The sequence below is a fragment of the Microbispora rosea genome, assembly GCF_900156315.1.
In the GTDB taxonomy this organism is placed as follows: Bacteria; Actinomycetota; Actinomycetes; order Streptosporangiales; family Streptosporangiaceae; genus Microbispora; species Microbispora rosea.
This window is the reverse complement of the sequence record NZ_FTNI01000040.1, coordinates 1-56488: the sequence shown is the minus strand read 5'-3', so window position 1 is coordinate 56488 and position 56488 is coordinate 1. Positions and strand designations below refer to the sequence as shown.

General features: G+C 72.3%; 53 protein-coding genes and 1 pseudogene (1 of these 54 cut by a window edge). 26 read left to right on the top strand and 28 right to left on the bottom strand.

The window, feature by feature from the left end:
• Positions 1–813: the 3' portion of an LLM class flavin-dependent oxidoreductase gene (locus BXA11_RS37370; RefSeq protein ID WP_076442337.1), read on the top strand. 372 nt of this gene lie to the left of the window's left edge; 813 of the gene's 1185 nt are visible here — the last part of the coding sequence; its start codon lies off the left edge, out of view; the stop codon is at positions 811–813.
• Between the two features lie 50 nt (positions 814–863).
• On the opposite strand, the gene BXA11_RS37365 is transcribed toward BXA11_RS37370, so the two are convergent.
• The gene (locus BXA11_RS37365; protein ID WP_076442335.1) at positions 864–2312 is read right to left on the bottom strand and encodes an MFS transporter; all 1449 of its coding nucleotides are present in this window, start codon (positions 2310–2312) and stop codon (positions 864–866) included.
• Positions 2313–2449: 137 nt separating this feature from the next.
• On the opposite strand from BXA11_RS37365, the gene BXA11_RS37360 reads away from it, so the two are divergent.
• Complete coding sequence (locus BXA11_RS37360; RefSeq protein WP_076442332.1) at positions 2450–3037, top strand: TetR/AcrR family transcriptional regulator; 588 nt, start codon at positions 2450–2452, stop codon at positions 3035–3037.
• Between the two features lie 49 nt (positions 3038–3086).
• On the opposite strand, the gene BXA11_RS37355 is transcribed toward BXA11_RS37360, so the two are convergent.
• Genes BXA11_RS37355 through BXA11_RS45115 form a run of 5 tightly spaced genes read right to left on the bottom strand, consistent with a single transcriptional unit; the run spans position 3087 to position 10624 of the window.
• Positions 3087–4760: a dipeptide ABC transporter ATP-binding protein gene (locus BXA11_RS37355; RefSeq protein ID WP_076442329.1), complete on the bottom strand. Its 1674-nt coding sequence runs from the start codon at positions 4758–4760 to the stop codon at positions 3087–3089.
• On the bottom strand, positions 4757–5596 hold the full coding sequence (locus BXA11_RS37350; RefSeq protein ID WP_076442327.1) for an ABC transporter permease: 840 nt from the start codon (positions 5594–5596) through the stop codon (positions 4757–4759). Before BXA11_RS37350 ends, BXA11_RS37355 begins: the two co-directional genes overlap by 4 nt.
• Positions 5596–6624, bottom strand: a complete 1029-nt coding sequence (locus BXA11_RS37345) for an ABC transporter permease (RefSeq protein WP_076442324.1) — start codon at positions 6622–6624, stop codon at positions 5596–5598. The genes BXA11_RS37350 and BXA11_RS37345 overlap by 1 nt, the downstream gene beginning before the upstream one ends.
• Positions 6621–8231 carry an ABC transporter substrate-binding protein gene (locus tag BXA11_RS37340; RefSeq protein ID WP_076442322.1) on the bottom strand — a complete coding sequence of 537 codons (1611 nt, stop codon included), beginning with the start codon at positions 8229–8231 and terminating at the stop codon, positions 6621–6623. Before BXA11_RS37340 ends, BXA11_RS37345 begins: the two co-directional genes overlap by 4 nt.
• The gene (locus BXA11_RS45115; protein ID WP_076442320.1) at positions 8228–10624 is read right to left on the bottom strand and encodes an MsnO8 family LLM class oxidoreductase; all 2397 of its coding nucleotides are present in this window, start codon (positions 10622–10624) and stop codon (positions 8228–8230) included. Before BXA11_RS45115 ends, BXA11_RS37340 begins: the two co-directional genes overlap by 4 nt.
• 218 nt (positions 10625–10842) lie before the next feature.
• On the opposite strand from BXA11_RS45115, the gene BXA11_RS37330 reads away from it, so the two are divergent.
• Both BXA11_RS37330 and gap read left to right on the top strand, forming a co-directional pair.
• Positions 10843–11790, top strand: a complete 948-nt coding sequence (locus tag BXA11_RS37330) for a GlxA family transcriptional regulator (protein WP_076442317.1) — start codon at positions 10843–10845, stop codon at positions 11788–11790.
• A 154-nt stretch (positions 11791–11944) separates the two neighbouring features.
• On the top strand, positions 11945–12943 hold the full coding sequence (gap, locus tag BXA11_RS37325; protein ID WP_030511521.1) for a type I glyceraldehyde-3-phosphate dehydrogenase: 999 nt from the start codon (positions 11945–11947) through the stop codon (positions 12941–12943).
• 16 nt (positions 12944–12959) lie between these two features.
• Here gap and BXA11_RS37320 read toward each other — a convergent pair whose 3' ends face one another.
• Complete coding sequence (locus BXA11_RS37320) at positions 12960–14216, bottom strand: PP2C family protein-serine/threonine phosphatase (RefSeq protein WP_076442315.1); 1257 nt, start codon at positions 14214–14216, stop codon at positions 12960–12962.
• 264 nt (positions 14217–14480) lie between these two features.
• Between BXA11_RS37320 and BXA11_RS37315 the strand changes: the two genes are divergently transcribed.
• Complete coding sequence (locus BXA11_RS37315) at positions 14481–15095, top strand: trimeric intracellular cation channel family protein (RefSeq protein ID WP_030511519.1); 615 nt, start codon at positions 14481–14483, stop codon at positions 15093–15095.
• 56 nt (positions 15096–15151) lie between these two features.
• Complete coding sequence (locus BXA11_RS37310) at positions 15152–15952, top strand: crotonase/enoyl-CoA hydratase family protein (RefSeq protein ID WP_076442313.1); 801 nt, start codon at positions 15152–15154, stop codon at positions 15950–15952.
• A gap of 76 nt (positions 15953–16028) precedes the next feature.
• Here BXA11_RS37310 and BXA11_RS37305 read toward each other — a convergent pair whose 3' ends face one another.
• From BXA11_RS37305 to BXA11_RS37280, 6 genes are all read right to left on the bottom strand, one after another.
• Positions 16029–18266: a heavy metal translocating P-type ATPase gene (locus BXA11_RS37305; protein ID WP_076442310.1), complete on the bottom strand. Its 2238-nt coding sequence runs from the start codon at positions 18264–18266 to the stop codon at positions 16029–16031.
• 29 nt (positions 18267–18295) lie between these two features.
• Positions 18296–19240 (bottom strand): hypothetical protein, encoded by a 945-nt coding sequence (locus tag BXA11_RS37300; RefSeq protein WP_076442309.1) that lies wholly within the window; start codon positions 19238–19240, stop codon positions 18296–18298.
• Positions 19237–19449 (bottom strand): heavy-metal-associated domain-containing protein, encoded by a 213-nt coding sequence (locus tag BXA11_RS37295; RefSeq protein ID WP_076442306.1) that lies wholly within the window; start codon positions 19447–19449, stop codon positions 19237–19239. The genes BXA11_RS37300 and BXA11_RS37295 overlap by 4 nt, the downstream gene beginning before the upstream one ends.
• A gap of 25 nt (positions 19450–19474) precedes the next feature.
• Positions 19475–19756: a metal-sensitive transcriptional regulator gene (locus BXA11_RS37290; protein WP_030511514.1), complete on the bottom strand. Its 282-nt coding sequence runs from the start codon at positions 19754–19756 to the stop codon at positions 19475–19477.
• Positions 19757–19861: 105 nt separating this feature from the next.
• Positions 19862–21289, bottom strand: a complete 1428-nt coding sequence (locus BXA11_RS37285) for an MFS transporter (protein WP_076442305.1) — start codon at positions 21287–21289, stop codon at positions 19862–19864.
• Between the two features lie 138 nt (positions 21290–21427).
• On the bottom strand, positions 21428–21721 hold the full coding sequence (locus BXA11_RS37280; protein ID WP_076442303.1) for a heavy-metal-associated domain-containing protein: 294 nt from the start codon (positions 21719–21721) through the stop codon (positions 21428–21430).
• Between the two features lie 208 nt (positions 21722–21929).
• Here BXA11_RS37280 and BXA11_RS42770 point away from each other — a divergent pair, with 208 nt between their 5' ends.
• From BXA11_RS42770 to BXA11_RS37245, 7 genes are all read left to right on the top strand, one after another.
• Positions 21930–22127 (top strand): hypothetical protein, encoded by a 198-nt coding sequence (locus BXA11_RS42770; RefSeq protein WP_143734743.1) that lies wholly within the window; start codon positions 21930–21932, stop codon positions 22125–22127.
• 127 nt (positions 22128–22254) lie between these two features.
• Entirely contained in the window at positions 22255–22590 is a 336-nt protein-coding gene (locus BXA11_RS37275; RefSeq protein WP_076442301.1) for an ArsR/SmtB family transcription factor, read from the top strand.
• On the top strand, positions 22590–23291 hold the full coding sequence (locus BXA11_RS37270; RefSeq protein ID WP_076442299.1) for a cation efflux transmembrane domain-containing protein: 702 nt from the start codon (positions 22590–22592) through the stop codon (positions 23289–23291). Before BXA11_RS37275 ends, BXA11_RS37270 begins: the two co-directional genes overlap by 1 nt.
• A gap of 112 nt (positions 23292–23403) precedes the next feature.
• Positions 23404–23805 carry a hypothetical protein gene (locus BXA11_RS37265; RefSeq protein WP_076442297.1) on the top strand — a complete coding sequence of 134 codons (402 nt, stop codon included), beginning with the start codon at positions 23404–23406 and terminating at the stop codon, positions 23803–23805.
• Complete coding sequence (locus BXA11_RS37260; protein WP_076442295.1) at positions 23802–24248, top strand: MerR family transcriptional regulator; 447 nt, start codon at positions 23802–23804, stop codon at positions 24246–24248. The genes BXA11_RS37265 and BXA11_RS37260 overlap by 4 nt, the downstream gene beginning before the upstream one ends.
• 102 nt (positions 24249–24350) lie before the next feature.
• On the top strand, positions 24351–24683 hold the full coding sequence (locus tag BXA11_RS37255) for a YnfA family protein (protein ID WP_030511507.1): 333 nt from the start codon (positions 24351–24353) through the stop codon (positions 24681–24683).
• Positions 24684–25399: 716 nt separating this feature from the next.
• Positions 25400–26218 (top strand): LysR family transcriptional regulator, encoded by an 819-nt coding sequence (locus BXA11_RS37245; protein ID WP_076442363.1) that lies wholly within the window; start codon positions 25400–25402, stop codon positions 26216–26218.
• Here BXA11_RS37245 and BXA11_RS37240 read toward each other — a convergent pair.
• The 3 genes from BXA11_RS37240 to BXA11_RS37230 form a co-directional block, all read right to left on the bottom strand.
• Positions 26215–26991 carry an SDR family NAD(P)-dependent oxidoreductase gene (locus BXA11_RS37240; RefSeq protein WP_076442291.1) on the bottom strand — a complete coding sequence of 259 codons (777 nt, stop codon included), beginning with the start codon at positions 26989–26991 and terminating at the stop codon, positions 26215–26217. The genes BXA11_RS37245 and BXA11_RS37240 overlap by 4 nt on opposite strands.
• Before the next feature lie 483 nt (positions 26992–27474).
• The gene (locus BXA11_RS37235; RefSeq protein WP_076442289.1) at positions 27475–28137 is read right to left on the bottom strand and encodes a response regulator transcription factor; all 663 of its coding nucleotides are present in this window, start codon (positions 28135–28137) and stop codon (positions 27475–27477) included.
• Positions 28125–29246, bottom strand: a complete 1122-nt coding sequence (locus tag BXA11_RS37230) for a sensor histidine kinase (RefSeq protein ID WP_143734741.1) — start codon at positions 29244–29246, stop codon at positions 28125–28127. The genes BXA11_RS37235 and BXA11_RS37230 overlap by 13 nt, the downstream gene beginning before the upstream one ends.
• Before the next feature lie 132 nt (positions 29247–29378).
• Between BXA11_RS37230 and BXA11_RS37225 the strand changes: the two genes are divergently transcribed.
• On the top strand, positions 29379–30371 hold the full coding sequence (locus BXA11_RS37225) for a hypothetical protein (protein WP_076442287.1): 993 nt from the start codon (positions 29379–29381) through the stop codon (positions 30369–30371).
• 75 nt (positions 30372–30446) lie between these two features.
• On the opposite strand, the gene BXA11_RS37220 is transcribed toward BXA11_RS37225, so the two are convergent.
• Positions 30447–31616, bottom strand: a complete 1170-nt coding sequence (locus BXA11_RS37220; protein WP_076442285.1) for an SMI1/KNR4 family protein — start codon at positions 31614–31616, stop codon at positions 30447–30449.
• 288 nt (positions 31617–31904) lie between these two features.
• Here BXA11_RS37220 and BXA11_RS37215 point away from each other — a divergent pair, with 288 nt between their 5' ends.
• The gene (locus tag BXA11_RS37215; RefSeq protein ID WP_076442283.1) at positions 31905–32831 is read left to right on the top strand and encodes a hypothetical protein; all 927 of its coding nucleotides are present in this window, start codon (positions 31905–31907) and stop codon (positions 32829–32831) included.
• 680 nt (positions 32832–33511) lie between these two features.
• Positions 33512–34957 (top strand): aminobutyraldehyde dehydrogenase, encoded by a 1446-nt coding sequence (locus BXA11_RS37205; RefSeq protein ID WP_204053814.1) that lies wholly within the window; start codon positions 33512–33514, stop codon positions 34955–34957.
• Here the strand turns inward: BXA11_RS37205 and BXA11_RS37200 are convergent.
• From BXA11_RS37200 to BXA11_RS37165, 8 genes are all read right to left on the bottom strand, one after another.
• A complete protein-coding gene (locus BXA11_RS37200; protein WP_076442277.1) occupies positions 34944–36179 on the bottom strand; it encodes an RNA polymerase sigma factor in 1236 nt (411 codons plus the stop codon). The genes BXA11_RS37205 and BXA11_RS37200 overlap by 14 nt on opposite strands.
• Positions 36176–36514 carry a YciI family protein gene (locus BXA11_RS37195; RefSeq protein ID WP_076442275.1) on the bottom strand — a complete coding sequence of 113 codons (339 nt, stop codon included), beginning with the start codon at positions 36512–36514 and terminating at the stop codon, positions 36176–36178. Before BXA11_RS37195 ends, BXA11_RS37200 begins: the two co-directional genes overlap by 4 nt.
• Positions 36515–36622: 108 nt before the next feature.
• Complete coding sequence (locus tag BXA11_RS37190) at positions 36623–37510, bottom strand: alpha/beta fold hydrolase (protein WP_076442273.1); 888 nt, start codon at positions 37508–37510, stop codon at positions 36623–36625.
• On the bottom strand, positions 37507–38100 hold the full coding sequence (locus BXA11_RS37185; RefSeq protein ID WP_076442359.1) for a TetR/AcrR family transcriptional regulator: 594 nt from the start codon (positions 38098–38100) through the stop codon (positions 37507–37509). The genes BXA11_RS37190 and BXA11_RS37185 overlap by 4 nt, the downstream gene beginning before the upstream one ends.
• Positions 38101–38199: 99 nt before the next feature.
• Positions 38200–40023, bottom strand: coding sequence for an ABC transporter ATP-binding protein (locus BXA11_RS37180; protein WP_239105113.1), 1824 nt, complete (start codon positions 40021–40023; stop codon positions 38200–38202).
• A 5-nt stretch (positions 40024–40028) separates the two neighbouring features.
• Entirely contained in the window at positions 40029–40571 is a 543-nt protein-coding gene (locus BXA11_RS37175; protein ID WP_076442266.1) for a TlpA disulfide reductase family protein, read from the bottom strand.
• A gap of 114 nt (positions 40572–40685) precedes the next feature.
• On the bottom strand, positions 40686–41201 hold the full coding sequence (locus BXA11_RS37170; RefSeq protein ID WP_143734739.1) for a MauE/DoxX family redox-associated membrane protein: 516 nt from the start codon (positions 41199–41201) through the stop codon (positions 40686–40688).
• 30 nt (positions 41202–41231) lie between these two features.
• Positions 41232–41441: a hypothetical protein gene (locus BXA11_RS37165; RefSeq protein WP_076442262.1), complete on the bottom strand. Its 210-nt coding sequence runs from the start codon at positions 41439–41441 to the stop codon at positions 41232–41234.
• A 186-nt stretch (positions 41442–41627) separates the two neighbouring features.
• Between BXA11_RS37165 and BXA11_RS37160 the strand changes: the two genes are divergently transcribed.
• Positions 41628–42095, top strand: coding sequence for a S26 family signal peptidase (locus BXA11_RS37160; RefSeq protein ID WP_076442356.1), 468 nt, complete (start codon positions 41628–41630; stop codon positions 42093–42095).
• Here the strand turns inward: BXA11_RS37160 and BXA11_RS37155 are convergent.
• Positions 42044–45346 (bottom strand): AfsR/SARP family transcriptional regulator, encoded by a 3303-nt coding sequence (locus BXA11_RS37155; RefSeq protein WP_143734738.1) that lies wholly within the window; start codon positions 45344–45346, stop codon positions 42044–42046. The two genes, BXA11_RS37160 and BXA11_RS37155, sit on opposite strands and share 52 nt — an antisense overlap.
• Before the next feature lie 317 nt (positions 45347–45663).
• Between BXA11_RS37155 and BXA11_RS37150 the strand changes: the two genes are divergently transcribed.
• From BXA11_RS37150 to BXA11_RS37115, 7 genes are all read left to right on the top strand, one after another.
• A complete protein-coding gene (locus tag BXA11_RS37150) occupies positions 45664–46497 on the top strand; it encodes a CPBP family intramembrane glutamic endopeptidase (RefSeq protein ID WP_076442257.1) in 834 nt (277 codons plus the stop codon).
• Entirely contained in the window at positions 46494–47648 is a 1155-nt protein-coding gene (locus tag BXA11_RS37145; RefSeq protein WP_076442255.1) for a sensor histidine kinase, read from the top strand. Before BXA11_RS37150 ends, BXA11_RS37145 begins: the two co-directional genes overlap by 4 nt.
• Positions 47645–48304, top strand: a complete 660-nt coding sequence (locus tag BXA11_RS37140; RefSeq protein WP_076442253.1) for a response regulator — start codon at positions 47645–47647, stop codon at positions 48302–48304. Before BXA11_RS37145 ends, BXA11_RS37140 begins: the two co-directional genes overlap by 4 nt.
• 164 nt (positions 48305–48468) lie before the next feature.
• On the top strand, positions 48469–48858 hold the full coding sequence (locus BXA11_RS37135) for a hypothetical protein (RefSeq protein ID WP_076442251.1): 390 nt from the start codon (positions 48469–48471) through the stop codon (positions 48856–48858).
• A 703-nt stretch (positions 48859–49561) separates the two neighbouring features.
• Positions 49562–49786, top strand: coding sequence for a hypothetical protein (locus BXA11_RS37125; protein ID WP_143734736.1), 225 nt, complete (start codon positions 49562–49564; stop codon positions 49784–49786).
• 299 nt (positions 49787–50085) lie between these two features.
• Positions 50086–51876, top strand: a complete 1791-nt coding sequence (locus tag BXA11_RS37120) for a ricin-type beta-trefoil lectin domain protein (protein WP_204053815.1) — start codon at positions 50086–50088, stop codon at positions 51874–51876.
• Positions 51877–52159: 283 nt separating this feature from the next.
• Positions 52160–53185 carry a LacI family DNA-binding transcriptional regulator gene (locus BXA11_RS37115; RefSeq protein ID WP_076442245.1) on the top strand — a complete coding sequence of 342 codons (1026 nt, stop codon included), beginning with the start codon at positions 52160–52162 and terminating at the stop codon, positions 53183–53185.
• 112 nt (positions 53186–53297) lie between these two features.
• On the opposite strand, the gene BXA11_RS37110 is transcribed toward BXA11_RS37115, so the two are convergent.
• Entirely contained in the window at positions 53298–54035 is a 738-nt protein-coding gene (locus tag BXA11_RS37110) for an SDR family oxidoreductase (protein WP_076442243.1), read from the bottom strand.
• Positions 54036–54115: 80 nt separating this feature from the next.
• Here BXA11_RS37110 and BXA11_RS37105 point away from each other — a divergent pair, with 80 nt between their 5' ends.
• A complete protein-coding gene (locus tag BXA11_RS37105; RefSeq protein ID WP_076442240.1) occupies positions 54116–54676 on the top strand; it encodes a TetR/AcrR family transcriptional regulator in 561 nt (186 codons plus the stop codon).
• Between the two features lie 88 nt (positions 54677–54764).
• Here BXA11_RS37105 and BXA11_RS37100 read toward each other — a convergent pair whose 3' ends face one another.
• Positions 54765–55319 carry a TetR/AcrR family transcriptional regulator gene (locus BXA11_RS37100; RefSeq protein ID WP_076442237.1) on the bottom strand — a complete coding sequence of 185 codons (555 nt, stop codon included), beginning with the start codon at positions 55317–55319 and terminating at the stop codon, positions 54765–54767.
• Between the two features lie 697 nt (positions 55320–56016).
• On the opposite strand from BXA11_RS37100, the pseudogene BXA11_RS37095 reads away from it, so the two are divergent.
• A pseudogene (locus BXA11_RS37095) lies at positions 56017–56488 on the top strand (hypothetical protein); the annotation flags it as partial.

Here is a 56488-nt window from a genome sequence, read left to right as displayed (position 1 = left end):
GGCTGGCGACCCCGGATCTCCGGCCGTCCCGACCACGTGGCGCACTTCGGCCGCCGCCCTCCGTTCCCGCCGCAGGACTACTCCCGCGACCGGCATCCCGTCTTCGGCGACCACGTGCAGGGCTTGTTCGCCGAGGCCGCCGACGCGGTCGAGGTGGTCCGCCGCCTGTGGGACAGCTGGGAGGACGACGCCGAGATCCGCGACGTCGCGACCGGCCGCTTCGTCGACCGCGACAAGCTCCACTACATCGACTTCCGTGGCGAGTTCTTCAGCGTGAAGGGCCCCTCGATCACGCCGCGCTCCCCGCAGGGCCAGCCGCTGGTCACCTCGCTGGCCCACGACAGGCTGCCGTACGAGTTCGCGGCCCGATCCTCCGACGTCGTGTACGTCACGCCGCGCGACCGGGAGGACGCCACGGCGATCGTCGAGAGCGTCCGGGCGGCGGAAGCGACGGTGGGACGGACCGAGCCGCCGTTGCGGATCTTCGCGGATCTGGTGGTCTTCCTCGACGCCCGCGACGCGGCCGGGCGGAAGGCCAGGCTGGACGACCTCGACGGCGCCGAACACAACGGGGACGCCCATGTCTTCACCGGCACCCCCGAGGAGCTCGCCGGGCTGCTGCTGGAGTGGCGGGAGGCGGGGCTGGAGGGATTCCGGCTCCGGCCGGGCGTGCTGCCGCACGACCTGGTGGCGATCACCCGTGGCCTGGTGCCCGCCCTGCAGAACGCGGGCGCGTTCCGGACGGCGTACGACACGGTGGACCTGCGCGGGCGGCTCGGCTTGGCCCGTCCCGTCAGCCGCTACGCGGCATGAATTCGCGTGGGGGGGCGAGCCGGCGCGGACCGCTCGCCCCTCACGCGGGCTCATCCGGACGGCCCCCGTCGGCCCCGTGCCGCGAGGCGATACCAGGAGGCGGCCATGACGAGCAGGGCGGCGACCAGCGCGCCGCACGCCCAGGCGAACACCGGCGAGATGCCCTCGGCGAGACCGTCCGCGCCCAGCGGGATCAGCATGGCGGCCAGGCCGAGCGAACCCCCGATGGTGAGCGCGGTCTGCAGCAGCCCGGCGGCGACACCCGCGTACTCGGCGGGTGCGGTGGTCAGGACGATCATGTTAAGAGGGATGATCGCCACGCCGACGCCCAGTCCCATGACGACGAGGGCCGGAAGCACGCCGGCGGCGTAGGCGCTGCCGCCGTCGAGACGGGTCAGCCAGGCCGTTCCGGCGAGTACCACCGACAGGCCGAGCAGCGCGCGGGTTTTGAGACCGACCGCGGCGATGCGGGCGGTGAGGACCTGCGTGCTGACGAGCAGCGCCAGGCCGAACGGCAGGATCGCCAGGCCGCTGCGCAGCGCGCCGAAGTGGAGCACCCCCTGGAGATACTGCACCAGGTAAATCAGGAAGCCGGTGAGGACCGCCGCGAGCAGCACCAGTCCGGCGAAGGCGCCGGCCCGCTCCCGGCCCGCCAGCACGGCGAGGGGCAGCAGCGGCTCGGCGGCGCGCCGGTCCACCAGGAGCAGCACCCCGGCCAGCACGACCGCGGCGCCGAGTGCGGCCGCCGTCCAGGGGTCGCCCCAGCCCTTCTCGGCGGCGCGCACGAGGCCGTACACGGCGGCGGTGACGGCGGCGGCGCTCAGCAGCGCGCTGGGCAGGCCGAGGGCGCGGGATCGGGTCGCCTCGTCGCGCACGGTGAGCTCCCTGGCGGTGAGCGCCCGGATGGCGAGCGCGATGACGGCCAGCCCGATCGGCACGTTGACCAGCAGGCTCCAGCGCCAGTCCCCCGCCCAGGTCAGCACGCCGCCCAGCACCATGCCGGCGGAGGCGCCGAGACCGGTCACGGTGGAGTAGAGCCCGAAGGCCCGCTGCCGCCGCTCGCCCCGGAAGACGATCGCGAGCAGCGCCAGGCCGGTGGGGCCGGCGACGGCGGCGCCGGCGCCCTGCAGGACCCGGCCCGCGAGCAGCGCCTGCACGTTCGGCGCGAGCCCGGCGACCAGCGAGGCCACCACGATCAGCCCGACCCCGGCGAGGAACACCCTCCGGTGCCCGAGGGCGTCGCCGAGGCGGCCGGCGAACAGCAGGAGCCCGCCGAAGGCGAGGAGGAAGCCGTTCGGCACCCACGATCCCCCTGTCACGGACAGGCCGAGGTCGGACTGCAGCGCCGGGAGCGCGACGTTCACGATCGTGCCGTCGAGCTGGAGCATGAACTCGGCGCCGACGATCGCCGCGAGCGCGAGGGCCCACGCGCGGTCGCGGCCTTCTCCCGGCGAGCCGGCCGAGACGTCGCCGGTCGCGGTCGTGCCGTCTGTGCTCATGGAACCTCCACGGTCCGTTCGCGAGAGCCAAGGCGAGGAACCCTCAGGTTAAGCGGCGGAATTATCCTGAGGTAGCCTCAGCTTGATGGTCAAGATTCAAGATGAGGTAACCTCAGGATGTCAAGCGGGAGGTACCGGTGGACGGCAAGCCCTACATCGCCCAGCGCCCGAAGCGCGCGGACGGCCGGCGCAACTACGACGCCATCCTCGCCGCCGCGCGGAAGGCGTTCGAGACCTCGGGCGCGGACGCCTCGCTGGAGGACATCGCGAGCCAGGCGGGTGTCGCCATCGGCACCCTGTATCGGCACTTCCCCACGCGCGCCTCGCTGGTGGAGGCCGCCACCCGCGACGGCCTGGAGAACCTCGTCGCCCACGCGCAACGGCTGGCGGCAGGGCCGGATCCCCTCGACGCGCTGACCGAGTGGATGCGCGAGGCCGTCGTGCACTTCAGCACCTTCCGGGGCCTGGTCGGCATCCTCACCCGGAGCATGTACGACGAGGGCACCCCCTCCCACGCCATGTGCGCCGCGATGCACCGAAGCGGCGCCGACCTGCTGCACGCCGCCCAGGCGGCCGGCAGGGTGCGGCCCGACCTCACGCCCGAGGAGCTGTTCGACCTCCTCAGCGGCGCGGCGTGGGTGCGCGAGCAGGCCGCCTCCGGCAGAGACAGCAGCCCACGATTCCTGCAACTGGTGCTGGAGGGCATCACCACCCGCGAAGACTGATCCTTCCGCCACACCGCCCGTCCGGCGGGTGCCCGGCACCGCCGGCCGTTCACCCGGGGAGCCGGGGCACGGCCGCCAGCAACTCCTTCGTGTACGCGTGCCGGGGGTGATGGAAGACCTCGCCGGCGTCCCCCTCCTCCACCACACGGCCGTCCTTCATCACCAGGACCCGGTCACTCAGGTGGCGGACGACGCCCAGGTCGTGGGAGATGAACAGCAGCGCCGTTCCGTCCTCGGCCTGGATCTCGGCCAGCAGGCCGAGCACCTGGGCCTGGATGGACACGTCGAGCGCGGAGACGGGCTCGTCGCAGATCAGCACCTCGGGCCGGGACGCGAGCGCGCGGGCGATGGCCACGCGCTGCCGCTGGCCGCCCGACAGCTCGCGCGGACGCCGGCCGAGTAGTTCGGGCGGCAGCCCGACCCGGCCCAGCAGTTCGACCGCGCGCTCCCTGCGCCGCCTCCTCGGCAGCGCGGAGAGCGGGTCGGCGACCAGGCGGCCCACCGTGTGGCGCGGGTCGAAGGAGTCCAGCGGGTTCTGCGCGATCACCTGGACGGCCGGGCGGAGGGGGCGCCGCCGCCTCTCGGGCAGGCCGCTCCACGGGCCTCCGCGCAGGCTCACCTCGCCCGCGTCCGGCGTGAGCAGGCCGAGGGCCAGCCGCGCGAGGGTCGTCTTGCCCGACCCCGACTCGCCGACGACGCCGAGCGTCTCCCCCGCGTACAGGCGGAAGGAGACGCCGTCCACGGCCCTGCGCGAGCCGTACGCGACCGACAGCCCTGTGGCGGCGAGCACGGGTGCACGCGGAGCCGGAGGGCCGTCCGCCCGGCGCGGCACGGCGGACGCGGAGGACACGGAAGACACGGAGGACACGGAGGACACGGAAGACGTGGAAGGCCGAGGGGCGGAGGGCACGGCGGCCAGCAGGGCACGGGTGTAGTCGTGCCGCGGCGTCGTCAGCACCTCCCGTGCCGGGCCCTCCTCGACCACCAGGCCGTCCTTCATGACCAGGACGCGGCCGGCGACCGCGGCCACCACGGCGAGGTCATGACTGATCATCAGCAGCGCCGTCCCTGCCGCCTTCCGGTCCGCGAGCAGCCGCAGGATCTGGGCCTGCACGGTCACGTCGAGGGCGGTCGTGGGCTCGTCAGCGATGATCAACTCCGGCTCCGCGGCGATCGCGGAGGCGATCAGGGCCCGCTGCCGCAGCCCGCCGGAGAGCTGGTGCGGGTGCTGCCGCACGCGCGTCTCCGGGTCCGGGACGCCCACGGCCTCCAGCAGTGCCCGTACGCGCTCCGGGCGGGCCCGGCGGGGCACCACGTCATGCTCGGCCAGCACTTCGGCGATCTCGGCCCCCACGGTGCGCAGCGGGTCGAGCGAGACCAGGGCGTCCTGCAGGACCAGCCCGGCGAACCGGCCGCGCACGCGGCGCCACTCGCGCGGGCCGAAGGTCAGCGCGTCCCCGCCGCCGACGCGGAAGACCGACGCCCGCACCTTCGCGCCCGGGCCCGCCAGGCCGATGAGCGCGCGGGCCGTGACGCTCTTGCCCGACCCCGACTCTCCGACCAGGGCGACGCACTCCCCCGGCGCGATCGACAGCGACACCCCGCGTACGGCCTCGACACCGGACGCGGGAAAGGAGACCCGCAGGTCCTCCACCGCGACGAGCGGCGGAGCGGCAGAGGGACCGGGTGCGGCGGCGGCCCGGGTGATCGCGAGCTCCGTCATGGTGTCCTTCCCTCGAAACGCCGCTGAAAGTGCCGCCCGGCCACCGTCAGGCACACGACCGACAGGGTGAGGGCCACTCCCGGAGAGAAGGCCACCCACGAAGCCACACGCAGGTAGTCGCGCGACTCGGCCAGCATGGTGCCCCACTCAGGGGCGGGCGGCTGGGGACCCATGCCGAGGAAACTGAGGCCGGATGTGGCGATGACGGCCTGGCCGAGCCCCATCGTGGCCAGCACGGGGACGGGCCCGACGACGTTGGGCAGCACGTGCCGGGCCACGACGCGGGCCCGCGAGTGCCCGAAGGTCACCGCCTGCTCGACGTAGCCGGAGCGGCGCACGACGAATGTCTGCGCCCGGACGACCCGCGCGTACGTGGGGATCTGGGCGATCCCGATGGCGGCGACGACGTTCCACGTGCCGGGGCCCGTGATCGCGATCACGAGGAGCGCGAGCAGCAGCTCGGGAAAGGTCGACAGCACGTCGAACAGGCGGGCCAGCACCTCACCGGCCAGGCGGGTCGCCAGCCCGGCGGCCAGGCCGAGCAGCGAGCCCGCGCCCACCGCGAGCGCGGTGGCGAGGACCCCGATGCCGAGCGAGTGGCGGGCGCCGTACACGACACGGGCGAACACGTCCCTGCCGAGATGGTCGGTGCCGAGCGGATGGCCCGCGCCGGGCGGGGCCAGCGCCTGCAGCGGGTCGGCCGCCAGCGGGTCGACCCGGGTGACCAGGCCGGGCGCCGCCACGGCGACGACCAGGACGGCCAGGACGAGCAGGGCGAGGACGAGACCGGGACGCGTCCGGACGCCCGGCCTCGGGACGGGTGCGGCGACGGCCATCACGCGCTCCTGAGCCGGGGGTCGATGAGCCGGTAGGCGAGGTCGAGCAGGGCGCTGATCGTCACGTACACCGCCGCCGACAGGATGACGACGGCCATCACGACCGGCATGTCCTTGGCGCTGACGGCCTGCATGGTCACCCGGCCAAGCCCGGGCCGGCCGAAGAGTGTCTCGGTGATGACGGCCCCGCCGAGCAGGACGCCGGTGAACCAGCCGGTGAGGGTGACGGCGGGAAGGAGGGCGTGCCGCAGCGCGTGCCGGGCCACCACGGCGCGCTCGCCGAGGCCGCGCGCGCGTGCCGTCACCGCGAACGGCTGCTCGAGCGCGCGTTCCAGACCCTCCCTGAGCACCTGTCCGAGCACGCCGGCGACGGGCAGGCCGAGCGCCAGCGCGGGCAGGACGAGCGCCTGCGGGTCGGCTGCGCCCGAGACGGGGAACCAGCCGAGCGAGAAGGAGAACACGAACAGCAGTACGATGCCGATCACGAACTGGGGCACCGACACCGCCACCAGCTCGGCCACGGAGACGATCCGGCGCGGCCAGACCGACCTGCCCGCCGTCGCCACCGCCAGGACGAGCGCCAGCACCACGCCGACCGCGGCGGCCGTCAGGGTCAGCCGCACCGTCGGGCCCACCTGCCCGGCCAGCACCTCGGCGACGTCGCGCTGCAACTGGTAGGAACGGCCGAGGTCGCCGTGCAGCAGGCGGCCGAGATAGCTCAGGTAACGCACGGCATCAGGCCGGTCCAGCCCCCACTCGGCCACGATCTGCGCGCGGATCTCCGGCGTGTCGGCGCCGTCGCCGACGAGGATGTCGACGGTGTCCCCGGGCGCCAGCAGCAGGGCCGCGTACGCGGTCGTGGCGGCAGCCCACAGCACGGCCACGGCCGAGACGAGCCTGCGCACCGGCGTGCCCAGCCAGGCAGGCGCGCGCAGCCCCGGAAGTCGCCGCCGCGCCGGGGGCCGGGTCGCGGGCGGCTCGGCGGGTGTCGCCGTCGTGGGCCGCCGGGCCGGCAGCGCCGCCGTCATGCGGCGATCCGCACGTCGTAGAGGCCGCGCGGCGTGCCGGAGACGGGGTCGAATCCGAGGCCCTGCACGTTCCTGCTCGCGGCGATCTGGTCGGACGGCACGTAGACGGGGAAGACGACCGCCTCGTCGGTCACCACCTTCCGCTGGACCTCGGCGTACAGCGCCTTGCGTTCCGAGGGGTCGGAGCTCGCCGACGCCTTGGCGAGCCAGTCGTCCAGCTCGGCGTCCTCGTAGTGACTGCGGTTGATGGCCCCGCCCTTCGGCAGGATGAGGTTGAGCGCGGCCCCGGCGTCGGAGTCGCCGCGCGAGTTCTCGAAGATCTCGTACTCGTCCTCGTCGTACGCCTTCTGCGCCGTGCCCTGGTCCACGATCCTCACTTGGAAGTCGATGCCCGCCGTCTGCTTGACCTGCGCCTGGATCGCCTGGGCCAGAATGTCCCTGCGGTCGCGGACGAACGGCGCCGACGCCACCGAGCGGACCGTCAGCCGCTTGCCGTCCTTGGTCCGATAGCCCTCGGCGTCGCGCCCGGTCCAGCCCGCCGCGTCGAGTAGCGCGTTCGCCTCGGCGGCGTCCCCGCCGTACGTCCTCTCCAGCGACGGGTCGTAGAAGGGGCTGGTGTCGGCGACGACGCTCCAGGCCCGCTTGGCGGTGCCCTGGTAGACCGACGCCAGCACGGCGTCGACGTCTACGGCCTCCCGGAACGCCTGCCGCACGCGTCTGTCGTCGAAGGGCGGGTGGGAGGTGTTGAAGTAGTAGGAGAACGACGTGCCGGAGTTGAGCGCCGACTGGAAGGACAACGCGGGGTCGCCCTTGACCGACTGGATGTCGGTGGCCGGGACGCCCTCGACGACCTGGACCTGCCCGGAGGTGAGCGCGCCGACGCGGACGGCCGCCTGCGGCAGGAAGCGATAGGTGACCTCCGACAGGTACGCAGGTCCCTGGTGGGCGCTGCCCCGCGGCGCCCAGTCGTAGCGGGGGTTGCGTCGATAGTGGGCCTCCTGGCCCCGCACGTAGCGGTCGAGGACGAACGGGCCGGTCCCGACCACGTCCGGACCACCGGCCTTGAGGTCCTTGGCCTCCCTGAGGGACTTCGGGGACACCTGCCCGGCGTACGGCGAGGCGAGGAAGTCGAGGAACAGCCCGTCAGGCTCCTTCAAGATGATCTTCAGGGTGGTGGGCGAGAGCACCTCGGCCTTGTCGAGGGCGTGCAACTGGATGGCGGCGACCGCCGGGTTGTAACCGGGCTCGCGCAGCTTGTCCAGGTTCGCCTTCACCGCCGCCGCGTCGAACTTCGTGCCGTCCTGGAAGGTGACGTCGTCGCGCAACTCCAGGGTGTAGGTGCGACCGTCGTCCGAGACCTTCCACGACCGGGCGAGCCAGGGGACGAACGACCCGTCCTCACCGTACGCGAGGAGCGCGTCGAACTGGTTGAACACCAGCAGCCTGGCCTTGTTCTGCGCCCACAGATGAGGGTTGAACGTGATGGGCTCGGTCTCCACGGCCCACGTGAGAGAGGTGCCACCCGACTGCGCGGCGGGCGTCTGGGACCCGCACGCGGCCAGGGCCGCGACGAGGACGAGGGGCAGCGCGCCCCTGATGGCCTTCACAGTGATCCTCCTGCTCTGCCCGCGTGCGGCGCCCCGGCGTGCCACGCCTCCGCGAGCAGCTCGTAGGAGCGCACCCGGTCGGCGTGCCCATGCGTGATCGTGGTGATCAGCAGCTCGTCGGCGCCCGTGACCCGCTGGAGCACGCGCAGCCGCTCCGCGACCGTCTCCGGCGAGCCCGCGAACTGCGTGTCCACGCGGTCGGCCACCAGTTCCCTGTCGGCCTCGCTCCAGACGTGCGCGTCCGCCTCCCCCGGCGTCGGGTAGGGGATCGCCCCCTGGCCCGTACGGATGGCGCGCACCCAGAGGCCGTACGGCTTGGCCAGCTCCCTGGCCGTCGCGTCGTCCTCGGCCACGACCACGTCGGCGGAGACGACGACGTACGGCTCGGACAGCACCTTGGAGGGGGTGAACGCCTCCCGGTAGGCCTCCACGGCCTCCAGCACCGACGCCGGGCTGACGTGATAGTTGGCGGCGAACGGAAGCCCGCGCTCCCCCGCCACCTTCGCGCTCTGCCCGCCGCTGCTGCCGAGGATCCACAGCTCCACCTCCGCGCCCTCACCCGGCACGGCATGCACCGCGATTCCGCCGGGCGACCGGTAGGTACCCTCCAGGAAGGCGACGACCTCGTCGACCTGCTCGGCGAAGTCGGGGGTCCGCGCGCCCGGCTGCTGCAGCAGCGCGGCCTGGAGGGCGAGCTGCGGAGAGCGAGCCAGCTCGGCGAAGGAGAACGCGGGCGGGATCAGCAGCCCGTCCACCACGCGGGACTCGCGGGGCGCCGCTGTCCGGGCGGCCTGAGGAGCTTGCGCGGCCTGAGGGACCTGGGCGGATTGGGGCGTCCGGGCGGGTTGGAGCGACTGGGGAGCCTCCGCCACGATCTCTGCCCTGCGCTGCCCGGAACGGCCCAGCCCGAGGTCGATCCGGCCGGGATGGAGCGCGTCGACGAGGCCGAACTGCTCGACCACCGCGACAGGCGTCTGGTGGCCGAGTTGCACCGCGCCCGAGCCCACCCTGATGTGGTTCGTCGCGGCCGCGATGAGGCCGATGAGCACCGCCGGCGCCGAGCTCGCGACACCGGCCGCGAAGTGGTGCTCGGCCACCCAGTAACGGAGGTACCCGAGACGCTCGGCGTGGCGCGCGAGGTCGATGCTGTTGCGCAACGCGTCTCCCGCGCCGCTGCCGGACGGGATCGGGGACAGATCGAGGATCGACAGGGGAACCGGCCGGCTGACCGGCTGCGCTGTGCTGACTGACCGTGCTGTGCTGACTGGCCGCGCTGTGCTCACTGACTGCGCTGTGGACTGTGCTGTCGGCTCGGGGACGCTCATGCCGGCGCTCTGCGGAACCACCGGCACGGCGGGGAACGGCCTGCTCGGGATCTCCTTGCGCAGCACGGGGGCGACGTCGCTCTGGAACAGCTCCAGCGCCTCCCGGTGCTGCGCCCGGGTCAGGCCGTCGGCGTCCGCGCTGATGTGCATGACCTCGTGGCCGAGCCGCTCGTGGTAGCGCAGGACCTTGTCGATGATCTGCTGGGGGCTGCCGACGAGGATCGAGCCGCGCTCGACGGCGTCCTCCAGTGAGTCGAAGACCGGTTCCACGCCCGACTTGCGGAACAGCGCCACGCGCGCGTCGTAGATCGGGCGGTAGGTGGCGATCGCCTCCTGGGAGGTGCGCGCCGCATAGAAGCCGGCGCTGCCCGCACCCACCAGCGCGCCGGCCGGGTCGTGCCCGTAGTGCGCCCACCGTTCGCGGTAGTGGTCGACCAGCTCGGCGTACGGCTCGATAGGGTTGGTGACGTTCGCCGAGAACAGCGGATCGCCGTAGCGGGCGGCCAAGTCGACCGAGTCCTTACTGGTGGCGCTGCCGTGCCAGACCCGGACCGGCCGCTGCAGGGGGCGCGGCCAGGTCTCCGCGTCCGTGAGGGACGGCCGGAACCGGCCCTCCCAGGTGACCCTGTCCTCCCGCCAGAGCCTGCGGAACAGTTCGTACGCCTCCCGGTTGCGGTCCCACTGGTCCTCGGGGGTGACGTGGAAGAGCCGCGCCTGGGCCGACCCGTTCCCCTTGCCGATGATCAGCTCCAGCCGGCCGTCCGACAGGTGGTCGAGCGTCGCGTAGTCCTCGTACGCCCGCACGGGGTCGAGCAGGCTGAGCGTGGTCACCGCGGTGAACAGCCGGATGCGGGAGGTCAGGGCGGCGATGTGGCTGAGCACGACCGGCGGCGACGAGGAGATGAAGGGCCGCTCGTGCCGTTCTCCCACCCCGAAGCCGTCGAAGCCCAGTTCCTCGGCGAGTACGGCGCTGTCCACGACGTCGCGGAACCGCTCGGTGGTGGACCTGGTCTCGCCGGTCAGCGGGTCGGGGCCGTGCGCGATGAGGGTGATGGCGAGGAATTTCACGTGGTCGCATACCTCTCGAAGGAGCGCTTTACCTACTAACTATGTAGGGAAAGCATGCTTTGTCAACGGCTGGGGAGAAGTCCGCCGTCCCCCGGATCCCCGCGCCCACACCGGCCGGCGCCCCGACGCGGACCGGTGGCAGGATGCTTGCGGTAGTGGTCACGGCGGTCACGGTGCGCGGGAGGCCCGCCGGACCGAGGGACAGCCGAAGGAGGCCGATGAGCCGGAAGAACCACCGCATCGCCGTGCTCGTGCTGGAGGGAGCGAAGCCGCTCGACGTCGGCATCCCCGCGCAGGTGTTCTCCAACCGGCCGAGCATGCCGTACGAAGTCCGGGTGTGCGGAGCCGCGCCCGGGCTGGTGACCGGCGGCGACGGCCTCTCCTATCACGTGGCCGAGGGCCTCGACGCCTTCGAGCAGGCCGACACCATCTTCATCCCCGGCTACCGCGAGCCCGCGACCACGGAACCGCCGGCCACCGTCGTCGGCGCGCTCATGGCCGCCCGCGAGCGCGGAACCCGGCTCGCGGCCATCTCGACGGGGGCGTTCGCGCTGGCGGCGACGGGCCTGCTCGACGGCAAGCGGGCGACGACCCACTGGCACTACACGAAGGCCCTCGCCGACAGGCATCCTCTCGTGCGGGTGGACGAGAACGTGCTCTTCGTGGACGAGGGCGACGTGCTGACGTCGGCGGGCGCGGCGTCCGGCATCGACCTGTGCCTGCACCTGGTGCGGCGCGACCACGGCGTCGGGCTGTCCAACCATGTGGCGAGACGGCTGGTGGCGGCGCCCTATCGCAGCGGGGGCCAGGCACAGTACGTTCCCCGCAGCGTCCCCGAGCCGCTCGGCGACCTGTTCGCGAACACGCGCGAGTGGGCCCTGGCGCACCTGTCGGAACGGCTGACCCTGGAGACCCTCGCCCGTCACGCGCGGGTGTCGCCGCGCACCTTCTCCCGGCGGTTCGTGGAGGACACCGGCTACACCCCGATGCAGTGGGTGCTCAGGGCGCGCGTGGACCTGGCTCGCGAACTGCTCGAACGCAGCGATCTGGGCGTGGCGCAGATCGCCGACCGGGTCGGGCTCGGCACCGGCGCCAACCTGCGCCTGCATTTTCAGCGCATCCTCGGCACCTCCCCCACCGAGTATCGCCACACGTTCTCCGCCTGAGCCTCCACACCTTCCCTCGCACGGGAGGGTGTGGCGAGATCCTTGCGGACGGTGGCGAAACTTCTGGCTGGATCCTTGCGTGCGCTGTCGTTCGAGCCACTGTCGGCCCGGCATCCGGATGGCGATCATGGAGCCCGGAACGAAAGGAACGCCCATGACTCGCATCGCCGTCAACGGATTCGGCCGCATCGGACGCAACACCCTCCGCGCCCTGCTCGAACGTGACAGCGACCTCGAAGTGGTCGCCGTCAACGACCTCACCGCCCCCGAAGCCCTCGCGCACCTGCTGAAGTACGACAGCGCGCTCGGCCGCCTCGGCCGCTCCGTCGAGGTGGACGGCACCACGCTGGTGGTCGACGGCCGCCGCATCGCGGTGCTCGCCGAACGCGAGCCCGCCAAGCTGCCCTGGGCCGAGCTCGGCGTCGACATCGTGCTGGAGTCCACCGGCCGCTTCACCGCGGCGAGCGCCGCCCGCGCGCACATCGACGCGGGCGCCAGGCGCGTGCTGGTCAGCGCTCCCTCCGACGGCGCCGACGTCACGCTCGCCTTCGGCGTGAACACCGAGACGTACGACCCCGCCCGGCATGTGATCGTCTCGAACGCCTCGTGCACCACGAACGCGCTGGCTCCGCTGGCGTCGGTGCTGGACGACCTGGCCGGCATCGAGCACGGCTTCATGACCACGGTGCACGCCTACACCCAGGAGCAGAACCTCCAGGACGGCCCGCACCGCGACCTGCGCCGCGCCCGCGCGGCCGGCGTGAACATCGTGCCCACCACCACGGGGGCCGCCAAGGCCATCGGCCTCGTGCTGCCCAACCTCGACGGCAAGCTGTCGGGCGACTCGATCCGCGTGCCGGTCCCGGTGGGTTCGATCGTGGAGCTGAACACCGCCGTCTCGCGGGAGGTCACCCGCGACGAGGTGCTCGCGGCCTACCGCGCCGCCGCCGACGGCAGGCTCAAGGGCATCCTCGAGTACGCGGACGAGCCGCTGGTCTCCAGCGACATCACCGGACAGCCCGCGTCGGCGATCTTCGACGCCGCCCTCACCCGCGTCGAGGGCAGGCACGTCAAGGTCGTGGCCTGGTACGACAACGAGTGGGGTTTCTCGAACCGGGTCGTCGACACGCTGGAACTGCTCGCGCGCGACTGAGCCGGCCGCGCGCGGCTCACATCGTGAGCTGGTGCTGCCGCCCGGTGCACCACTCGACCAGCAGCACCGTGGCGTCGTCCTGCAGGTGGCCGCGCTGGTAGACGAGGATCGAGCGGATCAGGCGGCGCAGGGTCTCCGGGGCGGAGACGCCGTCGATCTCCCGCCGGATGACGAAGTCGGCGAAGCGCTCCAGCCCGAACCTCTCCCCGTCGGGGGTCTGCGCCTCGATGATGCCGTCGGTGTAGAACAGCAGCCGGTCGCCGGGCTCGAGCTGGCGGCGTGCGAGCACGGCGGCCGGGCTCAGGCGCAGGCCCATCGGGGTGTCCGGCGGACTGTCCAGCACGCACGCCACCCGCCCCTGCCGCAGGACGAGCGGCGGCGGATGGCCCCGGTTCACCCAGGTCAGCCATCCGGTGCGGAGATCCAGATCGGCCAGGACCCCGGTCGCGAAGCGTGAGGCGTCGAACTCCCCGGCGATCGCCTCGTCGATCGCGTCGCTGACCTCGAGCAGCCCGGCCCGGCGCCGGCGGCGGTTGTTGCGGTAGGCGCTCAGGGCGATGGCCGCGGTCAGCCCGGCGGAGGTGTCGTGCCCCATGGCGTCGAAAATCCCGAGGTGGAGGGTGTCGCCGTCGAGGGCGTAGTCGAAGGCGTCCCCGCCGACGCGGTAGGCCGGCTCCAGCGCCGCGCTCACCGTCATCGTGTCGGTCGCGAAGTTCCTGATGGGCAGCAGCGTCCACAACATCTCGGCCGACAGGTGCATCTCCTCGGTCCGGATCAGCCGCGCGAAGGCGTCGCTGTAGGCCCGTTTGCTCACCACCAGCAGCGCGACCAGGCTGCCCAGCTCGGTCGCGATCCGCTTGGTGGCCGCGTCGACCGCGGGCACGGTCACGCCGAGCACCCCGACCCGTTCCGCGCCGTTCAGCATCGGCACCCACAGCCGCCGCGGCCCCTCGCTGCCGAGCGGTTCCGCGGCCTCGCCGACATACGGGTCGACGGTGGGGCGCGCCTGGACGATCTCCAGGTTGCGGAAGGCGTGCCCCGCCAGGGTCGAGTCGATGGCGACGCGGTTCAGCGGCTCGCCGTACGCGTCGCGCTGCCCCGGCAGCGGCACGAGGTAAAGCGGCCGCAGGCTGGCCACATAGATCATGACTTCGGCGTAGCCGAGCGGCCTGACGTGCTCGATGACGGAGGACGCCAGGTCGTCCAGGGGCGTCAGATGATGGTCCCGCACCAGGCCGCCCCAGATGCGCCCGGTGTCAGGGCGCCCGTTCACCAGCCGCCCCCCGCTGCACACCTTGCTGCCCTTGGCCGGTCTCCGGGCGGAAAGATCGCCGGCAGGGTCCGCATCCGACGGGGGTGCGGACCCCAGACCCTCGACGGCACATTCCCGACGCTACCCCAGCCCGCCGCAGAGCCGACGTGCGGGACATCCGCAGGCCAGGGATCGCGCTCGCCGCCTCCGGCCGCGTCGGCCGCCGGGCCTCGCCGCACGATCGTGACGTGGGGTTTTACCCGTTATATGGGAGACTGAGCGGCTGTGACCCCCGTGCTCGACCTCGTCGGAATCTTCGTATTCGCCCTGTCCGGCGCGCTTGAGGGCGTACGCAAACGATTCGATGCGGTCGGCATCGCGGTGCTCGCGTTCTTCACGGCCGTCGGCGGCGGCATCGTGCGCGATCTGTTCATCGGCGTGCAGCCCGCCGCGCTGCGGGACACGGGATATCTCCTCGTGCCGATCGCGGCCGCCGTCATCGCGTTCTTCTGGCATCGCCAGGTCGAGCGGGCGATGCCCGGGGTGCTGGTCTTCGACGCGGCGGGCCTGGGCCTGTTCTGCGCGGTCGGGACGTCCAAGGCGCTGTACTACGGCCTCGCGCCGATGCACGCCGTGTTCCTCGGGGTCTGCTCGGCGGTCGGCGGCGGCGTCATCAGAGACGTCCTGTCCGGCGAGAAACCGACCCTGCTCTACGACCGGGAGCTCTACGCGGTGCCGGCGATGCTCGGCTCGACGATGATGGCCGTGCTGTACGCGCTGGGGGTGCGGGGGTTCGCCGCCACCCTGTCCTCGGCGGTGGTCGCCTTCGCGTTCCGCATCCTCGCCATGCGGTACCGCTGGCGCGCACCCCTGGCCAGGGGCCTCACCGCCAGGGAGTGAGCGCATGGTCTTGTTTCCACTGCCGGGCCGTGCAGGCCGTAACACCGGGAGTAGCGATGGGTGACGTGCGGGTGGAGATCGAGGGACCGATCACCACGATCTGGATGGACCGGCCGGACCGGCGCAACGCCGTCGACCGGGCCATGGCCGGAGAGCTGCGGGCGGCGTTCGAGGAGTTCGAGGCCGACCCGGACCAGCGGGTGGCGGTCCTGGCCGGCAGCGGCGGCACCTTCTGCGCGGGCGCCGACCTGACCGCGGCCGGGGACCCCGAGCGGCGCAACGAGCTGGACCCCGAGGGAGGCGGCGGCGGGCCGATGGGGCCGACCCGGATGCTGCTGGGCAAGCCGCTGATCGCCGCGATCGGCGGCTACGCCGTCGCGGGCGGCCTGGAGCTCGCGCTGCTGGCCGACCTGCGGATCGTCGAGTCCGACGCGGTGCTGGGGGTGTTCTGCCGCCGCTGGGGGGTGCCGCTCATCGACGGCGGCACGGTCCGGCTGCCGCGGATCGTCGGCCTGGGCCGCGCCCTCGACATGATCCTCACCGGCCGCCCGGTGCGGGCCGAGGAAGCCCTCGCGATCGGGCTGGCCAACCGGGTCGTCGAGCCGGGCCGGGCGGTCGCGGCCGCCCGTGAGCTGGCCGGGCAGATCGCGGCGTTCCCCTTCGACTGCGTCCTGGCCGACCGGGCCTCCACCTACGCCGCCCTGGACCTGCCCCTGGCCGAGGCGTTGCGCGCCGAGGGGGCGGCGGGGGTTCCGATCGTGGAGCGCGAGGGCGTGGCCGGCGCCGCCCGCTTCACCGCCGGGGCCGGACGCCACGGAGTCTTCCCCGCTCATCCCTCCGGCCCGGGGCCGGCGTAGGCGCGGCCGAGAGCGCGGCGATCGCATGCCGCAGGGCCTCCGGGCGAGTCGCCGGAGGCCCTGCGTACGCGCTGCTCTAACGGAAGCGGCGCAGTCTGAGGCTGTTGCTGACGACGAAGACGCTGGAGAACGCCATCGCCGCTCCGGCGATCATGGGGTTGAGCAGTCCCGCGGCGGCCAGCGGCAGGGCCGCGACGTTGTACGCGAACGCCCAGAACAGGTTCCCCTTGATCGTGCCCAGCGTGCGCCGCGACAGCCGGATCGCATCGGCCGCCACCCGCAGATCCCCCCGCACCAACGTCAGATCCGCCGCCTCGATCGCCACGTCGGTGCCCGTGCCCATGGCCAGCCCCAGATCGGCCTGGGCCAGCGCCGCGGCGTCGTTGACCCCGTCCCCGACCATCGCGACCGTCTTGCCCTCGGCCTGCAACCGCTTGACCACGTCGACCTTGCCGGCCGGCAGCACCTCGGCGATCACCTCGTCGATGCCCACCTGCGCGGCGACCACCTCCGCGACCGCCCGGTTGTCACCGGTCAGCAGCACCGGCGTCAACCCCAGCGCCCGCAGATCGGCGATGGCCTGGGCGCTGGTGGGCTTGACCACGTCGGCCACCACCAGCACCGCCCGCGCGTTGCCGTCCCAGCCGACCGCCACCGCCGTACGGCCGGCGGCCTGCGCCTGCTCCAGCGCCCGCGCGAGGTCGGCGGGCAGGTGCTGGGACCACTCCTCCAACAGGCGGGGCCGCCCCACCAGCACGGCATGGCCGTCCACGATCCCCTGGACGCCGAGGCCCTCGACGTTGGCGAAGTCCTGCGGGGCGGGCAACTGGCCCACCCGCTCGGCCGCGCCCCGGGCGATCGCCTGCGCGATCGGGTGCTCGGAGGCGTGCTCCAGGGCCCCGGCCAGACGCAGCACCTCCTCGGGGTCCTGCCCGTCGGCGGGGTGGACCTCGACGAGGGTCATCCTGCCCTCGGTGACGGTGCCGGTCTTGTCCAGCACGACCGTGTCGATCGCCCGGGTCGACTCCAGCACCTCCGGCCCCTTGATCAAAATGCCGAGCTGGGCGCCGCGGCCGGTGCCGACCAGCAACGCCGTCGGCGTGGCCAAACCCAGCGCACACGGGCAGGCGATGATCAGCACCGCCACCGCGGCGGTGAACGCCGCCCCGGCCCCTTCACCGGTGCCGAGCCAGTACCCCAGCGTGGCCACCGACAGCGCGATGACGATCGGGACGAAGATCCCGGAGATGCGGTCGGCCAGGCGCTGCACCTGCGCCTTGCCCGTCTGCGCCTCCTCCACCAGCCGCGCCATCTGCGCCAGCTGGGTGTCGGAGCCGACCCGGGTGGCCCGCACCACCAGCCGCCCGCCCGCGTTCACCGTCGCCCCCGTGACCGCGTCGCCGGGCCGCACCTCGACCGGGACCGACTCGCCGGTGAGCATCGAGGCGTCGACCGCCGAGCTGCCCTCCTCGACCACCCCGTCGGTGGCGATCTTCTCCCCCGGCCGCACCACGAACAGGTCGCCGACTCTCAGCTCCCCGACGGGGATGCGCACCTCGCGGCCGTCGCGCAGCACCGCCACGTCCTTGACGCCCAGCTCCAGCAGGGCGCGTAGCGCCGCACCGGCCCGCCGCTTGGACCGCGCCTCGAAATACCGCCCGGCCAGGATGAACGCGGTCACCCCGGCGGCGGCCTCCAGGTAGATGTTGCCCGCACCGTCACTGCGGGTGATGGTCAGGTCGAACCCGTGGGTCATCCCGGGCACCCCAGCGTCACCCAGGAACAGCGCCCACAGCGACCAGCCCAGCGCGGCGATCGTGCCGAGCGACACCAGGGTGTCCATCGTCGCGGCGCCGTGACGCAGGTTGGTCCAGGCGGCCTTGTGGAAGGGCAGCCCGCCGTACACCACGACGGGGGCGGCGAGCGTCAGCGACAGCCACTGCCAGTAGGTGAACTGCAGGGCGGGGATCATCGCCAGCGCGATCACCGGCACCGCGAGCACCACCGACACCAGCAGCCGCGTCCGCAGCGGGGCGAGCTCGTCTCCCGGCTCCTCACCCGCCTGCTCGGGCGTGGGCGGCTCGGGCAGCCTGGCCGTGTAGCCGGCCTTCTCCACCTCCGCCACCAGCAGATGGGGATCCAGTTCAGCGGGGAAGGTCACCTTGGCCTTCTCCGTTGCGTAGTTCACCGTGGCCGTGACCCCGTCCAGCTTGTTCAGCTTGCGCTCGATCCTGTTCGCACACGACGCGCAGGTCATGCCGCCGATCGAAAGCTCGACCGCGCCGGACGGCCGGTCACCGGTTATGGAGGCCATCGTTCCTCCTTTCCGCGTCATGCTCGCTGTCAGTGGCCGGAGTGGGAGTGTTCGGATCCGTGGTCCGCCGTGGCGGTGGGGGCCGCCGCCCCTGACGGTTGCTCCGCCCGTACGGTGAAGGCGGCGGTGTGCACGGCTCCGTCGTGCTGGAAGTCGAGGAAGAGCCGGTAGTCGCCGCGGCTGGGGACCTCGGCGTAGAAGGTGATGCCGGGACCGGCGGGGGTGACGCCGTCACCCGGAGCGCCGTCGGGGTGCACGTGCAGGTAGGCGAGGTCGCCCACGCGCAGCGCGACCAGATGCCCGTACGCCCCGAGGTAGGGCTGCAGGTCGGTCACGGGCTTGCCGTCCTTGCTGATCTCGGCGGTGAGCCTGCCGGCCGCACCCGGTGTGAGGGTGCCGTCGAGCCGCACAGTGTATCCGTCGGCCGTCGCCGTACGGCTCGGCGCGGGCAGGGCCCGGGGCGCGTAGTCGCCGGGGGCGTGCAGGTCGGCGCCGAGGGTCAGGCCTTCCGCGCCCTGGGGGACGAAGTCCGCGAACACCCGATAGGCGCCGGCGTCGGGCAGCGTCAGCGGCACCGACCAGATTCCCTCGCCCGACAACTCGGGGTGCAGGTGCCGGAAGACGAGTCCGTCCCGGCTGACCACGATGAGATGGAGCTTCTTGTCGTGCTGGGTCTCGTAGGCGGTCACCGGGCGGCCGTCGGGGCCGTCCACGGTGAACCGGAAGTCGGTCTGAGTCCCGGGGGTGATGGTCGCGGTCCGCGGGGTGAGGGTGTAGCCATTCTGGGACACCTGGAGTCCTCCCGGCACGTGTTCCGTCGTCTGCGTGGCCGGTGGAGGGGTCGTGTGGTCCCCATGGCTGTTCTTCGCGGGCGCCGGTCCGGTCGCGCCGACGGCGCCGCCGACGCCGAACGCCCCTGCGAAGACCACGGCGAGACCGAGGACATACGTGCCCAGGCGGGCCGGCGTGTTCATTGCTTGTCCACCACTTCATATCCGGCCTCCTCGACGGCGGCCCTGATCGTGGCCGTGTCGAGGGGGCTGTCGCTTTCGACTGTCACAAGCCCGGTGGCCAGCTCGACCTCGACACCGGTGACACCGGGCACCTCGCCGATCTCCTCCTTCACCGAGCTGACGCAGTGTCCGCAGGTCATACCGGTGACGGTGTAGGTGGCAGTGGTCATGACGCTTCTCCTCTGTGATAACCGATCAGGAACGGACGAGACGGGCGACGGCCTCGGAGGCTTCCTTGATCTTTACGTCGGCCTCGGTGCCGCCCTTGGCGACGGCCTCGGCGACGCAGTGCGCCATGTGCTCGTCCAGCAGTTCCAGGGCGAACGCCTGGAGCGCTCTGTTGGCGGCCGAGACCTGGGTGAGGATGTCGATGCAGTACTTGTCCTCGTCGACCATCCGCTGCAGTCCGCGGACCTGCCCCTCGATCCGGCGCAGCCGCCTGAGGTGGTCTTCCTTGGTCCCCGTGTATCCGGCCATCTCCCCGCCTCGCTCTACTGAGATCCTCCCCTGTATCTAACACCTTACCCCCCTAGGGTATTTCGCGGGCCCACCTCACCAGGGGATGGGCCCGCTCGGTGGGACCTAGACCTGCGCTGCCTGGGCGTCCGCGGCGACGGGCGCCGACGACCCGCGTTTGCGCATGAACAGCAGCGTCAGCACGGCTCCCGCCGCGGCCACGACCGCCGCACCCGCGAAGGCGGCCTGGAAACCGTCGGTGAGCGCGGCGGGGCCGTCCGCTGCGGCCGCTCCCCCACCCGCGGCGAGCGCGGTCATCACGGCCAGGCCGAGGGCCGAGCCGATCTGATAGGTGGTGTTGACGATGCCCGAGGCCAGCCCGCTCTCCTCGGGCCGAGCACCGGACATCGCCGACATCATCGCCGGGATGTAGGCCAGGGACATGCCGACCGCGGCGACCAGCGAGGCGGGCAGCACGTCGGCGACGAAGGTCCCGTCCGGTCTGACCAGGGACAGCCCGGCCACCCCTGCCGCCAGCACGGCGAGCCCGATGACGATCAGCGGCTTGGCGCCGAACCTGCCGAGCAGCCGGGCGGTGATCCCGATCATGAAAATCATGATCGCGATCGTCATGGGGAGCAGGGCCGCTCCGCTGGGGAAGGCGCTGTAGCCGAGGACCTGCTGCAGATAGAGGTTGAGGAAGTACCACATCGGGATCCAGGCCGCGCCCAGCAGCGCCATCGCCAGATTGGCGACGGCCAGCCCGGGGGTGCGCCAGATCCGCAGCGGCATGAGCGGCTCCCGGATCACACGCTGCACGATCAGGAACAGCGCGAGCAGCACAGCCGCCCCCGCCAGTTCCAGCAGCGTGGCGGCCGACCCCCAGCCCTGGTCCGGTGCCCGCACGATGGCGAACACGGCCAGGGCGATCCCGGCGGTGACGGCGAGGCCGCCGAGCACGTCGACCGACCCGCGCCGACCGGCCACCGCGGGCAGCAGTGCGGGCACGGCCAGCAGGGTGGCGACGCCGATGGGGATGTAGACGATGAAGACCCACGGCCAGCTCAGATACTCGGTGACGACTCCGCCGAGGAACACCCCCGCGGTGCCTCCGGCCGGCGCCGCGGCGCCGTACAGGGCCATGGCCTTGCCGAGCTCCCGCGGATCGTGCGAGAAGAGCATCATGAGCAGGGTCATCGAGGCCGGGGCGATGAGCGCGCCGCCGACGCCCTGCACACCACGGCCGAGGATCTCCATCCAGGGGCCGCTCGCCGCGGCGGCGACGACCGACCCGGCGATCAGGACGAGCCAGCCGACGGTGAAGATCCTGCGGGCGCCGAACAGGTCGGACAGACGGCCCCCGAGCAACAGCAGCCCGCCGAAGGCGATGACGTAGGCGTTGAAGACCCACTGCAGTGCGTCCGGAGAGAAACCCAGATCGCGCTGCATGTCCGGTAAGGCGACACCGATGATCGAGGTGTCCATGATGACCATGAACTGCGCGGCGGCGAGCACGACCAGTGCCCGCCACCTACGCGGATTGACGGCGTTCATTGCCGCACTCCTGTTCTTCGCATCCACCCCCGATGGGAGGATGCGGGTGGGGTTGAGTGTGATGCCGAATCGGACCGGCCCCGCAGGTGGGCGTGCATGCCGGTGCACGCCCACCGCCTTTCTTCGGGGCCTGATCCGCTAGGACCGGCCCGCCAGCCGGTAGCCGGCCTGTTCCACCGCGGCGTGGATCTCTTCGTCGGTGAATCCCGCGCCGCTGACGGTGACCGCGCCGGTCGGCAGGTCGACGACGACCCCGGTGACGCCGCCGACCTTGCCGATCTCTCCGGACACCGACGAGACGCAGTGGCCGCAGGTCATCCCGCTCACCGAATAGACCTTGCCGACCTTCCCGGCCGTGCCGCCCGCCGCGCTCGCCTCAGCGGTCACCTCAGCCTGGGCCGACTCCGGGCCGCACGCACATGCCGTGCACATACCCGTCCTCCTTTCGCATTTACCCCTGGGGGGTATCCGGTCGTGAGAGACCATAACATACCCCCTGGGGGTGTCAATGACGGAGGAGCCCGCGATCCGGCTTCAGGCGGGCATCGCCCTGCGGCAGCCGCGGCGGGGACGCCCCCGCCGGCACGACCAGGCCCACGGGAGCTGCTCCTGCCACTCCCCCCACCACGCCTAGGCCCAGGTGGAAGCGACCCTGATCCGCGTGCTGCGGGACAACGAGCCCGGAGCCACCCCCGCCTCCGTCCGCGACCTGATCACCACGACCGGCGTCGGCACCAAGGAGCACGTCGCCCACCTCGGCGACCGGCAACGCCACAGCCTGCTGTCCGCCCTCACGCCCCGGCCCGAACTCGTCGCGAACGGCGAGAACGGTGACTGACGCCATCCACCTCGTCTCCCTGTCTCGCGCGCGACGTCTGTCAGACCGCCGGCGGCCCGCACGGCGCAGGGACCGCGATCCGTAATCCACAAATCCATGAATTCAGGATTCCGTGTATCGTCGGCGCATGGCCACCATCGCCTCCGACATCGACGTGCTCGCCCGGTTCGGCCGCGCCCTGGCCGACCCGATCCGCTGCCGCATCCTGATCGCGCTTCGCGAGGCTCCGGCCCACCCGGCCGACCTGGCCGATCTGCTGGGCGTCTCCCGCACTCGCCTGAGCAACCACCTGGCCTGCCTACGCGACTGTGGTCTGGTCGTCGCCGTGCCCGTCGGCCGGCGTACCCGCTACGAACTGGCCGACGAGCGACTCGGCCATGCATTGGACGACCTGCGCACCGCGGTGATCGCGGTGGCCGCCGACCGCACCTGCGTGGACGCGGACGAGAAAGGGTGTTGCTGATGACCGCGATCCCTCTCGGCCCGACCCCCGCCCGTCGCGACACGCTCCGTCGGCGCATCCGGCTGCTGGTGGCCGCCACCATCACCTACAACGTGATCGAGGCCGTCGTCGCCATCACCGCCGGCACCCTCGCCTCCTCCGTCGCACTGATCGGGTTCGGCCTGGACTCCGTCGTAGAGGTCGCCTCCGCCACTGCCGTGGCCTGGCAGTTCTCCGCGGCCGACCACCAGACACGGGAGAAGACCGCGCTGAGGATCATCGCGATCTCCTTCTTCGGGCTGGCCGCCTACGTCGCCGTCGACGCCGTACGGACCCTCCTCGGCGCCGGCGAAGCCGGCCACTCCACTCCCGGACTGGTCCTGGCCGCCGTGTCTCTGGTGATCATGCCGGTGCTGTCGTACGCCCAGCGTCGCGCCGGCCGCGAACTCGGCTCCGCCTCGGCGGTCGCCGATTCCAAGCAGACCCTGCTGTGCACCTACCTGTCGGCGGTGCTGCTCGCCGGGCTCGCCCTCAACAGCGCCCTCGGCTGGTCCTGGGCCGACCCGATCGCCGCCCTGGTCATCGCCGCTGTGGCGGTCAAGGAAGGCCGCGAAGCCTGGCGTGGGGACGCCTGCTGCGCCGTTCCCGCACGCACGCCTTCCCCCTCGTCCGGCCGGTGCGGCGACCCGTGCTGCTCCCCTGCCCGGGACGACACCGGGTGATCGGCGGCCCGATGCCATCCCGCGTACATGCCGCCCACACGGTCCACGGCGCGAGGAGACCACGCCCAAGGGGTTGCAACCGATACCCAGGTACAGGCTTACCGTCAGAGGCATGACCCAGGACATCGCCCTTGACCGGGGATGGGCTCCCTCGGCGTGCACCCTGCCCACCGCGGAGCGGCCGCTGCGGGTGGCCGAGTTCGACGCCTTGTTCGCGGAGGCGGTCCGGGCGGTGCGGCGCCCCGGGCGTGAGCGGCTGCGGCTGGAGCTCGCCTTCAGCCCGGAGCACGCGGCCCGGGCGGCCGAACTGGCCGCGCGGGAGAACGGCTGCTGCTCCTTCTTCACCTTCACCCTGACCGTCGCCGACGGGGGCCTGGCACTGGAGGTGGCGGTGCCGCCGGAGCACATCGAGGTGCTGGACGCGCTCCAGGCACGCGCCGTGTCGGCCGCATCGGGGCCTGCCGCATCGGAGCCCACCGCGCCGGAGTCCGCCGCATCGGGAGGATCGGCGTGAGGCGGGATCTCGACGGCTCCTACCTGCGCAGCGGGCAGGTGGCCAGGCAGGCCGGCGTCAACCCGCAGACATTGCGCTACTACGAGCGTCGCGGGCTGATCGCCGAACCGGCGCGCAGTCCCGGCGGGCACCGCGCCTACCCTCCCGAGACCGTCACCCTGCTGACCGTCATCAAGGCCGCCCAGCGGCTCGGCTTCACCCTGGACGAGGTCGCCGAGCTGATCGACACCGGCCGGCGCGGTCACCCCTCCCGCGACCTGCGCGCCCGCGCCCAAGCCAAGATCGCCGAGGTGGACGCGCGCATCGCCGACCTCACCACCATCCGCACCGCGCTCACCCGGGTGGTCACCGCAGGCTGCGACAGCCTGACGAACTGCACCTGTCCCGACTGCCCGCTGCCGTACGCCGACCTGGCCACCTTCCGCGCCCCGGAAGAGGACTGACCGTCGTGAGCACCCACCCGCACCATCGCTGAGCGCCCGAGCCGCGGCGCGGAGGGCGACCCGGAGACGCATCGACCGCTGCCATGCGCTGTACTACCGGCCATGACGGTCATCCGCTCCCTGCTGCTTTTCGTCCTGGCCGCCTTCGCCGAGATCGGCGGAGCATGGCTGGTCTGGCAAGGCGTACGCGAGCAGCGTGGCCTGCTGTGGATCGGCGGCGGCGTGATCGCGCTGGGCCTGTACGGGCTGGTCGCCACGTTCCAGCCGGACGCGAACTTCGGCCGCATCCTGGCGGCCTACGGCGGCGTCTTCGTCGCCGGCTCCCTGGCCTGGGGCATGCTCGTCGACGGGTTCCGGCCCGACCGCTGGGACGTCATCGGCGCGCTCGTCTGCCTGGCCGGCGTGCTGATCATCATGTACGCCCCACGTGGCTGACCGAGCAAGCCGGGTGGATCAATCGACTCAGCGCCGACCCCGGATGGCAGCACCCCAGCCCGAAGCCGACCCGGACCGTCACGACCACCGTGACCGCCGCAGCGGACGAAGACGACCTTGACCAGGAGTTCACAGCGGACGACCAGGAGTTCACAGCGGAGCAGGAGGTGGACGCGACGCCAGTAGGCGGGGCTGCGACCGGAGGCGGCGGCGAGGCCGGGACGGATGGGCGGATGGACGTGCTCACCGGCCTTGTCATCACCCTCGCCGCCTGCGCCGGACTCCGGCTACGCCGTCGTCCTCGGTCAGGATGAGCAGGACGCCGGCGTCCAGGGTGCGTCAGATGTCCGGCTCCCGAGCACGGACCGAGTGCATCACAGTGGAGACGCCGTCCAACAAACCAGGTGTCCCGAGCACCAGTCGCATGGGGTCGATCCTGACGGAGTGGAGCGAGGCGGAAAGATGACCGGCCCGGAATCATCGTGGTTATCGCATGACGACGAGAGCTGTCTGCGTGACGCTCGCGGAGCACGTCCTCGATTACGCCAACACCGAGGTCGCCGCCGGGCGGGCCCGGCGGCGTCGGCTGTGGTCGACGCCGCCACTCCGCCGACGACCTTCGGCTAATCTCCGGATCTTGTTGACACGCTTGCGGGGTCACCGAGCAGGTCAGGGGGTGGTGGTGCTCGGTTGTTACCCTGAGCGGCGTGGACCGGATGGAGACGCGCGAGGTGGAGTACTTCGTCGCTGTCGCCGAGGAACTGCACTTCGGGCGGGCGGCCGAGCGGCTCGGCATCGCACAACCGCCGCTGTCGCGGACCATCGGCCGGCTCGAACGGCGGCTCGGAGTACGGCTGTTCGAGCGGACCAGCCGCCGCGTCGATCTTACCGACGCGGGCGGCGTCTTCTTGGCCGAGTGCCGCCGGGTCCTCGACGCGATGGACACGGCCGTGCGGCGGACCCGGCGTGCCGCCCAGCAGCAGCGACTGGTCGTCACCACCAGGCCGGGGACCGGGCCCGGGTTGCTCGCCGAGGTGGTGCGGGCGTACGAGCGACTACCCGGCGCGGTGCCGGTCGATGTGGTTTTCACCCACGACCAGCTGGGTGCGCTGCGCAACGGCGCCGCAGACGTCGCGTTGATGTGCAGTCGCGGTGACCTTGGGGAGATGGCGACCGCGGATCTGGCCGAGGAGTCCTCGGTCGTGCTGCTGCCGCCCGACCATCGCCTGGCCAAGCGGTCCGCGGTGACCCTTGCCGAGCTGACCCGGGAGGACGCCTACCTCGAGTTCCCCCCGCCGGACCCCCTCGACAAGATCGTCGATCTGGTCTCCTTCGGCCGGTTGATCGTGGTCGTCGGGGCGAGTGTCACCAACCGGATCGGCGACAGCGTCGTGGCGGTGCCCGTCCCTGACGTCCCGGCGACCCGGCTGGTGCTGGCGTGGCCGGACGACGGCCGGAACACGGCCGGGCCGCTGTTCGTCCGGACCGCGCAGGCGGTCGTCGCGGGCCGCGCCGCGCTGGACCGCGCCTTCTAGACGAGTCCGAAACCGAGCTGGGTCGCGCCTCCATCGGCGGCGAGCTCGACGCCCGTGATGTAGCTGCTCGCCGGAGAGGCGAGGAAGAACACGGCCGCGGCCTGCTCCTCGGGCCGGGACAAGCGGCCCAGCGGGATCGGTGCCGCGTGATCCGCCCGCCACTTCTCCCGCGCCGCGGCGTCCAAGCCGGAGGCGGCGAGGGTGGCGTCCATCGCGGGTGTATCGGTGGCGCCGGGGGCCAGCGCGTTGACCCGGATGCCGCGCCCGCTCAGCTCGTTGGCCCAGGAACGGGCGAAGGACCGGACAGCGGCCTTGGACGCGGAGTAGACGCTCAGCCCCTTCTGACCACTGGTGGAGGCCATCGAGGTGACCAGCACAATGGAGGCGCCGTCGTTGAGCAACGGCAGCGCCTTCTGCACCGTGTAGACCGTGCCCTTCACGTTGACGTCGAGGATCTTGTCCATGTGTTCGCCGGTGACGTTCGCCAAACCGACGAACTCGCCGAACCCGACGTTGGCCACCACGGCGTCTATCCGGTGGCCGTCCTCGGACACCTTGGCGTACAGCCGGTCCACGTCTTCGGGGTCGGTGACGTCGCTCCGCACGCCGACCGCGCCGTGGCCGATCTCGGCGACCGCGGCGTCCAGTTCCCCCTGTCTGCGGCCGGTGACATAGACGAGTGCGCCCTCCTCGGCGAAGCGTTGTGCCGTGGCGAGCCCGATCCCCGCGCTGCCGCCGGTGACGACCGCGACCCTGCCGGCGAGCTGTCCCATGTGAACTCCTGCTGTTTGACCCGTTTCGAACACTTCGAGTTCACCACCGGGATCATGGAGGACCAATGATGACCCGGGTATCAGGCGATGCGTCCCAGGTATCGATGACCTGCTGCTTCGTTCAGGGGTGAGGCTCGAAGACCGGGGTGAACGATGGGGTCGCCGTCTTCGGCTTCGCCAGCTGACCGGCCACCACTCACAGGGCCGGACCAGGACAACTGTCTGCGCGAATTGGTGATCTACAAGGCTCGGAACCATTGATCGAGGGCTGTGAAGTCGTCGTCGGCGGTCTGGCTCGACGCCCGCACGCCCTTACGCCCTGCCAGGCGACTTCGGCGCCGACATCTGAACGGCGCGGCGGGCGACTCGGGAGCCCCGCGCCGCCTGCCCTCCGCTGTGCTCGTGCCCGTCCTCGTCCAGTGAACGGCCGCCGCTCTGGGAACTTCCCACCGAAGGTCGATCGCGTGCGAGGAACGGGCCCGGCTAGAGCGGATTGTCGTGGGCGAGGAGGGCGAGTTGGACGCGATTGTCCAGGTTGGTCTTCGTGAGGATGCGGGAGATGTAGCTCTTGACCGTGCCGACGCTCATGTGGAGCTCGGCCGCGATGTCCGCGTTCGAGCCGCCCCGGCCGACCGCGGCGGCGACCTCGCGCTCGCGGTCGCTGAGCCTGGACAGCAGCCTGCGCGCGTCGTCGCGGCGGCGGTCCTGCGCCTCGGGCGCCAGGTGGGCGATCAGGCGCCGGGTCACGCCGGGTGACAGGATCGGCTCGCCCGCGGCGACCCGGAGGACCGCGTCCACGATGCCCTCCGGCGGGGTGTCCTTGAGCAGGAACCCGCTGGCCCCGGCGCGCAGCGCGCCGAAGACGTGCTCGTCGGCGTCGAACGTGGTGAGCATGATGACGTGGGGAGGGTCGGGTCGCCGCCGAAGCAGCCGGGTGGCGTCGATCCCGTCCAGGCCCGGCATCCGGATGTCCATGAGCACCACATCGGGCGCGTACGCGTCGACCGCGGCTCCGACGTCGGCGCCGTCGGCCACGCCGCCCACCACGACGAGCTCGTCGGCGCCCTTGAGCATCAGCGTCAGGCCTGCCCTGACGAGCGGGTCGTCGTCCACGACCAGCACGCGTATGACGCTCACACCGGCCATGGTAGCCAGACCGCCAGGCGGAACTCGCCTTCCTCAATCCCGGCCTGCTCCACGCGGCCGCCCGCCAGCTCGGCCCGCTCCCGCATCCCGGCCAGGCCGGCGCCCTCGCCCCGGGGAGCGTGCACCACGGCATTGCGCACCTCGATGGCGAGCCCCCGCTCCGGCCCGCCGTCGAGGCGCACAGTCACGGGCCGGCCGGGCGCGTGCTTCCTGGCGTTGGTGAGCCCTTCCTGGACGATCCGGTAGGCCGCCCGCGCCGTCAGGCCCGGCAGGCCGGGCAGGCGCACGCCGCCGTCGTGCATGTCCACCTCCATGCCCGCCCGCCGTACCTCCTCGACCAGAGCATGCAGGTCCAGCTCGGCCAGGACGGGCGCCTCGCGGAGCACCGAGATGACCTGGCGCAGCTCCTGCAACGCCTGGTGCGCGCTGGAGCGCACCACCGCGGCCGCCTCGACCACCTCCTCGGGGTCGGCCCGCGCGTTGAACTCCAGCGCCCCGGCATGCAGCGCCAGCAGCGACAGCCGGTGCGCCAGCACGTCGTGCATGTCGCGGGCGATGGCCAGGCGTTCGGCGTGGCGGGCCTGCTCGACGCGTCGCCGTTGCTCCTCCTCGGCCCTGCGGACCCGCTCCGCCAGCGACAGCACCAGTTGACGGCGGGCCCGCGCCAGCATCCCCCATCCGGTCAGCGCCACCCCGAACAGCACCGCGACCAGCGCCCACACCGGATAAGGCGCAAGCCCCGGCGGCCGCAGCCAGAACCGGGCCAGCGTCGCGGCCACCCACGCCGCGCCGACTCCGATCGCGACGGCCGAGCGGCGATACAGAGCGGTCATCAGCGTGGCGATGCCGGCCGCGACCGACGCCGAGGCCGCGGGCACCGCCAGCGCCACGGCCACGAGCGCCATGGTGGCCGGCCACCGGCGCGACAGCCACAACGCCCCGCACGCCGCCGCACCGCCGGCCACGTCCGCGACCAGCCAGCCGGAAGCCCCGTCGAGATCGGCTTGCACGACGACCCCCGCCGCGACCAGCGCGCAGACGACGCCCCCCACTCGGATCGCCCGGTCCCGCCGCGTCCTGGCCGGGCCCGGCCGTACGTCTGCCGTCACGGACGCCCAGCGTAGTGACGGCGGGGCGACAGACGGCAGCAACCAAAGTCGACGCCGGGTTGTCACCTGGGTTGCCACGGCCAGGACCCGGGGCGGCAGACGCGCGTGGGGCGCGCGGAAGACGCTGGGCCCATGACCTCGAACAAGACGCGCGGCCGGCTGGCCGCACTGCTCCTCGCGGTGATCACAGCGCTCGTGGCCGAGTTCACCCTCGGCAACCCGCCGCTGCGGATGGCCTGGCTCCTGCTGCTGTGGATCCCGATATACGGCGCGGGCGTCGTCCTGGTGCGCGAGCTGGTGCGGCGGGCCGGGACGGGCTGGACCGGGGTGCTGCTGCTCGGGGCGGCCTACGGCATCGTCGAGGAGGGCCTGGCGCTGCAGGCGCTGAGCAGCCCCACGATCTACGGCGCCGCCGGATGGGCGCCCCGGGTCCTGGGCCTCAACAGCGCCTACGCCGAGCTGCAGATCCCCTACCACGCGGTCTTCAGCGCCGCGATCCCGATCCTCCTGACCGACCTGATCGTCCCGTCCCTGCGTGACCGGCCCTACCTGGGCAGACTCGGCACCTGGCTGGCCGGGACGGTCTTCGTCCTCGGCGCGCTGCTGCTGCGGGTGACGGTGGTGACGTCCATCGACCCCGGGTACGAGGCGCCACCGGCGGTCCTCGCGGGCTGTGCGGCCGCCGTGGTCCTGCTGGCGGGGGTGGGGCTGCGGTTGAAGCTCCGCCCGGGCAGGCCTTCGGTCAGCCCGCCCACGCCTGCGACGGCCGGAGTGTTCGGCGCCGTGGCCGCCTTCGGATACCTGGCGTTGCTGTTCCCCTTCGGCGGCGCGACCCAGCCCGCGTTCACCCACGGCGGGTGGGTGATCGTGCCCATGGCGGCCGCCGCCGTTCTGGCGGTCGCCGTCGCGTGGCTCCTGCGCCGCTGGACGACCGGCGGCCTGTGGACGGACCGGCACAGCCTCGCCCTGGCCTCCGGCGCCCTGATCGCGCACACCGCCTTCGGCCTGATCTCCAACACCGACACGGCGGCCGACCGCGCCGGCCTGGCGGCCGTCGGCGTGGTCATGACCTGTCTGCTGGCCCTGCTGGGCCGCCGGGTCGCCGGCCTCTCCCGCGTCAAATGACCCCACCGGCGAGATCACCGCGATCGCGTCGCATGTGTCAGGCCGTCGACCGGTAGGCGGCGAACCGACCTGCGGTCAGCCCCGACTCGTGGCCAGGAGTTCGCGTCCCCGTTCTGGCGTGATCAGCCGCGCGGCCCGGGGGTCCGCGAGCAGGGCGATGGGCGCGATGTGGTCCTCATGCAGTGGCCGCCAGTGGACGAGGGCGTCGAGCAGGCGCGGCCAGGCGTCTTCACCGGCGTCGAGAGCGGCATGCGCGGCCGCGTCGAACTCCGGATCGCCGAAGCAGACCCGGAACGCCGGCTCCTCCCGCCGTGCTTGATGACGGCCGAGGGGCCTCTCGACCCGCTGCGTCCGGCCGTCGCCTGGGAACTGGTATTTGACCCGCTGTGATCCGCGGTCTTGTCGCGAGCGGGGCATCGAATCGGAGCCGAACCGGCGGGCCTGCTGACGAGCGGCGGACAGCAGTGGAAGGACCTGCGTGGCGAACAGGTCCTCGTCGAGGGTCCACGATCCGGTGTCGTCGCTCTTCGTGGGCCGCGGATAGAACAGGCCGCCGTCCTCGCTCCTCAACAGCGTCCGCATCTGGAAGAGCAGGAACGAGGCGCGGTCGCGGCCGAAGCGCGCCGCCTGCGCGAACACGGCCAGCGGGCGGTCCACCTCGCCGCGCAGGCTCGCCAGCCGGGCGTCCTCGACCGTGGCGTCCCACTCACGCTGGGTCTCGCAGCGGGGGCGGTCGAGGGCGTGGAATCCGGCGTAGAAGTGGTACATCTTCTCGTGGAACGAGTCGTGCCGTTCGGGGCCCCTCGCTCTCCACGAGAACACGTCGTAGGCCGCCCATTCACCGCGCTCGTCGACGTCGCCAGGATCGAGGTAGACGACACCGGCGTCCGCCCGCAGGGAGATCAGCAACGATCGTGCCGCCGCCGGGTCCTCGTACTTCACCTCCCGGTCGACCCAGGTTTCGGCCCACATCGGCTCCAGGTCGGTCAGCCAGCCGATCTCCTCGGTGCCGCGCAGGCTCCAGACGAAGTTGCCGGCGTGCCGCCAGCCGTTGGTGACCAGCAGGAACTCCCGGAATGACGGGGGCAGCACGCATCCCAGTCGCGCCTCCAGCGCCTGCACCTCGTCCTCGGTGGCGGGCGGGCACCCGAGCCAGGGATCGCCGTCCGGCTCCTCGCCGGGATGGGCGATGCGCCACTCCTCGCTCCAACGCTGGAGGAACGGCTTCCACGCGTGACGGTCCACGACGGGCTCCTACGACGTCGCACGATCTGGTTTCGCCGATTCCATCAGATGCCACCGACATCGCCGGTCCGATCTCGCGGGCAAGAAGGGGACTCGGAGCTGGAGCGGATGGGCACCCCGCCGACCCGCGCCTCGGGCATGGCACCGGCCAGGAGCCGGGCCGGGCGGCCGAGGATGTGAATTCCCACCCGGATACGGCCACGATCCGGACTGCAAGGAGAAAGCGGAAGCACGCTACATTCACCACACACCAAGATCGATCTGCGCTCACTCACCTGGATGTATGGCATGCACCCCCTCATCGTCGCCCTGGCCCTCGCGACCGCCGCTCCCACCACCGCCCATGCCCAAGCCGCCGAACCCGATCCGCTGGCGGGCCTGCGTTCCCTGCTCGCCCGCGGCGTCGGCGCGACCACCGAGTTCTACGCCAGCGCCTCCACGGATCTGACGCGGCAGGTGGAGCTGAGCAACGGCAAGCGCACCTACATCGGGAGCGGCATGGAACTGCACGGCACCGGCAAGGTCAAGCTGGGGCGGTCCGGCGTGATCGCCTCGGAACACATCCGGCAGCTGAGCGTCGGCAACAAGCAGCTGATGGTGGACGAGGCGGCCAAGGACCCCTACTTCGCCGGTCTGCTCCGTACGGTGGGGACGCTGCGCACGGTCAGCGTGGGCGGCTGGCAGTACCAGCTCGCGCCGCGGGCGAAGTCGTGGACGCGCACCGGCCGCGCGAGCGGCGCCGCGGCCGCGTACGGCGACCAGTTCATCAACGTCCTGGAGCCGGCCACGCTGCGCACGCTGCTGTCCACCAAGAGCCGCAAGACCGTCACGCCGTGGACCAAGGACCGCACCACCGGACGCAAGCAGCGGATCTACACACTTACCGGGACGATCCGGCTCAAGGATCTCTACCGCGTCTCCCCCAGCTTCCGCGAGGCCGCGGGGACCTCGGCCCTCGGCACGTCCGAGGTGACATGGACGTACATGTACGACGACCGCGGCTGGCCCTACCGGGTCGGCTGGCGCTTCTACGCGCACCCGCGGCCCGCGGTCCGGGGACTCGGAGACGACCGGATTCTGCGGGCGCACCTGGCCACGCAGTACCGGAACTGGGAGAAGCCGATGACGATCACTGCGCCGAAGGCGAGGCCGGGGCGCGGGCTGGAGGTCGACGACCTCAGCGACGTGCTGAGCGCTCCCACGCGCCGCAGGTGAGCGGCCCCGGCCGTGAGGGACTGATGGCGAGGGCTGTCTCAGGCTGGTCATGCCGATCGGTGACCAGGGCGATACCGGGCAGCGGGTACCCATCATGCGAGGGCGTGCAGGCCCTCACTCACATGATCCTGGAGGTGTCTTCATGGGGAAGGACCAACAGGGAAGCCGGTCCAGGCGCCCGCGGGAAGAGCGGGCGCAGACCCCGGACTGCCCGGGCCACCGAGGCGACGCCCTGGTCGACGGTGAACCCCGGGGCGGGAACGACATGTCTCTGGACGACACGGCAGAGATCCCGATGGGCTCGGATGCCAATCGGAAGTCCCGCGAGATCGAGGACCCGCCGGAGTACAGCCGGAGAAGTCCGGGCCGATAACCGCAGGGCGGCTGGGCGGCTCTGATGCCGCCTGGGCAGTGGGGCCGGCGTGGCCGTGAGAGCCCGCCGGCGTCGCGACGGTGATCACGCTCCGGACCGGCCGCACGGCCGGTCCGGGGCCACCAGGCCACCACCCCGCACATCAGGAGGCCGCGACCGGACGACATCCGGGTGCTGGAGGGCGACCTCGACGGCGAGGTCGTCGTCGGCTGCCACCGCGGCGGCGAGCTGGTCGGGTCGTGCTGGTGGGCCTGGCCTCCGCCGCCGCCCGCTATCGCGCGGCGCTCACCCGCGCCGCCGCGACCGTATGACCTGGGAGGAAACCGCCGTGGACACCGTGCGCAACGTGATCGCCGGACAGAGCCGGGCCCCGGCGTCCGGAGAGTGGATGGACCTGGTCGACCCGTCCACCGAGAAGGTGTACGCCCGGGCGGCCCGCTCGGGCGGGGAGGACGTGGACCACGCCGTCGCGGCGGCCGCCCAGGCGTCGAGCACCTGGCGGCGCACCACCCCGGCCGAGCGTCAGCGGCTGCTCCTGGAGCTGGCCGATCTGATGGCGGACAACAGGGAAGCACTGGCCGAGGCCGAGGTGCGGGCGACCGGCAAGCCGCGCGGCACCGCGCTGCGGGTCGACGTGGGCGGGGCGATCGACGCCATCCGCTATTTCGCCGGCGCGGCGCGGGTGCTGGAGGGCCTCGGCGCCGCCGAGTACGCCGAGGGGCACACCTCGTTCGTACGCCGTGAGCCGATCGGCGTCGTCGCCCAGGTGACGCCGTGGAACTACCCGCTGATGATGGCCGCCTGGAAGGTCGGCCCGGCGCTGGCCGCGGGGAACACGCTGGTGCTGAAGCCGTCCGACACGACGCCCGGCTCCACCGTGCTGCTGGGCGAGCTGTGCGCCCGGGTGTTCCCGCCCGGCGTGGTCAACGTCGTGTGCGGCGACCGGGACACCGGCCGCGTCCTGGTCGCGCATCCAGGAGTGGAGATGGTGGCCATCACCGGCTCGACGCGGGCCGGAGCCGAGGTGATGGCGGCCGCGGCGAGCGATCTCAAGGACGTCCACCTGGAGCTGGGCGGCAAGGCCCCCGCGCTGGTCTTCGCCGACGTGGACCCGGCCGCGGCGGCCGCCGGCATCGCCGAGGCGGCGTTCTTCAACACGGGACAGGACTGCACGGCCGTCACCCGCGTGCTCGTCGAGCGGAGCGCCTACGACGGGTTCGTCGAGGCGCTCGCCGAGGCGGCGCGTGCCCTCGCCGTCGGCCACCCCGACGAGGAGGGCGTGTTCCTCGGCCCGTCCAACAACGCCGCGCAGGCCGGTCGGGTCGCCGGGTTCCTCGACCGACTGCCCGCGCACGCCCGGGTGGTCGCCGGCGGCGCCCGGATCGACCGTCCCGGCTACTTCTTCCCGCCGACCGTGGTCGCGGACGTGCGGCAGGACGACGAGGTCGTGCAGCAGGAGATCTTCGGCCCTGTCGTGACCGTGCAGCCGTTCGCGGACGAGGACGAGGCCGTCGCCCTGGCCAACGGAGTCGAGTACGCGCTCGCCTCCAGCCTGTGGACCAGGGACACCGGGCGGGCCATGCGCCTTTCCGCCGCGCTGGACTTCGGCGCGGTCTGGGTCAACTGCCATCAGGTGATCATCCCCGAGATGCCGCACGGCGGCTTCAAGCACTCGGGCACCGGCAAGGACCTGTCCCGGTACGGCCTCGACGCCTACACCCGCGTCAAGCACGTGATGATCAGCCACACCTGACGTCTCCGTGAGCCGGGTCCAGCCGCTGGTGGAGCAGGGCCTGCTGGGCCGGGTTGGCGGTCAGGCCCAGCGCCCGCTCGTCCGAGATCCGCGCCTGGCTCGTGTCGCCCAGCGCGCGCAGCAGTTCTGCCCGGGTGGCGTGCAGGAGCGGATAGCGGGACAGGGTCTCCTCCAGGCCGGTCAGCTCCGCCAGCGCGGCCGCGGGCCCCTTGACGTAGCGCAGGGCGACGGCCCGGTGCAGCCGGGTCACCGGCGAGGGGGCGACGGCCAGGAGCATGTCGTACAACACGAGGATCTGCGCCCAGTCGGTCTGCTCGAAGCCGGCCGCCTCGGCGTGACAGGCCACGATCGCGGCCTGTAACTGGTAGGGCCCCGGCCGGCGATGAGCCCGGGCGGCGCGTGTCAGCGCCGCGGTCGCCTCGGCGATCGCGGCGTGGTCCCACAGCGTGCGGTCCTGCTCGGCGAGCGGCACCAGACGCCCGTGGGAGTCGAACCTGGCCGCACCGCGCGCCCGGTGCAGCCGGATGAGCGCGAGCAGCCCGGCCACCTCCGGCTCACCCGGCATGAGGCCCGCCAGGAGCGCGGCCAGCCACTCGGCGTCGTCGGCCAGGTCGCGTGCCTCGGCCCGGTCGCCGGTGCTCGACAGATAGCCCTCGTTGAACAGCAGGTAGACGACCGCGAGCACGGCGCCGAGCCGCTCGGGCAGTTCGTCCGCGGCCGGGATCCGATAGGGGACGCCCGCTACGGCGATCTTCCGTTTGGCGCGGGTGATCCGCTGGGCGACCGTCGTCTCCGGCACGACGAAGGCCGCGGCGATCTGCGCGGTGCTCAGCCCGCACACCACGCGCAGGGTCAGCGCGATCCGGGCCTCCGGCGACAGCGCCGGATGGCAGCACGTGAAGATCAGCCGCAGCCGGTCGTCGCCCTTCCCCGGCTCGGGCCACCGCAACTGGGCCAGTTTGGCGCGGTAGTTCGTCTCCCGCCGCAGCACGTCGAGGCCGCGGCGGCGTGCCACGGTGAGCAGCCAGGCGTCCGGCCGGTCCGGCACGCCCTCGACCGGCCAGCGGCGCAGCGCGGTCTCCACGGCGTCCTGCACCAGGTCTTCGGCGGCGGAGAAGTCGCCCAGCAGCGACACCAGGCAGGCCGCGAGGCGGCCCGCGTGCTCGCGCACCACGCGGGCCAGCGCCTCGCGGCTCCCCCGGCCGCCGTCCGGTCCGCTCATGCGATCGGGCGGATCTCCACGACCGGGCACGCCGGCCAGGACCTGGCCAGCTTCAGCGCCTCGTCCAGGTCGGCCACCTCCACCTCGGCGTAGCCGCTGACGACCTCCTTGCCCTCGACGAACGGCCCGTCGGTGACGACGGGCTCGCCGCCGTCGAGACGCACGGTGGTCGCGGTGTGCGCGGGCGCCAGATGCGCGTGATGGGTGATCTTGCCGGAGTTCTCGGCGAACCAGCGCATCACCGCCTCGTAGGCGGCCTCGCGCTCCAGCTCGTCCATCGCCTCCAGACGCGTGGCGAACTCCTCGGTCTCGGCGAACATCAGCACGTACTTCACGGTTGACTCCCTTCCCTCGATCGGTCTTCGATCGGCCTTCGACAGGAAGACGATTGGGCACCCGTCTCATACGACACCCGGCGGCAGGACTTCGCCGGCGCGGCCGGATCAGGCGCTCAGCACCTTGCGTAGCAGCTCGCCGAATTCGGCGGGGTGCGTGCTGAGCCCGGTGTGCCCGCCGGGGAAGTGGACGAGCTCCGTGCCGAACCGCTCGGCGAGGAAGGCGGCGGGACGGTAGGGCAGTTCGCCCCGCGAGTCCGCTCCCGCGGCGAGCACGAGCCGGTCCGACAGAGCCTCCAGGCGATCCACGTCCGGTCTGTACGCCATGAAACCCGGCACGATGCGCCCCAGGAAGTAGGGCATGTCCGCCATCGTCCGCTGCACCCGAGCCGCCGCCTGCGGGGGAAGCTCGGTGGCCGCCCTGGCATCGATTCTGGCATCGACCCTGGCATCGGCCCTGGCATCGGCCCTGACGTCGACGGGATCGGCTCCGGGCCGCCTCAGGCCGGCCGCGAAGACGGCCGCCGCCGGCATCAGCCCCTCCCGGCGGAACGTGTCCTGCACGCGGGCGAGCAGCGCGCGGTGCTCGGCCGCGTCCGGCAGCACCTCCACCACCGGCGGCTCGTGCGCCACGACGCGTTCGATCCGTTCGGGATGGGCGGTGAGCAGGTGCAGCGCGACGATGGCGCCCGAGCTGCAGGCGGCCACGCGGGCGGGCGCGTCCGGAGACAGCAGCTCCAGCAGCCGGAACGCGTCGTCGGCGTGCCGCTCGACCCGCTGCGGGGCCTCCGGGTCGTCCAGCGGGCTGCGGGAGATGCCGCGCGGGTCGTAGGACGCGACGGTGTAGTCGGCGGCCAGGGCGTCGGCGACGCCGTCGAAGGAGGCCGCGCCGCCCGTGCCGCCGGGGATCAGCAGCAGGAGCGGCCCCTCTCCGCGCACCTCGTAGTGCAGGGTGGCGCCGTCCACGCGCAGGTGGCCGATGGCCGGGCTGGTCATGCCGAGTCTCCTTCGTCGTGCGTGGGCCAGTGCTCGAGGAGGGTGTGCAGGGCGTCGAGGCAGCGGACCCAGGTGTCTTCGGCCGGGCGCGCGTGCGCGAACCCGCCCGCGGCCTCCAGGCTGGTGAAGCCGTGGAGCGTGCTGCGCATCAGCCGGACCGCGTCGGTCAGGTCGGGTTCCTCCAGCGCGTAGCCGCGCAGCATGCTGTAGGTCAGCTCGACGGCGCGCCGCGGCCCGGCGGCCCGGGCCACGAGCTCGGGATCGATCTGTATCGGGATCTGCGTCGCCGTGTATCTGCCCGGGTGGTCGTGGGCGTACTGCCGCCAGGCGTTCGCGTACGCCACCAGCGCGTCCTTTCCGGCCCGGCCCGCGGTCGCCTCCGCGATGCGGATGGTCTTCTCGTCCGCCGCCAGCAGCGCGATCCGCCCGCGCAGGTCCTCAAGGCTGCGGACGTGCGCGTACAGGCTGGCGTCCTTCACCCCGAGCCGTCGTGCCACCGCCGACATGGTCACGTGCTCGAGCCCGACCTCGTCCGCCAGTTCGGCACCGGCGAGCGTCACCCGATCCGCCGTCAACCCGGCCCGCGCCATGTGCATGCCGCCCTTCTCAAGCGATCCGAGTTTTCCTAGGAGCCCTAGATTCTTCCTTGGGGTCCAAGGTTGCCTCAGATCGGCGCGGAGCACAAGCGGTTATCGCGGTGACGGCTCGGCCCGGCCCAGCTGGAAATCGGCCGCCTGGCGGGTGAACAGGCGGGCGTACTCGCCGCCGAGGGCCATCAGCTCGTCATGGGTGCCCTGCTCGGCTACCCGCCCGCCGGCGAGGACGACGATGTGGTCCGCACCGCGCACCGTGTTGAGGCGGTGCGAGATGAGAAGGCTCGTACGGCCGCCGCGGCAGTCGCGGAGCCGCTGATGGATGGCGTGCTCGGCCTCGGGGTCGAGTTCCGAGCTGGGCTCGTCGAGGATGAGCAGGTCGGCGGTGTCCGCGCGGAGAAGTGCGCGGGCGAGGGCGACGCGCTGCCACTGCCCGCCGGACAGGAGCACGCCCCGGCCGGGATCCTCATCCTGCTCGGCGGCGAAGAACCGCGACAGGATGGTGTCGTAGCCGCGGGGAAGGCCCGCCAGCGCGTCGTGGATGTCCGCCCCGCGGGCCGCCTCGTGGATCCGCTCCGGCCGGCCGAGAGCGCCGACGTCGCCGACGGCGACGTTCTCGGCCGCGGTGAGGTCGTAGGCCACGTAGTCCTGGAACACGGCTCCGATCCGGCGGCGCAGGTCGTCGACGCGCAGCTCGCGCAGGTCGGCGCCGTCCCAGCGGACGCTGCCGCGCTCGGGGTCGTACAGGCGGCACAGCAGCTTGACGACTGTGCTCTTGCCCGCGCCGTTCAGGCCGACCAGGGCCACGCTCCGCCCGTGCGGGATGGTCAGGTTCAGGCCGCGCAGCACGTACGGATGACCGGCGTCGTACCGGAACCACACGTCGCGGAGTTCGATGCCGTGCCGCAGCGGTGGCACGCCGCCATCGGTGGCGGGTTCCGGCAGGTCGGGTCCGATGGTGACGACGTGGGCGTAGTGCCCGGCCAGGACGAGTGCCTCGTTCAGGTGTGCCACCTGGATCACCGTGCCGGACAGGGAGGACTGGGTGCCGGCGAGGGCGGCGGTGAGGACGGCCAGGTCGCCGATGCCGGCCTGGCCCTCCGCTATCCGGGAGACCAGCACGACCAGCGCGGCGCCCGCGATGACCGTGCTGAGTGCGGTGAGCGCTCCGTTGTAGCGGAAGGACGTCAGGTCCATCCGGCGTTCCGCCCGCTGCTCGGCGGCCAGTTCGCCCAGCATGCGTCCCCGCAGGAAGCCTCCGATGCCGAACAGCCGGATCTCCTTGGCGGCCCGATGGTCGAGCATCAGCGTCTGGTAGAACATCCGGCGGCGCTCCGCGGGGGCCATCTCCAGGCGGAGGTACGCCCGCCGGCGGCCGAGCCGGAGCTGGACGACCAGTTCGGGCACGGCGGCCGCGGCCACGACGGCGGCGAGGAGCGGGCTGAGCGTGGCGAGCGCGCCCAGCAGCCCGGCGATGGTGATACCGCCGCGTGCCGCGCCGAGCGCCGACTCGGTGACGAGCTGCGGGGCGGTCTGCGCGGACTGCTGGGCCAGCTGGAGCCGATTGTGGAAATCCGGGTTCTCCAGCCTGGTCAGTCCCTGCATCCGGCACACCGCCGTGAACAGTTCGTCGCTGGTGCGCCACGCGATGCGGCGCTGCTGCTCCCGCTGGACCCATCCGGACAGGTGGGGCAGCAACGCGGTCAGGGCTCCGGCCACGGCCATCGCCGCGGCGAGCGGCGGCGTCGAGGAACCCGGCCCGGTGCTCAGGCGATCGATCAGCAGCTTGGTGAGCCACGTGATCGCGACGGGAGAGGCGCCGGCCAGCACCGCCATGACGATCTGAGACAGGGCGAGAACCGGTCCGGCCCGCCAGACGAGCGTCAGGGTGAGCCGCAGCGGCCCGAGTCGTGACCTCACGCCGGTCAGGCGGGGGTCGGCGCGCCCGCCGGCAGCTCCGGCTTCAGGCTGCTGCCGGCGACGGTCCCGTCGGGGCCGACCAGGAAGAACGACGGGAAGGCCCTGACCTCGAACGCGTCCGCCATCGCGCCGCCTTCGCCCTCCACGACGACGCTCACCTCGTCGGTTAGGGCGGCGAGCAGCTCGGCGGGTCTCCGCTCGCCCTCCACCACCACCGCCAGCACGCGTACGCCGTCGGAGGCGGCGTCACGGGCGGTCGCGACGAAGGTGGGCGCCTTCGGCAGGCAGTGCGGGCAGTCGGTGCTGAAGAACCCGACGAGGGTGCGCTCGCCCGCGAAGTCGTCCCTGGTGACCTTCGTGTCCGTGACCGTGAGCGCGGAGAAGGCCGGGACCTCGGCGCCCACGCCGAGCCCGGGACTTCCCGGCAGTCTCCCGGCACGGGACTCCTCGGTGGTTTTCCTGAGTCTCCTGATGACCGCGCCGGTCAGGAGCAGGTTCACCAGGACGAGCCCGCCGAGCAGGACGACGGCGGCGACCAGGACGGCCATGGGCGTTCCCTTCCATCAAGGGGTCAACGGGCATCAGGGGGGTCAACGGACGTCGGAGGGGCAGCGGACATCAGGGGGTCGGCGGACGTCGGAGGGCCGGCGACTCCCGGAGGGTCATCGGAGGAGGTGGACCAGGTCGTCGAGGAGCACGACGGCACCGACGGCGACCGAGGCCCCGAGCAGGCAGAGCGCGGCGGCGGGCGGCGCGACGGGCGTGCCGCCCGCGGCGGACGACATGGCGGCCCCGGCCACCGCGCACGCGACGAGAACGGCGTTGCGCGCCACGTGCCGGCGGTTGACCGGCTCGCCCGATCCGCCGAAGCATCGGCACGCGACGGTCGTCCCGCGCCGCAGCGCCGCGACCAGGACCGCGGCGAACCCGAGGAGCAGGCCCCCGGCGAGCAGGAGGCCTGCCCTGGCGTCGCCGTCGAGGCCGGGCGCCGCCAGCATGACGACGGTTCCGGCCTCGACGGCGACGACCACCACGGCGGCGGGCGTGGCGAGACGCGAGGGAAGGCCGCCGAGCCGCCGCACCGCCGTGGTGAAATCGCCGAAGGCCCGCCGCGTGCGCAGCTTCGTGAGGACGGAGACCAGGAAGACCCCCGTCAGCACGAGCCGGACGGTCAGCACGGCATAGACCATTGGACGTGTCGGCCGGCGTCAGCAGTAGCCGATGTTCTGCCAGGCGCCGCCGCAGCTGCTCCGCCAATACGTGATGCAGAGGAAGCCGGTGGGATTGGGGTAGCAGTCCTTGTAGCGGTTGCAGCCACCCGTCGGCCAGTATTCGAAACAGTTGTCGGCCTGTGCTTCGGCGCCGGGGAGGAGCCTTTCGAGCAGCCGGTCTCCCAGGCGGTGCAGCGTACGGATCATGGTTTCTCCCTTGGCTGGGTTCGGGCGTGGTAGGCCGCCCGCCCTGTGAGGATGCTCGGCGCGGCCTTCGCCGCGGTTGCGCGCCGGCTGCGCGCCGTGCGGCAGGAGCCGCGCAACCGGGGCGCAGGCGGGGCGCAGCCGGGGCCCGGCAGAATCACGATCGGCTGCCGGGCCGAAAGGTTGATCATGCAACATCTCGTGATTTCGCTGCTGTCGCCCGCCGTGGTCGCCGCCGGGGTGGCCGCCGGGGTGGCCGCGGCCCGGCGGCGCTTCGTCGTGGTACGAGTGGCCGGGACCAGCATGGTTCCGACGTACCAGCCGGGAGATCGGGTGCTCATCCGGCGCGGCGGGCGGGCGGTCCTGCGGCGCGGCCAGGTGGTGGTCTTCCGGCGCCTCCAGCCGGGCGGCGCGGGCTCCTCCGGACGCGCGTCCGGACTGCGTGAGACGGAGTGGCTGATCAAGCGGGTGGCCGCGATGCCGGGCGACAGAGTGCCCGACCAGGTCGCACCGGGCGTGCACGCCGCTCCGGGCGACGTGGTCCCGGCCGGCCGGCTGGTGGTCCTCGGCGACGGCCCGACCAGCCGGGACTCCCGGCATTGGGGTTACCTGCCGGTGAGCGAGGTGCTGGGCGTCGTCATCCGCCGGTTGTCGTGACCGGGCAGGGCCCCGCCCGCGCCCGCCACAGCGGTCTCGGCGGCCTCGGCGGTGTTGCCGAGTCGCAGGAACAGCCGGTGGGCCGCCGTCCAGGACCGCGTGGCCGCCTCCCGGTCGCCGCGGTCGTGCTGGGCCCGGCCGAGGGCCGTCAGCGCGAGCGCCTGCTCGTGGAGGTCGCGCAGCCCGCGCGCCACGCGTACGGCGTCGCCGAGCGCGCGTACCGCCTGGCCGGACCGGCCGCCAAGACGGTGTGACTCGCCCAGGACGCGGAGCCCGGCGGCCTGCCCGGAAGGAACCCCGAACTCCTCGAACACGGCCAGCGCCCGCTCGATCGGCTTCACCACGTCCCCGCGGCCGAAGCGAACGCACAGCTCGCCGAGGGCGAGCAGCAGATACGCCTGGAGCAGCCGCTCCCCACGCCGCCGGCAGATCTGCAGGCCCTCCCACAGGTGGAGGGAGACGCGCCTGGCCCTGGCGGCGTCGCGGCAGGCGGCGGCCATCTCCCGCAGGGCGAGGGTCCTGGCCGCGAGACTGTTCCCGCGGATCGCCAGGCCGAACGCGCGGTCCGCGCAGGCGAGCGCGTCCTCGTGGAGCCCCTGCTCCCGGTCGATGACGGCGCGGACGTACCAGAGACGGCTCAGGGCGAGCTCGTAGCCGATCTCCTCGGCCATGACCACGGCCTCGTCCACCACCGCGCGGGCCTGGCCGGGGTCTCCCCCACGGCACAGCGCGAACGCCCGCAGGCACAGCAGGTCGAGCGCGCCGTGCCGTTCCCCCGCCGGGCCGAACACCGCGAGTGCCGCCTCGATCGCCTCCGGTGCGACACCGCGCCGCGGCTCCACGCCGATCATGAGCAGGTGGCCGAGGCCGCGCGTCATCACCGCCTCGCCCCACTGGTCGCCGCCTGCCGCGCACGCCCGCAGCGCCAGCTCGTGGGAGAACGCCCAGTCCCGGTAGTGGCCGCGGAAGGCGTAGTAGCCGGCCGCGCGGGCGGACAGTTCCCAGGCCGCCTCGCTCAGACCGAGCCGGCAGGCCTGCGCCACCCCCGCCAGCAGGGTCTCCCGTTCGCCGTCGAACCAGGCGGCCGGATCGCCGACCAGCACCCCGGTGGCGGGGACGGCACACCAGCGAGGGGCCCCGCCCCGGATGACGGAGGCCGGCTGCTCCGGCAGGCCGCTCTCCGCCGTCTCCGCCAGCGCGAGCAACGCGGCGAGAACGCGAACGATCGCCGTGTGCCGTTCGCCGGCGGGCTCCTCCAGTTCGGCGCGTTCCCGCGCGTAGAGCCGCACCAGCTCATGCGGGCGGTAGCGGAACCGCCCGTTCCCGTCGCCGTCCTCGCAGCTCAGGAGCTGGGCGTCGACGAGCAGATCGGCGTACGTCTCGGCCTCGCGCACCGTCACGTCGAGGGCCGCCGCGAGCATCCAGGCGGCGAAGGCGGGGACGTCGAGCAGGCCGAGCATCCGCAGCGCCCGCCGGGTGGTCGGGTCGAGCCTGTCGTAGTCGGCGGCCAGCCTCGCCCGGACCGACTGGCCGCCGAGGGCGAGCTCGTCCAGGCGCCCCCGCTCCTCCCGCAGGCGATCCGCCAGGTGGCCGAGGTGCCAGTGCTCCCGCAGCGCCAGTTTCGCCCCGGCGATCCGTATGGCCAGAGGGAGGTGACCGCAGAGCCGGACGATCTCGGCCGCTACGGTGGGCCGCGCCGCCACCCGGACCGGCCCGGCGATCCGCCCGAGCAGCTCCGACGCGCATGGCGGGTCGAGCGGGCCGAGGCGCACGGTGCGGGCGCTCAACCCGGCGATCCCGCGCCTGCTCGTCACCAGCACGGCGCAGCCCGGACCACCCGGCAGGAGCGGCCTGACCTGCTCCTCGCCCGCGGCGTCGTCGAGCACCACCAGCACGCGACGATCGGCCAGGACGGTGCGGAACAGCTTCCCGCGCTCCTCGGCTTCGTCGGGCACCGCCCGCGCGTCCACCCCGAGGGAGATCAGGAACCGCGCCAGCGCCTCGGCCGGGTCGATCGGCCGCGGGCAGGTCCCGCGCAGGTCGACGTAGAGCCGGCCGTCGGCGAACGTCTCCCGCAGGCGGTGGGCGACGTGGACCGCGAGCGTCGTCTTGCCGGTGCCCGCCCCGCCGTACACCGCCACGACCGGCGTCGCGGCGGTCATGGCGGCGGTCGGCCCGCCCGCGCCGGTGAGCCACCGCCGAAGCGACTCCACCGTGTCCCGGCGTCCGGTGAAGTCCGCGATGTCCGGGGGCAGATGGCACGGCACGGTCGCCGCGGGCCCCGCCCACCCCTCATCCGTCCGTCCTCTGCCCGTCCACCCCGCGCCCGTCCACCCCGGGTCCGCCCGGCCCTCCGCGTCGCCCCCGATGGCGCTTCCGATGGGGCTTCCGGCGGCGTTTCCCACGGTGCTTCCCACGGTGTTTCCCACGGCGTCCCGGGCTTCGAGGCGCCCGGCACGCGCGTACGCGCAGGCGGCTCCGTCCGGCCCGAGGATCTCGTCGGCGAACGGGCCGGTCGCCTCACCTCGCAGGATCGCCTCGTGCACCCGTCGCAGCATCCGGCCGGGCTCGACGCCGAGTTCCTCGCCGAGCACGGTCCGCGTCCGCTGGTAGACCCGTAACGCCTCGGCCTGACGCCCGGCCTGGTCCAGGGCCAGCATCAGGCAGGCGTGCAGCCGTTCCCGGTACGGATGCCGCCCGGCCATCTCGGTCAGGCCGGTGACCAGCTCCGCGTGGCGGCCTCGGGCCAGGTCGACGACGGCCAGCTCCTCACAGGTCAGCAGCCGTTCCTCCTCCAGCCGCCGGGCCTCGTCGGCGACCACCGCCACGTCTCCGACGCCGGTGTAGGCCGGTCCCCGCCACAGACCGAGCGCACGCTCGAACAGCATGCCCGCCGTCGCCGGATCCGCGGTCCTCCTGGCGGCCCGCCCGGCCGCCGTCAGTTCCCGGAAGCGCAGCGCGTCCAGCTCCTGCGGCAGCACGGCGGCGGCGTAACCACCGGCGCAGTGGACGACGCGGTCGCGCTCGCCCAGCGCCTGCCGCAACCGCAGCACGTAGATCTGAAGGGTCTTGTGCGCGCTGCGGGGTGGTGTGCTCCCCCACAGGGCCTCGATCAGCGCAGGCACCGCCACCGGCCGGCCCGGCGTGCACAGCAGGGCCGCCAGCATGCGTCGCAGCATCGCCGCGCCCAGCGGAACGGGAACCCCGTCGCGGCTCACCCGCAGCGGCCCGAGAACGTCGAACTCGAACACCGTCACCCCCCGTGAGGCCGGTCACCGGGGCGGGCCTTCGATCAGCCGGGGCACCCGCCGCCTGCTCCCCCGGCCATGCCCTCCCCCGGCGGCCCCGTCGCATGGTCACCTTCTCTTCGCGTGAGTGTGCGGGCACGCCTGAGCATTCGAGACGCCGGTATACGCGAGGTATAGGCCCTGGTGGCGGCGCCGGCTTGTCCCCCGTGCGAGCTACCGGCGAATGTCCACCGTGCGGTGACGATCCCAGGCCGTCGAATCCCTAGCGTTCTCGGCGTAGCCGCGGCGCTCCGGTCGCGGATTTACCTGAAGGAGTCGTCATGCGACTGTTGAAGCAGCTCGTGGCCGTCGCGGTGGTCGCCTTCGCCGGCGGCGCGATCGTGGGCGCGGTGCAGGGGAACGCGTTTCTCACCCTGGTCCTCGGTGTCGCGACAGCCGCCCTCGCGGTCTTCGTGTACGCCCGGGTGGTGCGGTGGTCCGAGCGCCGCGCGCCGGTGGAGGTGGGCGCGAAAGGCGCCGTCCCCGCCGTCGGCCGGGGGCTGCTGATCGGTGCCGGGATGTTCGCGGCCGTCATCGTGAACATCGCCTTCATCGGCGGCTACCGGGTCGACGGTCTCGGCTCGGTGACGGGTGCGATCGGGATGCTCGGCTTCATGGCCGCCGCCGCCGTGACGGAGGAGCTGCTCTTCCGCGGCGTACTGTTCCGGATCATCGAGCAGCGGACCGGCACGTGGATCGCGCTGACACTGACCGGGCTGCTGTTCGGCCTGATGCACCTGACCAACCAGCACGCCGGCCTGTGGGGCGCGATCGCCATCGCGATCGAGGCCGGCGGCATGCTCGCCGCCGCCTACGCCGCCACCCGCACGCTGTGGCTGCCGATCGGCCTGCACTTCGGCTGGAACTTCGCCGCGGCAGGCATCTTCAGCACCGAGGTCTCCGGCAACGGCGCGACCCAGGGACTGCTGAACGGCGTGACGTCCGGCCCGGCACTGCTCACCGGCGGCGACTTCGGGCCGGAGGCGAGCCCGTACGCGGTGGTGTTCGGCGCGCTGCTGACGATCGCCTTCATGTGGCTGGCCCGCCGTCGTGGCAACCTGGTCCCCCTCCGGCGCCACGCCCGGGCGGACGCGACCGCTACGCTCGCCCCATGATCGACTTGGCGCGGGTCGCCGACCGGTGGCGGCGGTACGACGTCGTGGTCCGGGACGCGCCGTTCGGGCTGCTGATGGCCGTCGTGTCGCTCCTGCCGGCGCTCTACGGCAAGGGGACGCAGGTCGGGGACCTGCCGCTCCGTCCCTTCGACGCACTGGCGTTCGTGGTGATCGCCCTGGAGTGCCTCCCGCTCGCCGTTCGCCGCCGGTGGCCGGCCGTGTGCCTGGCCCTGGTGTCGCTCGGCTTCGTCCTCGACCAGATCCGCGCCTACCACGTCTTCGCGAGCAACGCGATGTCCGTCGCGCTCATCAGCGCGGGCGCCCATCTGGAGCGCCACCGGCGCGCCGCCGCGCTCCTCCTGTCCGCGGCGTACGTGCCGCTGGCGGTCGCGCTCGACCGGCTCGGCGCGACCGAGAAGGTGGAAGGTTACGTGGTGTTCTACCTGACTCTGGTCCTCGCCTGGGGCATCGGAGTCTGGCTGCGCTCCACCCGGGCCGCCGAGGCCGAACGACGCCGCCACATCGCCGAGGCCACCCGCACCGCCGAACGCACCCGCATCGCCCGCGAGCTCCACGACGTCGTCACCCATCACGTGACGGCGATGGTCGTACAGGCCGAGGCGGCACGCTATCTGACCGCCGCGCCCGATCGTCTCGACACGGCCCTGAGCGCCGTCACCGACACCGGCCGGCGGGCCATCTCCGACCTTCGGCGCCTGCTCGACCTGCTCAACCCCGACCATGACACCGACGTCAGGATGCCGTCCGTCCGCGAACTCCACACGCTGGTGGAGCAGACCCGCCGGGCCGGGCAGCCGGTGGAGTTCGCCGAGGAGGGCACCCCGGCCGAATCCGCCGGCAGCGCCGAATTCGTGGCCTATAGGGTCGTACAGGAATCCCTGACCAATGCCCTCAAATACGCCCATGGCAGCCGTACCGAGGTCCGGGTGCGCTACGGCGAGAAGGAGATCTTCGTGGAGGTCGGCACCGACGGCTCCGGCTCGCGAACCGGCGCTCCCGGTGGAAGCGGGCGCGGTCTCGCCGGGCTCCGCGAGCGGGTCGACGCCCTGGGCGGCGAGTTCAGCGCCGACCGGCGAGCGGGCGGCGGCTTCGTCGTGCGGGCGCTCATCCCCGCGGGGAGCCCGTCGTGACCGCGCCGGTCCGGGTCCTGGTCTGCGACGACCAGGCACTGATCCGCACCGGGTTCGCGACGATCATCGATGCGCAGCCCGACCTCGAGGTGGTGGGCGAGTGCGGGGACGGCCGCGCCGCGGTCGACCTCGCCCGCCGGCTGAACCCGGACATCGTGGTGATGGACGTGCGCATGCCGGTGCTCGACGGCATCGAGGCGACCCGCCTGCTGGCCGGCGCCGGGGTGGACGATCCCGTCAAGGTGCTCGTGGTGACGACGTTCAACCTGGACGAGTACGTGTACGAGGCGCTGCGCGCGGGAGCGAGCGGGTTCCTGCTCAAGGACGCCCCACCGGCGCAGCTCCTGCACGGCATCCGCACCGTCGCGACGGGTGCCGCGCTGCTGGCGCCCGAGGTGACGCGGCAGCTCGTCGGCAGGTACGCGGCGCGGATCCGTCCCGCCGAGGGCACACCGGGCGACGTCGCGCTGACCCCGCGCGAGCTGGAGGTGCTGCGCCTCATCGCCGACGGCCTGTCCAACAGCGAGATCGCCGCGGCGTTGGTCATCAGCCAGGAGACCGTCAAGACGTACGTGTCGCGCATCCTCACCAAGCTCGACCTGCGCGACCGCGTACAGGCGGTGGTCTACGCCTACCGTAGGGGCCTGGTGACCTGAGACCGGCCCTGGTGACCTGAGACCGGCCCTGGTGACCCGAAATCGGCCCCGGTGACCCGAGATCGGCACGGTGCCGTTGGGGTGTCGAAGCCTCCGGTACCGTTCCGTACGGCAGAGGGCAAGGCGGTCCGTAGGTGATCGTCGGGTGGGGAGGACACCGGCACATGACGCAGCCTGGCGATTACGGCGTTCCCGGTTCGCTGAACCGGGTGCTGACCGACGTGACAGCGGAACGAGTCGCCCAGGATGCGATGTGGGGTCTGCCGGAACACCCCGACGGCACCGGGCCCGCGTACGCGTCCGAGGCCGACCTCGCCAAACAGGCCGTGGCCGACGCCGCGGCCGAGGGCCGGCTGACCTGGCGGCACATCCTGCACGAAGAAGTGCTCGAGGCGTTCGCCGAGGACGACGCCGACCGCCTGCGCACCGAGCTCATCCAGGTCGCCGCGGTCGCGGTGAAGTGGGTCCAGGCCCTCGACAGAGGCGCGGTGCCGCCCGCCGGGCCTCAAACCGTCTCGCGGCCTGACACCGCGAATGCAGACACCACGACTTGATCAGATGCGGGGACGACCACGCCAGGGCCTCAGCCTGCTCGGTTTCGCCCCGATGACGGCCCGCGACGCCCAGGAGAACGGTTCGTGAGTTTCGGCGCCCACGCACGGCGCGTGCGTGACCGCACTCTGCCCCACCCCTGTCGATACCTCGCCCTGCGCCGCGCGGCCGGACATCACATGCCGCTGGGTCCGCACGCGACCTGGGCCTACATCACCGGCCGCGCCGGCGACGTACGTAACGATGAGGACGCGCTCGTCCGCGCGCTGGACGTCCTGGAAGCCGGCAGAGATGCCCGGCACGCCGAGCTGGCCGAATTCGCGCGACGTCGCAGCGCGGACAAACGGGAACGGCACAGCCGTACGGTGACGGTCGAGGAGACCCGCTACCGCCACGGCCGGCGCTGGCCGGGACCCGACGCGCACGACGCGACGCTGCACACGGTCACAGCAGAACACCGCCGCCCGCCGCTTCTGCGAACGGCACGGTTTCACCCTTGTCGAGGAACGGGACGGCGGCGGCAACCAGGAGAACCCGCCCGAGGTCCATTACCGATGGCGGAGCATCGACGAGTCCCGGGAGCCGGAGCCCTCCGGCCTGAACGAGTCGCTGACCTGCGCCTTCCGCGACGCCCTCGAACGTGAGGTCCGCGCCGCCGTCCGCGTCCTCCCCAGGGCGCGTTTCTCGCCGGTGGGCTCGTTCCGCGTGACCGTCGGCGACCTCGACGTTCCGGGCTCCCCCGCAGGCCGGGCCTACGGCCGTTTCCTGGCAGACAACCCCCGGTTCTGCACCCGCGTTCAGCAGCGCGTGGCGAGCTACTGGGCCTGCTATCACGGCGGGGAGTTTCCTCGCCTCGCCGACTATCCAGGACACCGGCTCATCACCGCCATGCGCGCCGCCCTCACGCAGGACTCCGATCTCCGGACCTGAGCGGGGAGCATCCGGCGAACCGATTCGAAGCACGCCGCTGAACTGCATGTTTCCGCGCTCCGGCGCCGAAACATGCACCGGTCCACGCCCAGGACATCTGCCCTTAATGTCCGCGATACACGCAATTGACACGCGTTCCCGCGTGAATTTACGCTTTCTGCGAATCGATTCGATTCGGTCGCCTGCGTTGAGACCACCCCCTCGCTTCACCCCGACCGCCGGACGGCACCACCCCAGGTTCCAGGACGACGCCACGGCTCGCCCTGCGTTCCCCACCCCCTCCGTCGAAGGAGTCATGTGTGAACATCACCTCACGTTGGCGGCACCGCCGCCGCGGCCTGGCCGCCCTGTTCTCCGCCGCGGCACTCGTCGCCGCGTCCGTCCTCGCGACCGCCTCGCCCGCCCAGGCCGCCGACGAGTCCATCACCGTCGACTTCTCGGTCGCGGGCGGATCCCCGACCTACCGAGCGTCGGGGTGGATCTACGGCATGACCGAGAACGCGGCCAACCCTCCGGACAACTACTTCACCGACGTGAAGTTCCGGTACATGCGCGCCGGCGGCGCGCAGCTCGACAGCCCCGGCGGCTGGGTGTCGGGCAAGTACGACCGCCGGTGGAACGCCACCCGCGCCCAGTTGCTGCGCACGCGGTCGCTCGGCGGGGAGTTCGTCCTGCTCGTGCACGACCTGTGGGGAGCCGACGGCTACCCGATCTCCCGCTTCCCCGGCGACAACGGCAACTGGACCGACTACGACAACTTCCTGACCCGCCTGATCGACGACGTACGGGCGACCGGCGCTCCGGTCCAGTGGGACCTGTGGAACGAGCCCAACATCACCCTGTTCTGGAACCGCCCCCAGTCGCAGTACTTCGAGATGTGGAAGCGCGCCTACCAGCGCATCCGCGCCGCGTTCCCCTCCCACCTGATAGTGGGCCCCAGCTTCGCGGGCGTGCCGTCCACCGGCGGCTGGTGGACGCAGTACCTCGACTACGTCAAGGCGAACAACGTCGTGCCCGACATCGTCAGCTGGCACTCCCTGCCCGGTGACCCGGTGGCCAACGTCGCGACGGCCGACACCACGCTGAACTCGCGCGGCATCGCCCACCCCCGCCCCTACCAGATCAACGAGTACGGCGCCTCCAACGAGCAGAACCCCGCCGACGGCGCCTGGTACATCGCGCGGCTGGAGCGGGCCGGGGCCGACGGCCTGCGCGCCAACTGGGCGGGCGGGAACAACCTGCACAACGACCTGGGCAACCTACTCGTCCACAACTCCTCCGGCCAGTACCAGCCCAAGGGCGAATGGTGGGTCTACCGCTTCTACGGCTCGCAGACCGGACAGATCGCCTCCGTCACCCCCAGCTCCAACTACGACGCCTTCGCCACCAAGGCGAGCGGGAGCGCCAAGATCCTCGTCGGCGGCGGACGCACCACCGGCAACGTCGCCGTCAACCTGCGGCGCCTGGACACCACCGGCGGCATCGTGCAGAACAACCAGGTCCGCGTCCTCGTCGAGCGCATCCCCTACAACGGCGGCGGCGCCGTCACAGGCCCGGTCACCGTCTCCAACAGCGTGGCGACCCTGTCGAACAACGGCACGACGGTGAACCTTCCGCACACCGCCGTCGACGACACCTTCACCATCACCCTCCTGCCCCCCTCGTCGTCCCCTTCGCCGTCCCCCTCGCCGTCCGGGCCGGGCTCGACGTCGATGTTGCGCAACGTCAACGCCAACCGGTGCCTGGACGTCCCGAACCAGTCGCAGACCAACGGCACGCAGCTCAACCTGTGGGACTGCAACGGCCAGGCCAACCAGAGCTGGACCTACACCTCCGGCAAGGCGCTGCAGGTGTACGGCAACAAGTGCCTGGACGCCGAGGCCGCCGGCACCGCGAACGGCACCAGGGCGATCATCTGGGACTGCAACGGTCAGGCCAACCAGCAGTGGAACGTCAACGCCGACGGCACCGTCACCGGCGTGCAGTCCGGCCTGTGCCTGGAGGCGAGCAACTTCGGCACCTCGAACGGCACGAAGGTGCAACTGTGGTCGTGCACCGGCACGACCAGCCAGAAGTGGACCCGAAGCTGATCAGGTGACCGGCGACGCCGGCCCGCGTCGCCCGTGACCGCCCCGCCGGTCGGACGTGCAGCACCGCGCGTCCGGCCGGCGTCCGGCCAGCATCCGGCCGGCGGCCGGCTCTGTGCGACGCGCTCGCCGCAACGCGTGATCGAATCGGTTCGCAACACCGGAAACGACCAGATCGCGCACGTCACGGGGGTCGGACGGAGCACGGCAGGAGTCGCGGCGGTCGATCCGTGCGCTCGATTCGACTTACGATGTGCATATCGGTCGGATCAGGTGAGGAGCGCCGGTGAATATCGGGGAGATCGCCAAGCGGTCGGGTGTGGCGCGCAGCACCGTCTCGTACGCCCTCAGCGGCAAGCGTCCCGTGTCGGAGGAGACACGACGGCGCATCCAGGCGGTCATCGACGAACTGGGCTACCGGCCCAACGCCGCCGCCAAGGCGCTCAAGGAGGGCAGGACCCACACCATCGGCCTGGTCATCCCGCCCGCCAGCCGGCGCCTGACCGACATGCAGCTCGGGTTCGTGGCCAGCGTCGTCGACGCCGCCGCACACGCCGACCTGGACGTCCTGTTGTCACCGTCCGGGGGCGAGCACGACCGATCGTTCGAGCGCGTGGTCGGCGGCAGACGCGTGGACGGGGTCATCGTCATGGAGATACGGCTGGAGGACGACCGGGTGACCCGCCTGCGGCAGGCCGGGCTGCCCTTCGTCGGCATCGGCCGCACCAGCCGTCCCGAGGAGATGTCCTGGGTGGACATCGACTACGAGACGCTGATCGCCAACTGCGTGCACCACCTGGCCGACCTCGGTCATCGCCGCATCGCCCTGGTCAACCGCTCCGAGGAGCTGGTGGCGGCAGGGTACGGTCCCGGCCACCGCGCCCAGGCCGGTTTCGCCCGCGCGATGACGGAGCGCCGTCTCGACGGCGTGCAGACGTGCTGCGCCGACGACGCCCAGTCGGGGGTGTCCTGCGTCGAGCGGCTCCTCGACGAGCATCCCGATCTGACCGCGATCGCCACCATCAACGAGGCCGCCACCCCCGGGATGTACCACGCGCTGGCCCAGGCGGGCCTGGTCGTGCCCCGCGACTTCTCCATCGCCGGCGTCGCGGCCCGGCACTGGGCGGAGAACCTGCACCCCCCGCTCACGGCCGCCGACGTCCCCGCGGACGAGCTCGGTGCCCGCGCCGTCGAGATGCTCATCCGGCTGATCGCCGATCCCACCACCCCGCACGGCCATCTCCTGGTCGCGCCGCCCATCTCCCTGCGGGGCACGACCGCACCCGCCCACACCCGGAATCACCGTTCCTGAGGGCCGAACGGGGCCCCGACCCGCCGCACCCCAGGCCGTCCACGTCCAAGCCGTCCACGTCCAAGGTGATCGCGCGCGGCGCCCGCCCGCCGAACCGCCTCGCGCCCGGGGGTCAGTTCTGCCTGGTCGGACGGATCGTGAGTTCCCCGATCTCGACGTCGTCGGGTTGCTCGATCGCGAAGGCGATGGCGCGAGCCACGGCGTCCGGGCTGATCCCCTTGGCCATGACGCGCTGGGCCTCCGCCCGGACCACCGGATCCTCGATGTAGTCGACGAGCCCGGTGTGCACGTACCCCGGTGAGATCGAGGTCGTGCGCAGGACGCCGTCGGTGGACTCCTGGCGCAGCGCCTCCAGCAAGGTGCGGACGGCGTTCTTGGTGCCGGCGTAGACCGCCTGCGTCGGGACGATCTTCAGACCCGAGGTCGACACGGTCGTGACGAGGTGCCCACGGCCCTGGCGACGGAACACCGGCAGCGCGGCCGCGATCCCGTGCAGCACTCCGCGCACATTGATGTCGATCATCTCGTCCCAGGCCTCGACGTCGAGGTCGCTCACCAGACCGGTCCTCGCGATACCGGCATTGCTCACGAGCACGTCGAGCCGTCCGAACCGCTCGACCGCGACCGCGACCAGTTGCTTCAGGTCCGCACGCCGAGTCACGTCCAGGGCGACCGCTTCGGCCTGCCCGCCGTCTGCCCGGATCCGTTCGGCCAGCGCGTCCAGGCGATCCTTGCGCCGGGCGCCGATCACCACCGCGGCACCGCGCCGGGCGAGTTCCAGTGCGGTCGCCTCGCCGATGCCACTGCTCGCTCCGGTGATAGCGACAACCTTGCCGCTGACTCCGCTCATCTTGACCTCCAGCTAAGCTGACAGTTGTCCGCTTAGGTCGAGCATAGCGGACAATTGTCCACTTAACGGGGAGGTCTGCGATGGTCGCTCGGGCACGCCGCTCGGACGCGGTGCTCAATCGCGAGCGCATCGTCACCGCCGCCCGTGCGGCCCTGGCCGAGCTGAACGGCGCGGACGAGGACCTGGCGCTACACCTGGTCGCCAAGTCCGCGGGCGTCGGACAGGGCACCCTGTATCGGAACTTCCCGACCCGCGAGCACCTGCTGGCCGAGGTGTACCGGCAAGAGATCGACGAACTGGTCTCCGCCGTGCCGGCGCTACTCGCCCAGCGAACACCACTGGACGCGCTCACCCGGTGGCTGGACCGGCTCATCGAATACGCGCGCGTCAAACGCGGGGTCATGGCCGCGATCGAAGCGTCCGCGTGGCAGGACCTCTACGCGGACAACCACAGCAAACTCGACAACGCTCTCACCGCACTGCTCACCAAAGGCCAGGCCGAGGGCGAGATACGTGAAGGGGTCGACGCCGCCGACGTCATCATGCTGCTCGGCGCGCTGTCACGAGTGCCCCAAACCGAATGGGAGACCCGGGCGCCCACCGTGGTCGCGATCATCGTCGACGGCCTGCGCCGACGATGACCCGAGGCGATGGCGACGACACCGGTAACCCACCGAATCCGAGGTCGCTCTTGGCGGTGTCGCGACCGATTCACCCTCTGGCATCCGGCTACCTCGTCGAGGAACGGGCGCTCAGTCCGTCGGCGACGACGGCGAGGATCGGCTCCAGCGGGTCTTTCCTGGCCATGCATGCCGATATCAGCGCCCTCACATCCGAGTAGCCGACGTCAGGACGCACGGCGCCCGATTCTTGGGCGGCGGCCAGCAGCTCCTGCAACCGGCCGCACAAGTCGGCGCCCGCGCGCTCGCCGAGCTCGTCCAACCGGCGATCGGCGCCGGCCAGCTCGGCCAGTCCGCAGTCGGCCGCGCCCGCTCGCACGAAAGCAGTGAAGAGAGCGAAGAAGGCGGTGCCGGGATCTTCCCGGCGGGCGAGCTCGTCGGCTTCGGCGGTCAGGTCCGCCAGCCGGGCGCCCACGATCGCGGTGAGGAGATCCTCCTTCGTCGGAAAGTGCCGGCTCACCGTGCCGGTACCCACCCCGGCACGGCGCGCGATCTCGTGCACCGGCACCGAAAAGCCCTCGGCGGCGAACACCTCGGCCGCCACCTCCAACACGCGTGCCCGGTTGCGCCGCGCGTCGGATCGCGCCGTGCGTTCGTCCGTCATGGCCCGCACCTCTCCATCGGCAAACCGGGACGGCCATCCCACCTAGTCGGCAAAGCGGGATGCCCGTCCCGATTCTAGGAGGTCCTCACATGCCGAACCAGCCCACTCCGGGAGTCATCGGCAGCGGGACCCGGCGGCGCCCTCGCCGACAGCCGGCGCGACGCCCGACCGCCTGGACCGCGGCCGCCTCATGAGACTGCGCCCTTTCAACTGGTCTTTTTCTCGATCCCCCGGGTGAAGTCTCGTCACCCCCGGCAGATCGGTTCTGCCGGCGCACAGCCCCCGCGTCGGCGTCGTGAAAGTTTCACCCCGTGCCGCCCGCGGCGATCGGGCCCGCCCTCATCGCGGCAGATGAAGCGCCCCGGCAGGCCGGGAAGACCGGCCCGAGCGAGGCGGGAGCCTTGACGCGGAGTCGGCCGTCGTATTTGCTCCGCCGCACCACCACCTACGTCAGACGCAGAGAAAGGGCCCGTCCTGTAGGCACGAATGTTAACGCTAACAAGGCTGCCGAACCGGGTTTCCCGGACAGGCTCTCTCCCCGATCAGGGCTCGGCCTTCCCTGAGCAGGCCGAGCCCGGACCGTGCGGACGCCGCCTCTCCCCTGGGGCGCGGATCGGTCCGCACCGGCCCTCACGTCCGACACCGCAGGTGAGCGATAACAGCACATCGTCTGTCCCGCACTCTCCCAGGAGCATCTATGAGAATCGCACGCCTTCTGCGCCTGGCCGGCGCCGGAGTCACCCCTCGCAGCCCGCTCGGCGAAGATGAGCCGGGCTTCCGCCGTACGCCGGACCGGCCGCGCTCCCTGCCGGCGAACGGAGGGGCGGCCGTGCGCACGTGGAGACGTTCGTGGACCGCGGCGCTGCTGGCCGTGGTCGTGGCGGCGACGGGCGCGCTGACCGGCACGCTTACGGGCACGGGCGTCGCCTTCGCGGAGTCGAACGGCGGGGTGCGGGTGATGCCGCTGGGCGACTCGATCACCGAGGGCACGCAGGTGCCCGGCGGCTACCGGATCGGGTTGTGGCAGCGCCTGGCCGCGGGCCGCTACATGATCGACTTTGTCGGGTCGCAGTACAACGGACCGGGCAGTCTGGGCGACCACGACCACGAGGGACACCCCGGGTGGCGGATCGACCAGATCGACGCGAACATCAACGGCTGGCTGCGCA

Bases quoted from the DNA above. Each gene is read 5' to 3' on its own strand.
- BXA11_RS37355 (WP_076442329.1), bottom strand. From the start codon at position 4,760: ATGACGGAGCTCGCGATCACCCGGGCCGCCGCCGCACCCGGTCCCTCT.
- BXA11_RS37300 (WP_076442309.1), bottom strand. From the start codon at position 19,240: ATGAACACGCCGGCCCGCCTGGGCACGTATGTCCTCGGTCTCGCCGTG.
- BXA11_RS37225 (WP_076442287.1), top strand. From the start codon at position 29,379: ATGACCTCGAACAAGACGCGCGGCCGGCTGGCCGCACTGCTCCTCGCG.
- BXA11_RS37110 (WP_076442243.1), bottom strand. From the start codon at position 54,035: ATGAGCGGAGTCAGCGGCAAGGTTGTCGCTATCACCGGAGCGAGCAGT.
- BXA11_RS37205 (WP_204053814.1), top strand. From the start codon at position 33,512: ATGACCTGGGAGGAAACCGCCGTGGACACCGTGCGCAACGTGATCGCC.
- BXA11_RS37105 (WP_076442240.1), top strand. From the start codon at position 54,116: ATGGTCGCTCGGGCACGCCGCTCGGACGCGGTGCTCAATCGCGAGCGC.
- BXA11_RS37150 (WP_076442257.1), top strand. From the start codon at position 45,664: ATGCGACTGTTGAAGCAGCTCGTGGCCGTCGCGGTGGTCGCCTTCGCC.
- BXA11_RS37200 (WP_076442277.1), bottom strand. From the start codon at position 36,179: ATGAGCGGACCGGACGGCGGCCGGGGGAGCCGCGAGGCGCTGGCCCGC.
- BXA11_RS37245 (WP_076442363.1), top strand. From the start codon at position 25,400: ATGGAGACGCGCGAGGTGGAGTACTTCGTCGCTGTCGCCGAGGAACTG.
- BXA11_RS37305 (WP_076442310.1), bottom strand. From the start codon at position 18,266: ATGGCCTCCATAACCGGTGACCGGCCGTCCGGCGCGGTCGAGCTTTCG.
- BXA11_RS37135 (WP_076442251.1), top strand. From the start codon at position 48,469: ATGACGCAGCCTGGCGATTACGGCGTTCCCGGTTCGCTGAACCGGGTG.
- BXA11_RS37350 (WP_076442327.1), bottom strand. From the start codon at position 5,596: ATGGCCGTCGCCGCACCCGTCCCGAGGCCGGGCGTCCGGACGCGTCCC.
- BXA11_RS37160 (WP_076442356.1), top strand. From the start codon at position 41,628: ATGCAACATCTCGTGATTTCGCTGCTGTCGCCCGCCGTGGTCGCCGCC.
- BXA11_RS37240 (WP_076442291.1), bottom strand. From the start codon at position 26,991: ATGGGACAGCTCGCCGGCAGGGTCGCGGTCGTCACCGGCGGCAGCGCG.
- BXA11_RS37235 (WP_076442289.1), bottom strand. From the start codon at position 28,137: ATGGCCGGTGTGAGCGTCATACGCGTGCTGGTCGTGGACGACGACCCG.
- BXA11_RS37345 (WP_076442324.1), bottom strand. From the start codon at position 6,624: ATGACGGCGGCGCTGCCGGCCCGGCGGCCCACGACGGCGACACCCGCC.
- BXA11_RS37145 (WP_076442255.1), top strand. From the start codon at position 46,494: ATGATCGACTTGGCGCGGGTCGCCGACCGGTGGCGGCGGTACGACGTC.
- BXA11_RS37215 (WP_076442283.1), top strand. From the start codon at position 31,905: ATGCACCCCCTCATCGTCGCCCTGGCCCTCGCGACCGCCGCTCCCACC.
- BXA11_RS37290 (WP_030511514.1), bottom strand. From the start codon at position 19,756: ATGGCCGGATACACGGGGACCAAGGAAGACCACCTCAGGCGGCTGCGC.
- BXA11_RS37280 (WP_076442303.1), bottom strand. From the start codon at position 21,721: ATGTGCACGGCATGTGCGTGCGGCCCGGAGTCGGCCCAGGCTGAGGTG.
- BXA11_RS37275 (WP_076442301.1), top strand. From the start codon at position 22,255: ATGGCCACCATCGCCTCCGACATCGACGTGCTCGCCCGGTTCGGCCGC.
- BXA11_RS37100 (WP_076442237.1), bottom strand. From the start codon at position 55,319: ATGACGGACGAACGCACGGCGCGATCCGACGCGCGGCGCAACCGGGCA.
- BXA11_RS37255 (WP_030511507.1), top strand. From the start codon at position 24,351: ATGACGGTCATCCGCTCCCTGCTGCTTTTCGTCCTGGCCGCCTTCGCC.
- BXA11_RS37295 (WP_076442306.1), bottom strand. From the start codon at position 19,449: ATGACCACTGCCACCTACACCGTCACCGGTATGACCTGCGGACACTGC.
- BXA11_RS37165 (WP_076442262.1), bottom strand. From the start codon at position 41,441: ATGATCCGTACGCTGCACCGCCTGGGAGACCGGCTGCTCGAAAGGCTC.
- BXA11_RS37270 (WP_076442299.1), top strand. From the start codon at position 22,590: ATGACCGCGATCCCTCTCGGCCCGACCCCCGCCCGTCGCGACACGCTC.
- BXA11_RS37175 (WP_076442266.1), bottom strand. From the start codon at position 40,571: ATGGCCGTCCTGGTCGCCGCCGTCGTCCTGCTCGGCGGGCTCGTCCTG.
- BXA11_RS37265 (WP_076442297.1), top strand. From the start codon at position 23,404: ATGACCCAGGACATCGCCCTTGACCGGGGATGGGCTCCCTCGGCGTGC.
- gap (WP_030511521.1), top strand. From the start codon at position 11,945: ATGACTCGCATCGCCGTCAACGGATTCGGCCGCATCGGACGCAACACC.
- BXA11_RS37185 (WP_076442359.1), bottom strand. From the start codon at position 38,100: ATGGCGCGGGCCGGGTTGACGGCGGATCGGGTGACGCTCGCCGGTGCC.
- BXA11_RS37190 (WP_076442273.1), bottom strand. From the start codon at position 37,510: ATGACCAGCCCGGCCATCGGCCACCTGCGCGTGGACGGCGCCACCCTG.
- BXA11_RS37365 (WP_076442335.1), bottom strand. From the start codon at position 2,312: ATGAGCACAGACGGCACGACCGCGACCGGCGACGTCTCGGCCGGCTCG.
- BXA11_RS37285 (WP_076442305.1), bottom strand. From the start codon at position 21,289: ATGAACGCCGTCAATCCGCGTAGGTGGCGGGCACTGGTCGTGCTCGCC.
- BXA11_RS37330 (WP_076442317.1), top strand. From the start codon at position 10,843: ATGAGCCGGAAGAACCACCGCATCGCCGTGCTCGTGCTGGAGGGAGCG.
- BXA11_RS37310 (WP_076442313.1), top strand. From the start codon at position 15,152: ATGGGTGACGTGCGGGTGGAGATCGAGGGACCGATCACCACGATCTGG.